At 38.6% G+C, this 57,671-nt stretch carries 41 protein-coding genes and 1 pseudogene (2 of these 42 only partly in view); 18 read left to right on the top strand and 24 right to left on the bottom strand.

All coding sequences use genetic code 11. From position 1 onward, the window contains the following. On the bottom strand, nucleotides 1-2,037 hold the 5' portion of the coding sequence (locus ACLLO5_RS00975; RefSeq protein ID WP_413173633.1) for a phycobilisome rod-core linker polypeptide. Its footprint begins 1,359 nt before the window's first position; 2,037 of the gene's 3,396 nt are visible here — the first part of the coding sequence; it begins with the start codon at nucleotides 2,035-2,037; the stop codon falls past the left edge of the window. A 629-nt stretch (nucleotides 2,038-2,666) separates the two neighbouring features. Between ACLLO5_RS00975 and ACLLO5_RS00970 the strand changes: the two genes are divergently transcribed. From ACLLO5_RS00970 to ACLLO5_RS00960, 3 genes and pseudogenes are all read left to right on the top strand, one after another. Continuing rightward, nucleotides 2,667-3,653, top strand: coding sequence for an ABC transporter ATP-binding protein (locus tag ACLLO5_RS00970; RefSeq protein ID WP_413173632.1), 987 nt, complete (start codon nucleotides 2,667-2,669; stop codon nucleotides 3,651-3,653). Continuing rightward, complete coding sequence (locus tag ACLLO5_RS00965) at nucleotides 3,654-4,466, top strand: ABC transporter permease (protein ID WP_413173631.1); 813 nt, start codon at nucleotides 3,654-3,656, stop codon at nucleotides 4,464-4,466. Between the two features lie 98 nt (nucleotides 4,467-4,564). Next, nucleotides 4,565-5,524 (top strand): annotated as a pseudogene (locus tag ACLLO5_RS00960) (GldG family protein); the annotation flags it as partial. 311 nt (nucleotides 5,525-5,835) lie between these two features. On the opposite strand, the gene ACLLO5_RS00955 reads toward ACLLO5_RS00960, so the two are convergent. Beyond that, a complete protein-coding gene (locus tag ACLLO5_RS00955) occupies nucleotides 5,836-5,985 on the bottom strand; it encodes a hypothetical protein (protein WP_413176208.1) in 150 nt (49 codons plus the stop codon). A 470-nt stretch (nucleotides 5,986-6,455) separates the two neighbouring features. Here ACLLO5_RS00955 and ACLLO5_RS00950 point away from each other — a divergent pair, with 470 nt between their 5' ends. The 4 genes from ACLLO5_RS00950 to ACLLO5_RS00935 all read left to right on the top strand — a co-directional run bounded on the left by ACLLO5_RS00950 (nucleotide 6,456) and on the right by ACLLO5_RS00935 (nucleotide 9,671). Beyond that, nucleotides 6,456-7,097: a DUF4340 domain-containing protein gene (locus ACLLO5_RS00950; protein WP_413173630.1), complete on the top strand. Its 642-nt coding sequence runs from the start codon at nucleotides 6,456-6,458 to the stop codon at nucleotides 7,095-7,097. A gap of 132 nt (nucleotides 7,098-7,229) precedes the next feature. Next, nucleotides 7,230-8,084, top strand: a complete 855-nt coding sequence (purU, locus tag ACLLO5_RS00945; RefSeq protein WP_413173629.1) for a formyltetrahydrofolate deformylase — start codon at nucleotides 7,230-7,232, stop codon at nucleotides 8,082-8,084. 104 nt (nucleotides 8,085-8,188) lie between these two features. Beyond that, entirely contained in the window at nucleotides 8,189-8,986 is a 798-nt protein-coding gene (locus tag ACLLO5_RS00940; protein WP_413173628.1) for a hypothetical protein, read from the top strand. 88 nt (nucleotides 8,987-9,074) lie between these two features. Further along, nucleotides 9,075-9,671, top strand: coding sequence for a hypothetical protein (locus ACLLO5_RS00935; RefSeq protein WP_413173627.1), 597 nt, complete (start codon nucleotides 9,075-9,077; stop codon nucleotides 9,669-9,671). 14 nt (nucleotides 9,672-9,685) lie between these two features. On the opposite strand, the gene ACLLO5_RS00930 is transcribed toward ACLLO5_RS00935, so the two are convergent. From ACLLO5_RS00930 to ACLLO5_RS00910, 5 genes are all read right to left on the bottom strand, one after another. Next, nucleotides 9,686-10,219 (bottom strand): late competence development ComFB family protein, encoded by a 534-nt coding sequence (locus ACLLO5_RS00930; RefSeq protein ID WP_413173626.1) that lies wholly within the window; start codon nucleotides 10,217-10,219, stop codon nucleotides 9,686-9,688. 765 nt (nucleotides 10,220-10,984) lie between these two features. After that, nucleotides 10,985-12,202, bottom strand: coding sequence for a hypothetical protein (locus tag ACLLO5_RS00925; protein ID WP_413173625.1), 1,218 nt, complete (start codon nucleotides 12,200-12,202; stop codon nucleotides 10,985-10,987). Between the two features lie 217 nt (nucleotides 12,203-12,419). Beyond that, on the bottom strand, nucleotides 12,420-14,357 hold the full coding sequence (gene mnmG / locus ACLLO5_RS00920) for a tRNA uridine-5-carboxymethylaminomethyl(34) synthesis enzyme MnmG (protein WP_413173624.1): 1,938 nt from the start codon (nucleotides 14,355-14,357) through the stop codon (nucleotides 12,420-12,422). A 47-nt stretch (nucleotides 14,358-14,404) separates the two neighbouring features. Continuing rightward, nucleotides 14,405-15,064, bottom strand: coding sequence for a restriction endonuclease (locus tag ACLLO5_RS00915; protein WP_413173623.1), 660 nt, complete (start codon nucleotides 15,062-15,064; stop codon nucleotides 14,405-14,407). 16 nt (nucleotides 15,065-15,080) lie between these two features. Continuing rightward, complete coding sequence (locus ACLLO5_RS00910; RefSeq protein ID WP_413173622.1) at nucleotides 15,081-16,253, bottom strand: DNA cytosine methyltransferase; 1,173 nt, start codon at nucleotides 16,251-16,253, stop codon at nucleotides 15,081-15,083. A 246-nt stretch (nucleotides 16,254-16,499) separates the two neighbouring features. On the opposite strand from ACLLO5_RS00910, the gene ACLLO5_RS00905 reads away from it, so the two are divergent. Further along, nucleotides 16,500-17,321, top strand: a complete 822-nt coding sequence (locus tag ACLLO5_RS00905) for a D-alanyl-D-alanine carboxypeptidase family protein (protein WP_413173621.1) — start codon at nucleotides 16,500-16,502, stop codon at nucleotides 17,319-17,321. A 32-nt stretch (nucleotides 17,322-17,353) separates the two neighbouring features. On the opposite strand, the gene ACLLO5_RS00900 is transcribed toward ACLLO5_RS00905, so the two are convergent. After that, nucleotides 17,354-17,548 (bottom strand): type II toxin-antitoxin system HicB family antitoxin, encoded by a 195-nt coding sequence (locus ACLLO5_RS00900; RefSeq protein WP_413173620.1) that lies wholly within the window; start codon nucleotides 17,546-17,548, stop codon nucleotides 17,354-17,356. A 473-nt stretch (nucleotides 17,549-18,021) separates the two neighbouring features. Here ACLLO5_RS00900 and ACLLO5_RS00895 point away from each other — a divergent pair, with 473 nt between their 5' ends. Then, nucleotides 18,022-18,597, top strand: coding sequence for a TIGR04376 family protein (locus ACLLO5_RS00895; protein WP_413173619.1), 576 nt, complete (start codon nucleotides 18,022-18,024; stop codon nucleotides 18,595-18,597). 331 nt (nucleotides 18,598-18,928) lie between these two features. Continuing rightward, the gene (locus tag ACLLO5_RS00890; RefSeq protein ID WP_413173618.1) at nucleotides 18,929-19,507 is read left to right on the top strand and encodes an ABC transporter permease; all 579 of its coding nucleotides are present in this window, start codon (nucleotides 18,929-18,931) and stop codon (nucleotides 19,505-19,507) included. Nucleotides 19,508-19,573: 66 nt separating this feature from the next. Here the strand turns inward: ACLLO5_RS00890 and ACLLO5_RS00885 are convergent, their stop codons facing one another. Further along, on the bottom strand, nucleotides 19,574-20,983 hold the full coding sequence (locus ACLLO5_RS00885; RefSeq protein WP_413173617.1) for a collagen-like protein: 1,410 nt from the start codon (nucleotides 20,981-20,983) through the stop codon (nucleotides 19,574-19,576). A gap of 328 nt (nucleotides 20,984-21,311) precedes the next feature. Further along, complete coding sequence (acsF, locus tag ACLLO5_RS00880; protein WP_413173616.1) at nucleotides 21,312-22,388, bottom strand: magnesium-protoporphyrin IX monomethyl ester (oxidative) cyclase; 1,077 nt, start codon at nucleotides 22,386-22,388, stop codon at nucleotides 21,312-21,314. Between the two features lie 310 nt (nucleotides 22,389-22,698). Here acsF and ACLLO5_RS00875 point away from each other — a divergent pair, with 310 nt between their 5' ends. Then, nucleotides 22,699-23,193, top strand: coding sequence for a TM2 domain-containing protein (locus ACLLO5_RS00875; RefSeq protein WP_413173615.1), 495 nt, complete (start codon nucleotides 22,699-22,701; stop codon nucleotides 23,191-23,193). A 44-nt stretch (nucleotides 23,194-23,237) separates the two neighbouring features. Here the strand turns inward: ACLLO5_RS00875 and ACLLO5_RS00870 are convergent, their stop codons facing one another. The 4 genes from ACLLO5_RS00870 to ACLLO5_RS00855 form a co-directional block, all read right to left on the bottom strand. Beyond that, a complete protein-coding gene (locus tag ACLLO5_RS00870) occupies nucleotides 23,238-23,804 on the bottom strand; it encodes a DUF2996 domain-containing protein (RefSeq protein ID WP_413173614.1) in 567 nt (188 codons plus the stop codon). A 222-nt stretch (nucleotides 23,805-24,026) separates the two neighbouring features. After that, the gene (locus ACLLO5_RS00865; protein ID WP_413173613.1) at nucleotides 24,027-24,302 is read right to left on the bottom strand and encodes a MoaD/ThiS family protein; all 276 of its coding nucleotides are present in this window, start codon (nucleotides 24,300-24,302) and stop codon (nucleotides 24,027-24,029) included. 78 nt (nucleotides 24,303-24,380) lie between these two features. Continuing rightward, entirely contained in the window at nucleotides 24,381-25,685 is a 1,305-nt protein-coding gene (thrC, locus tag ACLLO5_RS00860; protein WP_413173612.1) for a threonine synthase, read from the bottom strand. A 218-nt stretch (nucleotides 25,686-25,903) separates the two neighbouring features. Next, nucleotides 25,904-26,164, bottom strand: coding sequence for a MoaD/ThiS family protein (locus tag ACLLO5_RS00855; protein WP_413173611.1), 261 nt, complete (start codon nucleotides 26,162-26,164; stop codon nucleotides 25,904-25,906). Between the two features lie 48 nt (nucleotides 26,165-26,212). On the opposite strand from ACLLO5_RS00855, the gene ACLLO5_RS00850 reads away from it, so the two are divergent. Continuing rightward, nucleotides 26,213-27,541 (top strand): Rieske 2Fe-2S domain-containing protein, encoded by a 1,329-nt coding sequence (locus ACLLO5_RS00850; RefSeq protein WP_413173610.1) that lies wholly within the window; start codon nucleotides 26,213-26,215, stop codon nucleotides 27,539-27,541. Nucleotides 27,542-27,559: 18 nt separating this feature from the next. Here ACLLO5_RS00850 and ACLLO5_RS00845 read toward each other — a convergent pair whose 3' ends face one another. The 8 genes from ACLLO5_RS00845 to ACLLO5_RS00810 all read right to left on the bottom strand — a co-directional run bounded on the left by ACLLO5_RS00845 (nucleotide 27,560) and on the right by ACLLO5_RS00810 (nucleotide 37,038). Next, nucleotides 27,560-28,174 carry a DnaJ domain-containing protein gene (locus tag ACLLO5_RS00845; RefSeq protein WP_413173609.1) on the bottom strand — a complete coding sequence of 205 codons (615 nt, stop codon included), beginning with the start codon at nucleotides 28,172-28,174 and terminating at the stop codon, nucleotides 27,560-27,562. A 100-nt stretch (nucleotides 28,175-28,274) separates the two neighbouring features. Further along, nucleotides 28,275-28,868, bottom strand: a complete 594-nt coding sequence (locus ACLLO5_RS00840) for an ATP-dependent Clp protease proteolytic subunit (protein ID WP_413173608.1) — start codon at nucleotides 28,866-28,868, stop codon at nucleotides 28,275-28,277. 79 nt (nucleotides 28,869-28,947) lie between these two features. Then, nucleotides 28,948-29,610, bottom strand: a complete 663-nt coding sequence (locus tag ACLLO5_RS00835) for an ATP-dependent Clp protease proteolytic subunit (RefSeq protein WP_413173607.1) — start codon at nucleotides 29,608-29,610, stop codon at nucleotides 28,948-28,950. Nucleotides 29,611-29,649: 39 nt separating this feature from the next. Continuing rightward, complete coding sequence (locus ACLLO5_RS00830) at nucleotides 29,650-30,342, bottom strand: ATP-dependent Clp protease proteolytic subunit (protein WP_413173606.1); 693 nt, start codon at nucleotides 30,340-30,342, stop codon at nucleotides 29,650-29,652. A gap of 189 nt (nucleotides 30,343-30,531) precedes the next feature. Then, the gene (locus ACLLO5_RS00825) at nucleotides 30,532-32,817 is read right to left on the bottom strand and encodes a CHAT domain-containing protein (RefSeq protein WP_413173605.1); all 2,286 of its coding nucleotides are present in this window, start codon (nucleotides 32,815-32,817) and stop codon (nucleotides 30,532-30,534) included. Between the two features lie 26 nt (nucleotides 32,818-32,843). Further along, the gene (locus ACLLO5_RS00820) at nucleotides 32,844-33,542 is read right to left on the bottom strand and encodes a DUF928 domain-containing protein (protein WP_413173604.1); all 699 of its coding nucleotides are present in this window, start codon (nucleotides 33,540-33,542) and stop codon (nucleotides 32,844-32,846) included. Between the two features lie 2 nt (nucleotides 33,543-33,544). Further along, nucleotides 33,545-35,674: a CHASE2 domain-containing protein gene (locus ACLLO5_RS00815; protein ID WP_413173603.1), complete on the bottom strand. Its 2,130-nt coding sequence runs from the start codon at nucleotides 35,672-35,674 to the stop codon at nucleotides 33,545-33,547. Nucleotides 35,675-35,706: 32 nt separating this feature from the next. After that, entirely contained in the window at nucleotides 35,707-37,038 is a 1,332-nt protein-coding gene (locus tag ACLLO5_RS00810) for an NB-ARC domain-containing protein (protein ID WP_413173602.1), read from the bottom strand. A 144-nt stretch (nucleotides 37,039-37,182) separates the two neighbouring features. Here ACLLO5_RS00810 and ACLLO5_RS00805 point away from each other — a divergent pair, with 144 nt between their 5' ends. The 4 genes from ACLLO5_RS00805 to ACLLO5_RS00790 all read left to right on the top strand — a co-directional run bounded on the left by ACLLO5_RS00805 (nucleotide 37,183) and on the right by ACLLO5_RS00790 (nucleotide 44,460). Then, complete coding sequence (locus ACLLO5_RS00805) at nucleotides 37,183-40,821, top strand: S8 family serine peptidase (protein ID WP_413173601.1); 3,639 nt, start codon at nucleotides 37,183-37,185, stop codon at nucleotides 40,819-40,821. A gap of 310 nt (nucleotides 40,822-41,131) precedes the next feature. Continuing rightward, on the top strand, nucleotides 41,132-42,388 hold the full coding sequence (locus tag ACLLO5_RS00800) for a vWA domain-containing protein (RefSeq protein WP_413173600.1): 1,257 nt from the start codon (nucleotides 41,132-41,134) through the stop codon (nucleotides 42,386-42,388). Then, on the top strand, nucleotides 42,385-43,674 hold the full coding sequence (locus ACLLO5_RS00795) for a vWA domain-containing protein (RefSeq protein ID WP_413173599.1): 1,290 nt from the start codon (nucleotides 42,385-42,387) through the stop codon (nucleotides 43,672-43,674). Before ACLLO5_RS00800 ends, ACLLO5_RS00795 begins: the two co-directional genes overlap by 4 nt. A 393-nt stretch (nucleotides 43,675-44,067) precedes the next feature. Then, a complete protein-coding gene (locus ACLLO5_RS00790; protein ID WP_413173598.1) occupies nucleotides 44,068-44,460 on the top strand; it encodes a VOC family protein in 393 nt (130 codons plus the stop codon). Nucleotides 44,461-44,759: 299 nt separating this feature from the next. Here ACLLO5_RS00790 and ACLLO5_RS00785 read toward each other — a convergent pair whose 3' ends face one another. Both ACLLO5_RS00785 and ACLLO5_RS00780 read right to left on the bottom strand, forming a co-directional pair. Further along, nucleotides 44,760-52,127 (bottom strand): phytase, encoded by a 7,368-nt coding sequence (locus tag ACLLO5_RS00785; protein WP_413173597.1) that lies wholly within the window; start codon nucleotides 52,125-52,127, stop codon nucleotides 44,760-44,762. A 279-nt stretch (nucleotides 52,128-52,406) separates the two neighbouring features. Beyond that, nucleotides 52,407-55,157: an efflux RND transporter permease subunit gene (locus ACLLO5_RS00780; RefSeq protein WP_413173596.1), complete on the bottom strand. Its 2,751-nt coding sequence runs from the start codon at nucleotides 55,155-55,157 to the stop codon at nucleotides 52,407-52,409. A 513-nt stretch (nucleotides 55,158-55,670) separates the two neighbouring features. Here ACLLO5_RS00780 and ACLLO5_RS00775 point away from each other — a divergent pair. Both ACLLO5_RS00775 and ACLLO5_RS00770 read left to right on the top strand, forming a co-directional pair. Then, nucleotides 55,671-55,853 (top strand): CsbD family protein, encoded by a 183-nt coding sequence (locus ACLLO5_RS00775; RefSeq protein ID WP_413173595.1) that lies wholly within the window; start codon nucleotides 55,671-55,673, stop codon nucleotides 55,851-55,853. A gap of 248 nt (nucleotides 55,854-56,101) precedes the next feature. Further along, nucleotides 56,102-57,671, top strand: partial view of an alpha-amylase family glycosyl hydrolase gene (locus ACLLO5_RS00770; protein WP_413173594.1) — the 5' portion only. It continues 83 nt past the right edge of the window; the window shows 1,570 of its 1,653 coding nt (coding positions 1-1,570); its start codon is at nucleotides 56,102-56,104; its stop codon lies off the right edge, out of view.

The following is a 57,671-nucleotide window of genomic DNA, read 5'->3' as shown; positions in this document are numbered from 1 at the left end:
AGTACCAACACGCAATTGACGCAGAGATACACCCGCAGGAGTTAAATAGCGTTCGTAAGGAACAGTATCTTCATTGAAAGCTTCGCTGTATTCAACGCTGTCAATAATTGCATCAACAACTGCGTAGAAACCCTTTTTAGCAGCAATGTCAAAATACTTATTGTTTTCTTGGCGACCGTAAGTAGGACGACCTAGCAAGCGGCGGTGAATATACTCAATAGACTTACATACATACAGAGAAGTCCAGTACAGCTTACGGAATAAATCCGATTTCGCCAACATCCGTACAAACTCACGTACAGTAATATCGCCATTTTCTAGCTTAATTTCTGCAACTTTTAGTCTTTGTCCTTCGTAAACATCACGACCAAAAACTTGTAAGTACGCAGCTTTGATTACCGCTTGAGTAGAGCTTTCTGAGAATTTAACACTTGCACCCTTGGCAGCTTTTTTACCAATAGTTCCAGGTAATTGGTCTAACTTAAACACCTTAGCACCAAGAGTGCCAGGAGCAACGCTGCGTGCTTTGGGATTGCTAAGTTGGTTGTTAATACCAGGCCCTTGGTGAATCAAGATCCGGCGGGTATCTTTACCAAAAGGTGCTGGGCTGGCGCTGGGGTTGCGGGTTTCTTTGGGGAAAATCGCGCCAAATTGAATTTCTAAGGGGTCATTACCAGAACCGTAGGGATGTTGGTCAGGTAATGGTTGTTCGTAACCCGCAAAGGTAGTAATAAATTGAGGAACTTTACGGAAGGGCGCACTGTATTTAAACAGGTCTTGCTGTTGTCCCCAGTTACGACACTCTTGGGCTTCTTGTCCTAAACCCCGCAGATAAGGAACTGTTTCTTCGCCAAAGTAATCGCTATATTCATTAGAATCTACCAAAGCATCAACTAATGCTGGTAAACCACCCTTGGAAATTATTGAGAAGTATTTTTGTACTTCTTCACGGCTGCTGGGTCCCCGTCCTAAAATGTGACGGAAAGCCAACTCGATCACACGGCTGTTAATAAAGGGTTGGTAAAACTGTTTTTGGTAAAGAGGAGATTTAGCTAAACGGCGAATAAACTCCTTCATAGAGATGGAGCCGTTTTTCACCTTAGATTCTAAGTCAGAGATGGACAAACTGTAAGCACGGGTGATATCGCGCTCAAATACTTGACGATAAGCGGCTTTTACTACTTCTGTTTTTTCAGCAGCAGATAAACCGGGCTTCATTACGAACTTAGGACGACGTTCGGCGGCGTTGAAGTAAATTTGAGGAAGTTGTAATCCTTGTTGATCGCCAGAAGGACGTTGACGAACTTTTGTAGATGGTGTGGGTGCTTGGAATTCAGTCAGCAACACATCCATGTACTGACTCACTATGTCAGTAGCGACAGCATCTTTACGGAAGTAAGATAGGGATGCTGACTTAATTTCTTGTAAAGCTACTAAGGTAGCTTCACCAGAACAAGCATTCTCAATTATTTCCCGCAAACCGCGTGTGTTGACAGAAATGATGTTGGGGTCGCCTGCAACGATCGCATAGGTAGCGTAGCGTAAGAACCAGGACAAGTCCCGTAAGCTCTTAGCCATGTTGCCAGGGCCATAACGTGCTACGTTAATGGGTCTAAAACCAGCAGGTGTAGGACCACCAGCGGAGGTGTTGAAGATGGAACGGAGGTTTTCTAAGAAGCCACCACGGCTTTCAACGTAGGTGACAGTCCCTAGTTTCATTCCTTCTTGGACATCCATTCCACCAGCGCCAACCGTCGCTAGTTCACGTTCTCTAGGCTTTTCTAAAAAAGACATGGGAGAACCACCAACGAAAATCCGGTTAGCAGCGCGAGAGACGATGATTTCGGAGTTTTCTGTCAGAATTTGAGCGATTTCTAGACGTTTTGCACCAGATGCAAAATAAGTTGCTAGTTCACCTAGTTCACCAGTTCCCAGAAAACGGTCTTGTTGTTCTGCTTGGGAGATAGTGGCTACAGGTAGGGTTTGATATAGCTGCGGACGAGCAACTGAGCTTCCACCACTTGCTTTAACACTCATTGGATGTGTAAAACTCCTAATAATAAGCGTTTATTGTTTAAATCTGAATTGTTTTAGGCTTGACATATCTGTGTATTTATGCGTCAGCAATATTGCCTACAAAGTTGCCAGTAAACAAATCAGTCAATTTTTAGATTAGAACGTTTTGCGGTTACGCTGCTGAATTATTAAGAAGTATGTCAAATCTGAAATCTAAATCTGCCAATAGGAATAAGGATATACTTTGAAGAGATTGTAATTATTTATTCTTTGTATTAGCACGTCAATCTACGCTAAATGATCCCCGACTGCTTAGAAAAATGGGGTATATTGTTGTTCAAGCATTTATTTAATGTGAAACTACATATAATCCTGAAATTTATGAGTTAATCTATGTTTTTCTACATTTATCGGCTTTTATCTACATTTATCTACCTTGTTTGTCCCAATAATCCTATATGATCCAGTTTTATTTTAATTTAGTATTGCGGCACAAGATTTTGATAAAAGTGTCAATATTGTGAATATTCAATCAGTAAATAGTGAACAGCGATTTAAACATGATGGTGAGGATCTGAAAACCAGTTTTCAAAAGGATCTCCCTATTCCCCGCTTTAACTAGATAATTTATTTTTCACGACTACCAACAAATGATAGAAGTTGAACATCTGAGTAAAATTTACGGTTCGACCTCAGCCATTACCGATGTGAGCTTTAGCGTTGAACCAGGAGAAATTTTAGGATTATTGGGACCAAATGGTGCAGGTAAAACCACAACCATGCGGATTTTAGCCGGTTATTTACCAGCAACCGGAGGTACAGCCAAAATAGCAGGGTATGATGTCCATGAAAATTCCCTCGCAGTGCGGCAAAAAATTGGCTATTTACCGGAAACTCCGCCTTTATATTCTGAAATGACGATTGAGGGATTTCTGCACTTTGTAGCCCGAATTAAAGGGGTATCCGCAGGCGATCGCCCACAAAAAGTTCAAGCTGCCATGCAACGCTGCAACTTACAAGACAAACACAAAGTCATTATTCGCAAACTTTCCAAAGGCTATAAGCAAAGAGTCGGTATAGCCCAAGCCATTGTTCACGATCCCCCAGCCATTATCCTGGATGAACCCACCGTAGGACTAGATCCCCGACAAATTATTGATGTGCGAAACTTAATCAAAAGTTTAGCCGGAACCCATACAATCATCCTTTCTACCCACATTCTCCCAGAAGTGAGCATGACCTGTAACCGCGTCGCCATCATCAATCGCGGTAAAGTCGTAGCCACTAATACCCCAGAAAATTTAATGACACAGTTGACCGGAGGGGCTGGTTATGAATTAGAAATTACAGGAGAAGTAGCACTAGCCAAACAGGTATTGAAAAATGTAGCTGGAGTGATTTTGGTAGAATCAATGCCGACAAATGATCAAAACCGCGCTCATTTGCGGGTCATATCCCAACCAGAAACAGAACCAGGTCAAGATATTGCTGCGGCTTTGATTCGCAGAGGATTTGGATTATATGAAATGCGGCGAGTCAACGCTACCCTAGAAGATGTGTTTTTGCAACTAACCACCGAAGAAAAAAATTTACCACCAGAAACAGACACAGTAACCACAGCAGGAGAAGCCGCTTAAATGGGTATCGTACTGGCTAATATTATTGCTATTTATCGTCGAGAACTACAGAGTTATTTTGTCTCACCCTTGGCTTATGGTATAGCAGGCATATTTTGGTTGATTTCTGGATTATTCCTGGTGATGATTTTACTCGGACCAGGTGGAATTCTGCCCACAGTTGCAGCTTATGATGTGCAAGGGCAACAATTTGAAGTACCCGTACCACCAATAGATGTACCTTACGAATTTGTGCGAGCATTTTTAGATCGACTAAGTTGGCTGTTATTGTTTATACTGCCAATTCTTTCGATGGGACTTTATGCCGAAGAACGCAAACGAGGAACATTGGAACTATTAGCCACATCACCAGTTACAAACTGGGCTGTAGCAGTCGGTAAATTATTAGGCGTACTGACATTTTTTACAACATTAATTTTACCATTGCTGGGATTTGAAGCGATCGCCATCAGCGGCTCATATCCTCCCATGTCACCCATAATTCCCGTAGTCGGTCATTTAGGATTAATCTTATTCGCAGCCGCAATATTATCTCTAGGAATGTTCATCTCCTCATTAACAGACAGCACACTTTTATCAGCCGTCCTCACATTTGCCGTTATCATCTTACTCCTATTAATTGACTCCATCTCCAAAGCCATTCCTGGTCCCATAGGTGCAGCCATAGGACATTTATCCCTACTCAAACATTACAACACCCTCACCCAAGGCATCTTTGACACCAGCGCCTTAATTTTATTTGCCAGTTACATCATTTTAGGCATCTTTCTCACAGCCCAATCAATCGACGCACTACGTTTTCAACGTCAATAGCGCAAGCAGTCAACCAGCAGAAGTCAAGAGGTAAAACATTATTCTCTTCTTCCCCTATTCCCTGTTCCCTGTTCCCTGTTCCCTGTTCCCTGTTCCCTATGATTAAAAAACAACTTTGGAAACTTATATTTTTGCTAGGGCCTTTCCTCATTACTGCTGGTTTAACAGTTGGTTTAATATCAGCAGAATGGGGATTGATACCTTTAATATTTCTGATAACCGGGATTCTTATCAGTGGTTTTTGGATAGTATTACAAAGCCAGCGGAGTAAATGGTGGAAACAGCGTTCAACCCAAGCTGGTACAAATGCCATTATTGCCACCTTAGCTGTATTAATAATTTTAGGATTAATCAATTTTTTAGGAACTCGCTACCATCTCAGAACAGACTTAACAGAAACTCAATTATTTACTCTTGCACCCCAATCTAAAGAACTACTGCGTAACTTACCACAACCCATAAAAGTTTGGTTATTTACAAGAGATAATAATTATCAAGACCAAGAATTATTAGAAAATTATCGTCGTCAAAGTCCCAACTTTAAATTTGAATATGTTGATCCCCAAGCTAGACCAGGACTAGCAGAAAAATTTGGTGTTAAAGATTTTGGTGAAGTGTATCTAGAATTGGAAAATAAACGTCAATTAGTACAGACAGTCAGTGAAAACGAACGCCTATCAGAAATTAGATTAACCAATCGTCTCCAACAAATAATTAGTAACAACACTGCTAAAGTTTACTTTCTTCAAGGTCATGGAGAATTACAAATTACTAATAATCAAACAAATACACAAAATACTCAAAATTCCATTACACAAGCAGTTCAGGGATTAACCGATAAAAATTTTACCGCATTACCACTCAATTTAACAGAAAATTCTCAAGTTCCTGATGATGCAACTGTTGTCATCGTTGCAGGACCCAAACAAGAGTTATTTGCAGGTGAAGTTCGAGCCTTACAAGACTATCTTAATCGTGGCGGTAACTTACTGCTAATGATTGATCCCAACACCAACCCAAAAATTGACAACTTGTTAAAAGATTGGGGTGTAAAATTAGATAATCGTTTAGCTATTGATATTTCTGGTCAAAGTTTAGGACTAGGACCCGCTGCACCTTTGGTAACAGAATACGGTCAACATCCAATAACTAAAGAATTTGGTAATGGTATTTCTTTATATCCTTTAGCCAGACCTTTAGAAATTACTTCAGTTTCTGGTGTTGAGTCTACTCCTCTACTCAAAACAAAACCCTATCCCAGCAGTTGGGCTGAAAGTGATCAAAAAAGCGAAAAATTAGAGTTTAATGAAGGTAAAGATTTGAAGGGTCCATTAACGTTAGGTGTGGCTTTAACAAGAAAGTTATCAACTCAAGTTACACCAATTCCAACACCTTCACCAGTTTCAACATCTTCAACACCTTCACCAACTTCAACATCTTCACCAATTCCAACATCTTCACCAACTTCAACACCTTCACCAACTTCAACACCTTCACCAACTTCAACACCTTCACCAATTCCAACATCTTCACCAACTTCAACACCTTCACCAATTCCAACATCTTCACCAACTTCAACATCTTCACCAATTCCAACACCTTCACCAATTCCAACACCTTCACCAATTCCAACATCTTCAGCAGCTAATGATAATTCTCAAGCTACAGCCAAAGAATCACGATTAGTAGTATTAGGAAACTCAGACTTTGCCAAAAATGGACTATTTGAACAACAATTAAATGGAGATGTATTCCTTAACTCCGTGACTTGGCTGAGTCAACAGGATCAACAACCCCTTTCAATTCGCCCCAAAGAACCAACAAATCGCCGTATTGCAATGTCTACCGCCAAAGCAAATTTATTAAGTATCTCTTCCTTGTTGCTTTTACCTTTTCTTAGTTTTGGTGCAGGCGCTATTATTTGGTGGAGAAGAAGATAGGAATTGGGGACTGGATAATAAATAGTTTTTCCCAATTATCAATTACCAAATGAAAAGAACAACTTTAATTTTGATACTTTTATCCTTGGGTTTAGGTGCTTTTGTCTACTTTCATGAAATTAAAGGTTCTACTCAGCGAGAGGAGATTAAACAAAATCAACAGAAAATTTTCACTTTCACCGCTGATGATGTTCAATCTTTAACTATCCAAACTAAAGATATAACATTAAACCTAGAACGTAGTACGAAACCTGAACCACCAAAATGGGTAATTACATCGCCAATTTCTGAACCAGCGAAGGATGCTATCGTTTCCTATTTAATGGATTTATTAGTAAAGGGGAAGAGTGAGAAAAATTTAGCCATTCCAGACAATCAATTAAGTGAATTTGGTTTAGATCAACCGCAAGCGACTATTGAGATTAAACTCAAAAATCAGCAAATTCATAAATTGAATTTAGGTAAACCTAATTTTAATAATAGTTTTTTGTATGCTCAAGTTGAATCTGCGGAAAAGAAAAATGATAATATAAATATATTATTGTTAGTATCTAAAGATTTTGCTAATGCTGTAAATAGGGACTTATCGGAATGGAAAGAAGGGGATAAAAATAGTGAATCTCAGCCTTTACCAAATCTTCCTGAACCTACTCCAACTACAACTCCAACAAATAGTAAAAAAAATAATTAATACAGCAGCTATCAAAATTATGTCTCAAAAGTATGCGATTTATATCTTCTGAAATATGAAATATGCTGTAAATTAATATTATTAAAGACCTTAATAATATTTACAAATCCAACATCTAAAATCCCAAATTATATGACCAAGCCGACAGCAACTTTACTAATTTCTTGTCCAGACCAACGGGGATTAGTGGCAAAAATTGCCAATTTCATTTATTCTAATGGTGGGAATATTATTCATGCAGACCAACATACAGATTTTGAAGCCGGGTTATTTCTCACTCGCATAGAATGGCTGTTAGAGGGGTTTAATTTACCGAGAGATTTTATCGGTACGGCATTTAATGCGATCGCTCAACCTTTGGGTGCAAAATGGGAATTACATTTTTCTGATACTGTTCCTCGTTTAGCTATTTGGGTAAGTCATCAAGACCATTGTTTATTTGATTTGATTTGGCGACAAAGGGCTAAAGAATTTAATGCGGAAATTCCTTTAATTATTAGTAATCACCCTCATTTACAGGGAATAGCTGAACAATTTGGTATCGAATATCTTCACATTCCTATTACTAAAGATAATAAACTAGAGCAGGAAGTCAAGCAATTAGAAATACTACGCGACTACAAAATTGATTTGGTGGTACTAGCTAAATATATGCAAATTGTCAGCGCCGACTTTATTAATAAATTCCCGCAAATTATCAATATTCATCATTCATTTTTACCTGCTTTTATTGGTGCTAATCCCTATCATCGGGCTTTTGAAAGAGGTGTAAAAATTATTGGTGCAACGGCACATTATGCAACGGCTGATTTAGATGCAGGGCCAATTATTGAACAGGATGTGGTAAGAGTTAGTCACCGGGATGAGGTTGATGATTTGATTAGAAAAGGTAAAGATTTAGAGCGAGTTGTGTTAGCTAGGGCAGTAAGGTTACATTTACAAAATCGTGTGTTAGTTTACAAAAATAGGACAGTAGTATTTGAGTAAAACTATTAACACTGGTTTCAGCCGCTTGCTAAATGGTTAATCGAAGACAGTCAAAATGTTGACTTTCATGAAATACTAAGCTCAGGTCTTATTTTTAGCGACAGATGAAACAGCTAAAGTCCCGTTCTCAAGATTTACGGAGCTTGTTTGAGAATAGTATCACGATAGAATATGTGGCTGAACCTTTGAAGGCTGTCCAGGCTGATGCAGATATAACAGAAGTTATTCATTGGATGCGCTTAGAGGATTTTGATGTAGTGGGAGTGGAGACAGAAGGAAGTATCACTGGTTATGTAGAACGTTCTACTTTAATAGATAGTAAATCTGGAAAATGCAGCGACTATCAACGGATATTTCATCCTTCAGAACTCATTGCTATTTCTACACCTTTGATGAAGTTGTTACCTATTCTGGAACACAGGTCTAGATTGTTTGTCTTGGATTGTAATCAAGTCAGTGGGATTATTACTTGTGGTGATTTACAAAAAGCACCTGTGCGAATGCTGCTGTTTGGCCTGGTGACGTTGTTAGAAATGAATCTGTTACGACTGGTGCGGCTTTATTATCCTCAAGATTCATGGCAAAAAGTCCTGAAAGCTGACCGCTTGGAAGCTGCGAATAAGTTATGGCATGAAAGTCAACAAAGGAATGAAGCTACAGATTTACTAGACTATCTGCAATTTTGCGATAAGCGGGAATTGGTATTAAATCAACCTGAACTGTTTCAGCAATTAGGGTTAAAGTCAAAACGTTTTGGTGAACAATTCCTTAAATCGGCTGAACATTTGCGAAATCGTTTAGCACACGCTCAAAATTTGGTGAGTGGTTCTTCTTGGCAAGAGTTAATTTCCTTGGCTGAGGGTCTGGAACGGTTATTAATCCATTGCGAAGATATTGAATAATCATTATCTAGGCTGAGGCATTTATTTTGTGATGTCGGTATACTTAACGGTAAGTACATCATCAAAACTCAGAGTTTCTACATAATATATGTCTAAGCAATTAGAATCATCAAGTGACTTGACCAAATTGCTGAACGAAAAAGAAAGAGAAGAAAAACTTATGCAAGATGTTCTTCTCTTGTTGGTGAATTTGATTTATAGAGAGGAGACTACAGTTAAGTTGATTATAAATTGTCTTTATGATGCTGGTTCAACAAATTTGATTAATCAAAAGTTGCGTTTTGGAACTCTCAATACAACTCTGAAATTGATAACTAAAATGTCTAAACCTGCATTTAGAATGATTGCTTGGTACTGGTTTAAGAATAATTGCCCTAAATTAATTGCTGATTGGTTGAGAAGTAAAATTGAGTTTAAAAGATTAGAAAATTCCCAAGTTGAAATATTAGTAGAAAATCAAGATACTGAACTCAATTCTCTGTCTCCGGTGCAATATCAGATTTATGAAATCAAACAATTGCGTTCTCAGGTAAAATTGTTAACTGGTATTTTGGTGGGTGTGGTGACATTGTTAAGTGGTAGTTTTCTTTGGGCTGGTTTTTTGCTAGAGCGATCGCACTTACAAGTAGTGGAGGAGTTACAAATCCAGGTTAAGAGTCTGGAGGCTAGTGTTAATAAACGTTAGCTGGCTGCTGGAAGTTAAAGTTGATGTTTTTCCCAGTCAAATGAATCCTTGTCTGCACCACTAATTCTACGCCAGGTGATTCTGCCTTTTGATGTATTGATCAATGTTTGCTCAACTACATCAGTTACATTTTCCCATGAAAGGTCTTCACGTTGCAGGACAGATTTCAGTTTGTCCAAAGCCTCCATAGCTTTATTGTCTCCCTGGAAGCTAAGAGGATCATTAACGCGCAAAGGATCTCTTTGTACCGCGACTATTCCTTGACGCACAGCCATTGTAATTTTTTGACCCAATTCTGTTTTTCCATGATGCCATTGTTTTTGCCACCCTCTTTTACTGGTTGCATATAAACTTGGTAAGCGATTTAAAGCATAAGCGACTACTTCTGATGATTTAATAAAACTAGCTGTCTTTACGGGCAAGGATTGAATTTGTTTTTCTACTTCCTCTGCCACTAACATTTCCATCACATTGCGAGAATTTTGTGTAAAGTTAGTTTGTTTGGGAGGCTGATTGGCAGAATTAAAAGATGGTCGATAGCTTGACATAAGTGGAAAAATGAATTTTAATTTGAAATGAAGTTAAAGCCTTTATGAAGGTAGTGAAAAGCAAAAATCCGATAGTTGAATTTTTGTGTAAACCTTACTATAGTCATTCATTCAGTATATTGTGAATGTGGATTTTACTGTTTTTAAGTGTAATTAAAAATTAGGAATAATAGGAAAATTTCAGCAAGATCACATATTTAAATTTATATAAAATCAAACTAAATTACAGATATTTTCTACGTTAAGCAGCAGTCAGCTATCAGTTATTTCAGGCTAAAGCCAAAAATACCTGTTTGATAATTAACCAATTTCTCGAACATTCTGACTTCTGAATTCTTACCATTAAGCAGCGGTCAACAGTACAATCCTGTTGATAGATAAAAGCTGATAGATAAAAAAATTACTGCCTTGTTATAGCGGTATGCACTTGAATGAGATACACAATTAACGTCAAAAATCCATACACTAAAAAACTTTGAACTCTGTTCCCTGTTAAGAGTTCCCTGTTCTCTGCTATATAACGACAATTTTTAACGCCGATCTACTGTTTGAAGATGAGCGATCGCAATATGCAATATTTATAGCACTAGACAGGGTGATTAGGACATGAATTAATGGTGAAACTCAGACTACAAAATGGTTTTACCTCTGAATTCTGACTCCTAAGCTAAACAGACTCAACACTTGATTAGCGATCGCTATTAATATTAATCGGTAGAACAGCGATTTTCAGAAAGTACAGATCGCTTTAATTTAATTTCCAAATTACAGTTTTTGACCAGCATAAATTGAGCGTACCTCACCATTACGGCGGATAATTGCTTCACCATTGCTCACTTCTACCAATGTCCAACCACTAGCACCAATACCCTCTCCTAAATTAATACGACGAGTCACACCATCAACTTTAAATAAAGCCGCAGACTTATTACCTAACTCTAACAATCCCTCTAACTCTGCGGAATAGGTTGGTAAATAAACCTGCTGGACTGTAGTTGGTACTGCTTCTGGCTGGGCTGCTGGTACAGTTGTTGTCGCAGTAGGCAGTTTTGGTGGTGCTATGCGGGTTGGGAGGGGATTAACTGCTTGTCTTACCGTTGCTGGTAACATTTTTGCCGGTATGGGCTTTGCCACTGCTTGCACATTTTGGGGTGTATTTTGTACAGGCTGTGGTGGAGAAACCGTCCCTGGCAACGATGGTACTTGTGCTAATGGGTTTACTAGAGGAGGTGCTTGGTAAACAGGGACATATACTCGTTCGATCACATTTGTTACCCGACTGGGAACAGGTGAAATATTGTTGGCTGCAACTGGTGGGGGTAAAGTACCAACAGGTTGGGTATTTGGCAAAGCTAAAGAGTTTGCTTGGCTAAGATTGACATCAGGGAAACCAGATTTCACTTGTGTGGGAGTATTGCTTTGCTGGTCAATGACAGCCAAGGCTTCCAGCATATAATTCACCAATTCCCCTTGCGGATCTGGTGGTAGGACGACGGGTGATGTTACCTGGCTTTGTAGCGTCTGCGGAATTATTTTAGCGGTAATCTTGGTGAGTAATCCCGACTCTGTTAAATAGAGTGTACCCACCATTGCTGCACTTAAGGTTGCTCCCAGAATCAGCAGGTTAGTCAAACTACCACGGTGTTGTTCAGTCTTTTTAGTAATTGCAGTTACAGAAGCAGGGTTAAATACCAGTGTACTTCCTTGCTGGTTTTTGGTAGACGACATCGCTTGAACTGCACGATGTACTGTTTGTGGTAAAACCACGTCTGGCATTTTCATCGTCACTGTTTGTATGGGTATGTAATCTGCCCTCACAACTTTGTGAGGACGTTTTCTACGACCCTCTAGAATGTTGTCGATATCGGTGAAGAGATCATCCATTAAGCCTTCAGCGTAAGTCTCTATCGACAGGGTTTCGTTAGGGATTAAGTCTTCTACGGCTTCGGAAATAATTAGATGGGTGCTGGCTTCTTGTATCATAGACATCCTCTGAATCTAGCTGCTAGAAAAGGGCAAATAAACCCATAGTGACTGGGAAATCGAGTTTTGTAATCAAAAAGCTAATCACTCATCCCAGAGGAGATTGATTGAGCAATGGTATTAAATTCTACTGTGCTTTGGATAATGATTGATAATTTTACTTCAAAAATCTCTGTAATTGATCATTTTGATCCCCGAATTCCTAATATACTCACTTTTAAAGACTTTTTGTGTCAGCAAATACTGAAAACCCTTTTTGTTCCTTGGTTTTACGAATTTCTAAATAAATCAACAAGGCATTGATATCAGCGGGGTTAACCCCACCAATGCGAGCTGCTTGACCAATAGTTAAGGGTCTTACTTTCCCTAGTTTTTCTCTGGCTTCTTTGGAAAGGGTATCTATTGCTGCGTAGTCTAAATCAGCAGGTAAGGAGCGATTTGCTTGACGAGCAGTTTGTTCTATTTGGTTTTGCTGTCTTGCTAAATATCCAGAGTATTTAATATCTATTTCAGCCCCTTCTTTTTCTGCTTGGTTGAGGCTGGTGTTACCTAGTGCGTATCTTTCTAAGTCAATGTAGTGTATGCCTGGACGACGCAACAGTTCAGCGAGGGTGATTGAACCTTTGATTGTTTGTTGGGTATTTTGAGCGATCGCACGTCCCACTTCTTCATGTTCTTTTATTCTAGTGGAATGCAGACGTTCTTTTTCCGCCACAATTTGTTCTTGTTTGCTGGTAAATAAATCCCAACGGCGATCGTCTATTAACCCAATTTCCCGCCCTAACGGTGTCATCCGTTGATCAGCATTGTCAGAACGCAGTAATAAACGGTACTCTGATCTACTAGTGAGCATACGGTAAGGTTCACGTAAATCTTTTGTACACAGGTCATCTACCAAAGTTCCAATGTAACTTTGCTCACGGGGGAAAATAATCATTTCCTCACCCTGCACAAACCGCGCTGCATTAATTCCCGCTACTAAACCTTGTGCAGCGGCTTCTTCATAACCGGTTGTACCGTTAATTTGTCCCGCACAGAATAACCCTTCTACCTTCTTCGTCATCAATGTGGGATAACACTGGGTTGCAGGTAAATAATCATACTCTACAGCATAGGCGGGACGCAACATAAAGCAGTTTTCCAAACCCGGAAGACTCCGCAGCATCAGCAATTGCAGATTTTCTGGTAAACCAGTTGAAAAACCTTGAATGTATAATTCTGGTATATCCCGTCCTTCTGGTTCAATAAAGATTTGATGACTTTCTTTATCGGCAAAGCGGACAATTTTATCTTCAATACTCGGACAATAACGGGGTCCTTTGGCTTCTACCCAACCACCATACACAGGGGATAGGTGCAAGTTTTCTTGAATTAACCGATGGGTTTCTTTAGTTGTCCTGGTCATGTGACAGGGAATTTGTTCCCGTTCTACCCACGCTTGGGGGTCAAAACTAAACCAGCGGACTTCTTCATCTCCCGGCTGAATTTCCATTTTGCTGTAATCAACAGACCGCTTATCTACCCGTGCTGGGGTACCGGTTTTTAATCTTCCCGTTTCAAAACCCAAACGATTGAGAGTTTCTGTTAAACCAACTGCTGCAAATTCTCCTGCGCGGCCAGCGTCCATTGATTTGTTGCCGACCCAAATTTTACCACCTAAAAATGTGCCTGTGGTTAAAATTACGGCTTTGCATTCAAAAGCTACACCGAAATAAGTCTCAACGCCAATTATTTCATCATTAGCGCCTAAGACTAAATCTGTCACCATGCTTTCCCGAATTGTCAAATTTTCTTGATTTTCGACAATTCCTTTCATTATTGCTGCATATTCGCGCTTGTCGGTTTGCGCCCTTAACGCCCAAACTGCGGGTCCTCGTGAAGAGTTGAGGATACGTTTTTGTAAATAGGTGCGATCGGCCATTTTACCAATTTCCCCACCTAAAGCATCTACCTCATGGGTTAATTGAGACTTAGCCGGGCCACCGACTGCGGGATTACAAGGTTGCCAAGCAATTTTATCTAGAGTAAGGGTTAACAACAGAGTCCGACAACCGAGGCGGGCAGTAGCTAAAGCTGCTTCGCATCCGGCGTGACCTGCACCCACGACAACGACATCATAAGCGTCTTGGAATTCAACAGCATTGTGCATGGTCATAAGCAGTTAGGAATTAAAAATTAAATCTTTAAAAAGCTATTTACAGTCTATAGTAATAGATTTTCTATCCCCGTTGTTGTTCCTGCTATAGAAACCTGAATAACTCTGCTATATTGCAGTCGCCATTGTAAAGCATTGGAAATAGTTAGATAGCCAATTTCTGGAGGTTCATGCAAAATTCTTTCCGCAAGTGTTTCTTTTCCAATTTCATCTAACGGAAAATTTCGCTCCTCTAAAAAAGCTATCACATCATCTTTATTACCATTACGCCGTACAATTTCTTTTAAGCCGTAGCTTGTTTGATAATCACCAGTACGTTGTTTATCTATAAATACAACATTTTGGAAATTTAAATTAGCAGTACGAGAAGTATGATTATCAATTTTTTCATAGGCAAATATTAGTATATTATAACCTAAACCATAAACTTTTTGACTAGCATTTCTAAATGGACATGAAGACTGTGGCTGTCGGATTGATGTTACTTTTAAATCAACTTCTAACCCAGGAAAATCTATTCCTAATGCAGCACTACCAAGGGTATAATCATATCTTGTAGATAAATATTGGTTAAATGCAGATTCAACGTAAGTTCCTACAGCTTTACCATCTGTAACACCATACAGATTATTAATTGCTGTTGTACTCAGTTCTAAACAAAAACTCCGCGCTGCTGTTTTTAGAGATTCGAGTGTTAATAATTCCATATTTTTAAATAATCGATTAAATAGCTAAACTTAATTGCTGCCAGGTAGATTTAGTAAATTCAATATTTTTTCTACCAATTCTTTTACATACCCACTCTACACAAGCAGGAACGATCGCATTACCAAACAAAGCATATTGATCATAAATTCTTGCTTCTCTGCACCAATCATCAGGAAAACCCATTAATCGGGCATATTCAACATTAGTTAAACGTCGAAATTTATCACCTATTTTATAGCGTTCATAATGTCTTGAAGTGGAAGCTGTTAATGTTGATGCAATTCCATTAATTCCAAATATTGTATAACCCAATCTTGCTCCTCCATCCTGGTTATATAATATTTCTACACCCTGACAATAACGGTTCACTTGCTTACTGTGCTTAATCCGTTCTAAGGTATCATTTGTGAAATAAAATTGATTGTTTACTACTGCTTCATCTTGCAAAATATCTTTTAGCCGCTTTCTTTGTTGAATATCAGGTAAAGGAGACAAATTTAGATTTAACATCTTATTTTTGTACGCAATTCCCCAATTATAATTTTTTCCTTTATTGGTAGATATGGGCAACATATATTTTTCTATAAATATTTCTATATCCTCCAAATTAATTAGGTCTTCCTTCGTTAAAAAAACAGATGTATTTTCCAGTACATGAGAATTTATATCCGGGGATTTTAATTTAGTACCGAAAATAAAAATCCTATCTCTATTTTGAGGAATACCAAAGCTAATAGGACTAATAATTCTCCATTCGATCAAATAATCTAATTCAGATAGAGCATTCAAAATAACTCGAAAATGATAGCCATTTTCCATTGTCAAAAGTCGCTTTACATTTTCTAAAAAGAAATATTGGGGTTTTTTAGCATCTATTATTTCTACAATACGTTCAAATAATGAACCCCTAACTCTATCTCTCACACCAAGTTTTTTACCAGCAGGACTAAAAGGTTGACAAGGAAAACCCGCAGTTAAAAGATTATGATTAGGTATATCTGATATGGAAATATTGTTAATATCACCTAAAATGATGGATTCTTTACCAAAATTACTTTCATAGACTTTACAACTCAATTCGTTTATATCATTTGCCCATACAGTTTCAATATTGGCATTTTCTAAACCCAAACGAAAACCACCAATACCAGCAAATAACTCTATAGCTGTTAATTGTTCTGTTATCATTTATACACTAGCAAATGATAGATGTGTTAATTAATTTATTATATACTAATTTTGCATTGATTATAAGTATAATTCTGGTAATGCAGGAGCAAAATTTACCCTGATTAATCAAAATTAATATTGCTATTCTTTGTTTGCTATGCTAAAGAGCATAGAATACCAAAACACTCATTTACCAAACCCCAAACCTTTATATAATTCTGCTATATCACTAAACCCAAATTATCCAATTAGTTTGTTTTTTCAATGAAACGTCACTCAAAACTAAAACGCCGTTTAAGAAAACTAACTTTTATCGCCATCATCATCTTCCTATTTTTTACCATAGTAGCCAGTAGCGATATTAACTACTATCAACCATCACAAAATACGGCAATAATAAATAACATCAAACCAACACCATCTACACCCTTTATTCCTAATCAGCAATTAGATAATCAGCAACGTTTTTTAGCTACCATTACCCATCAAATTATAAATCCTCCCCGACCTAATACTTATGAATATACTTTACTACGTGCTTACGGTACAGTATTTATAAATCAGCAACCAGAAATTAAATTACCACCAAAAGTCATTTTAGAAAACGAACAAGAAACCCAGGAATTCCAGGGAAATATGCGAGTTACTTTAGTTGAAGGTACTAGCGAATGTTACCTGCAAAAAGTTGCCGCAGATGCGTTTAATAAAGCCAGAATTATCATAAATATTCCTCTCAAATCAGGATATTCTGGTGACTGTACTCGTAGTTTCAACACGAATTTAAGATTTTGGCAAAAATACTCTAATAATCGAACTTTAGAAGCAGTACAACAAGGAAAAGAAACTAAAATTCTCGGTACAGTTGCACCCCCAGGAACTTCACAACATCTTTGGGGATTAGCACTTGATTTAAGAGTATCTAACGCCGCACAAAGACAAGCTTTAAATCAAAATGGTTGGTTTCAGACTGTTGAAAATGATATCCCGCACTGGACTTATCTTGGTTGGGATGAAGAGAGTTTACCAAAGTTTGGTTTACAGAATAAAACTGTACGAGGTGTTACCTACTGGTTGACACCAATTTAAGGGATTTAACAGTGACCATACAACTAGCAGAATTATTTCACTTCTATATAGTAAAAATCCGCAGTTTTAGTAACTTCCTCAAGTCCTTCTAGGTAGTCCTTAATTACATATTTGATCTTATCTAATGCTTCTTGTTCAGAATCACCTACTGTCCAGCATCCAGGTAAAGCAGGACACCAAATAGCGTATACTTGATCTATTTTATTCAACTTAACTTGATATCGCATATCCCAATTATCGCTAATACGGCAGTCAGCAATCAACACTTAGCAGTCAGCCGACAGATTTTTAAACCAGTTGTATAATCAGGATTCAGAAATTTATACATACTCTGATTCCTGTAAAGATTTAGTATTGCTAAATCTCTACTGACTTCTGACTGCTTACATATTCTTTATAATTCTATATTATTAATTAAGATTAAAAGGAATTCTTTGATACTGTACTAGCTCACACTGTTCCTGAATCTGGGCAAAAGATGAAAAATTAATTTATTATGTATCCTGGGATGATACAGACTTGAAAATACAAAATTTAAGGTAATTATTTTCTAATTTGTAGTAATAAATTTAAAATTATGTTTGGTTCAAAATTAGTATGGTTTTCTTCAGGTATATGCTATCAGGATTTACAGAAGTGCCATAGTTGATAATAATTATTACAATGAAATAATCACACCCCGAAATTTGGAGTCCTGACAGTGGGTTTATTTGATGATTTAAGCCGGTTTTTAGAAGATCGTTTAGAAGAATTCTTGCGTAATAACCCTCATTTGGAGTTAGAAATGCTGTTAGAACAGCTGCGGGAGCAAGAAGAGGATACACTAAAGCTGATTGCAGATTTACAATTACAGGAAAAGCGATCGCAAGATGAAATTCTCTCTACCGCGCAAGAAATACAACGCTGGCACATCCGTATCCAAAAAGCCAAAGCCGCAGGTAGAGACGATTTAGCCGCACCAGCACAAGCCAGAGAAGACGCACTCCTGCGGGAAGGAAATCAACAATGGGGACAAATGCAAGGTTTAAAAGAACGCATTACCCAATCCCAAGAACTACTACGCAAAATTCAACAACGTCGTCAAGAAGTCCAAGCTAAAGCAGCCGAAGCGCAAACAGCACGGGCTAAAGCTCAAACCCAGCAGCGTTTAGAAACCAATGCCTGGCAAAATCCACCTAGTAGTTATTCTAGCAAATTGGATGACTTAGAAGAACAGTTTCGTCGTTGGGAAACTCAAGACGAGTTAGAACAAATGAAACGAAATCTGGGTAAATAATTTAGCTGATATAGCAATCCTATTTGATTTGTGAAAATTAAGGATATGGCTTATACCACGCTACGCTATTAGATCCCTTACTTCTGTAAGAAGTCGGGGATTTTGTTGTTGAAATTTATTTACTTTTTATTTACTTTGCGTATTTTCAGAATTTAGCTTTCAGATAAAATAACTCAATTATAAAAATAATATGTAATATATTCCTGAAATTTGTATTTACTGCTAAATTTGATTTAGTCAGATTTTTATATCTGTTTTAACTCTTCCCTTCCATATATATTGGGTATTATCACTTCAGGATTCCCCAGACGTTTAAAATCATAACTGAGGAATGGAAAATAGTATATTATTAGACATTGTTGCTACCCTACAACGCTTATTTGTAGGTTATATTCCTGCCGCTGTTTTGGGTATATTTATCGGCTTTATAATTGGTCTAAATGGTATAGTTTATCAGCTATTTAGCCGCTTGTTTCAAATACCAAATAGCATTCCTTCCATAGCATTTTTACCCGTTGCTTTAATTCTATTTAAAGAAAACGAAACCGCAGCTATTTTTGTCGTTTTTATTGGTGTCCTCTGGTCAATTATTGTGGAAACAGCCACAGGAATTCAACAATTTCGCAAACAAGATCATAACTTTCGCGTAGCTATCCATTATATATTTAAAGCCCTGAGAATTGGCCTGTGGATAGCCTGGTTTACAGTTATTACATCAGAAATGCTTGTAGGTTCAAAAGGACTGGGATTTTTGATTTGGAATGGGTATCAAGCTGGTAATTATAAATATATAATAGATGCTCTACTCTACATAGCTATTATCGGTGTTTTTCTAGATCAGATGCTAGATTTAACAGGACATCTTCTCTCCCAAATGGTTGAAGACAAAGGTAAATCTTCTAAAAATTAATTACTAATTAATTCCAGAAGAACTTGCTCAAGAAAAGGTTTTTACCTTCTGTCTACAGCTTTCTACTTATCTACTCCTGCGAATCGCACCTTGCCATCTGAGAGTTTGTTGTGCAGAACGTCCACCTAAAGACCGTATTGCTACTAATTCAATCTCAACATTTGTACCAGAACTAAGGGCATCACTAGGAATTTTTAGCTTACCTAAAGACAGAGTGAAACGATTATATTCACGATTCACCAATGTAGCAGGAATTTCTCCTTCATAAAAAGTCTGATAATCAAAAGCACCTGAAAAGTTATCCCTTGCCCGGTATTTTACTTTAAATTGAGTATTGATTAAATCAGATTTTGCTGCTAAATCAACTATTTTTAAATTTAATTCTTGTCCTGCACCAGAAAATTCTGAGACTGCTAACCGTGTTACCTCTTTTTGAGGAATTGCATAATTCACAGTAAACTCTGTCAATTTATCCTGAATCTTGGCATTACCATCAATCCACATATCTTCAGGAAAGGCAATTTCTACTTGTTGGTTATCATTTAAATTGAGTGTGACAGTTTGATTTGCAAAGTTAGCAATAGGCTGTTTTTCTTGCCAAATTAATTTAAATGTTCCTTCTAAACGCCGTTCAAATTCTCGATATTCATCTGCAATTACAGAACCAGCAGCTAATAAAGAAACTGCACCTTGACGTATTTGCCATTTATTTTTGGAAAGGTTGAACTGTTGATTTGCTAGTTCAGAAATGGCTACTGTCTGAGTTGGTTTATCATTTGCTAATGCTTCTTTACTATTAATGATACTTAAAGTTCCTAAGCTGCCACGCTTACCATCCCGTCCATCACTCCCATCACTTCCATTTCTACCGTCGTAACACCGATAAACTTTGTTAGTACATTTATAATCAGGAGTGCCAGGAGTCCCTTTACAGCTTTTTACTTCCCACTTTCTGCGGCGACAGTTACAGCCTGTTGTTCCTTGACCACCACGGCCACCCCGTCCACCTTCTCCCCCTGTCGCACGGACAAAAATGTTCCGCAGGTCTGTCAAATTGGTGTAATAAACCGTGAGAGAACCTCCGTTTCCCCCATCTCCTCCTTTACCACCGACACCACCATTACCACCATCAGGAGCATTAATATCTCTATTAACGTTTTCACTGTATTCTCTGCCACATCTGGGACTAGAAGCGTTGTCTCCATCTTCCCCATCTTCACCATTTGTACCTGATAGGTCAAGATTTACTGGTGAACCAGCAGAAATAGTTTGGTTCTGTCCACTGCGTCCATCTCTTCCAGCACGGCCATCACTTCCTCTCTCCCCATCTCGGTCGTAACGTTCAGCTATTTTCAAGCTTCCTTTACCAGTGCTTGTTTCACAAACATCAACAGCAGATGCAGGTAACAAGCTAAAACTATTTAATAAGCAAAAACTTACCAGGAGTGTTAGTTTACTCCTAAAACCTTTAAACATATAAATTCCACCTGTTAGATAAGTTCTACCAAAATCTAAAATGCTATGACTTTTTTTGAATTTTTAATTTCCCAAAAGGGTTGACGCTGTTTTGCTAGGATTTGATTCCTAAATCTGCTACAGGACTTACGTAACTGGCAGATTGGTAAGGTGCGTCAGATATCAAAAATTTGTTTATTCACCAGATTTATGCAGTCTGACGCACCCTACAATAGATTTTTGGCGTGACACACAGCTTTGATCCTATGCTAATAACAACAAAAAAGTGGCTCTGTTGTGTACAGAACCACTGATATTTTTACACAATTAAGTTGACGATCAAGTTAAATTACCGAGCTTGACCGTGAGCAGAAACCGCATCAATGGGTTTCATCAGGTATAGGTTTAATAATTGCCAACCATGAGAAACGTAAATTGGCAGTTTTTGGAAGAATTGCAGGAATTTGGGGGTATTAGAGTTGGAAATGGCTGTCAATTTTTCGTTATTTTTGACACAAACATCCAAACGCTGATAAAACTCTGGATTATCTACATCCAACATGAGTGGGAAGACTCGTCCAGCGGTTTCGTTGGTCTTCTTGATGACATGAATGTCGTATTCTCGCGCATCTAAACCCAAGGAAGCATAGAAATCTTTCCGTTGGATGTCATTTAGATACATTGTTGCAAATACTGACAACAGGAAGAAGCGACTCCATAGTTTAGCTTTCCAATCATTGAGCATTTGTGGCTGCGCTCTCATGACGGCATCAAAGAAGTCACCATGGCGGTTTTCATCCTGGCACCAATTTTCAAAGAAGCGGAAAATTGGATAAATCCGGTCTTCAGGATGGGATTCTAAATGGCGATAAATGGTGATATAGCGCCAATAACCAATTTTCTCAGAAAGATAAGTGGCGTAGAAGATGAATTTGGGCTTAAAGAAGGTATAACTGCGGCTCTTGGTCAAAAAACCTAAATCTAGGGACAGATTAAAGTCTGACATGGCTTTGTTCAAAAACCCAGCATGACGGGCTTCGTCCCGTGACATGAGGTTGAAGCATTCTGCTAATAAAGGGCTTTTATCTTTTAAACGGCGGCCAAGTTCTTTGTACAATAAAAAGCCGGAAAACTCCGCAGTACAGGAACGTTCCAGAAATTCAATGAATAACTGGCGAGTTTCCCCATCAATATGATCCCAGGATTGTTCAAATTCGGCATCCCGAACAAAGTGATGGCGGTTGTAGTCAACTCGAAATTCTTCGAGGATGGCTTGTAACTCGTCTTCGTTGACGGAGATATCCATCTGCGCCATTTCATCAAAGTCTGTTGTGTAAAACCGTGGTGTTAAAAGGGTTTCTCTGGAAGGGACTTTAACTCCAGGACGCATTTCTTCAAAGCCTGGTTTTTTTAGGGAATCTACCATGTCTTGATTGCTCTTTTGTTTTTCTTAATTTTGAGTACACCAAATAGTTAAAGCTTATGCTCTGGCAAGGTGCAACTAAGGACAATAATTACATTTGTATGAAATACAGTGTAGCAAGGTCTAGGGGCGAAAAAGGCAAATAAAAAGTTAAGAGTTGCAACAAATCTTTAGTTGTTACGGAATCCAGAGTTGAAAATTTGTAGTCTCCTAAGATCATTAATCTCAGGTTTGAGGTTGGATTTTGAATTATTATACGTATTAATAAGCTTAAGTAAAGAAATAATGATAATACAAAAGTTGACAAACAATTATGAATACACAAAACAATCCTAATAAAGATCGTCTAGTTGCCTCTTACATCTTGTGTGCTGCTGGTTTTCTGGGTATTGGCGGCTTACACCGCTTGTACAATGGCAAGATTGGAACAGGTTTGTTATGGTTTTGTACTTTCGGGTTATTTTACATAGGTCAGCTTGTAGATTTACTGCTAGTTCCTGGAATGGTGGATGAATATGAACAAAATTTGCGACTTAAAGCAGGTTTGTCACCTTTAGGTTTACCACTCAATCAACCAGTTGTAAATTCTCAAGTTTACCGCCCAACTGGCAACCAATTAATGGTTCAATTGCTAGAAGCGGCAGAAAGTAAAGGCGGTTATTTAACGGTTACTCAAGGTGTGAAGGCTACTGGTGCTGGTTTTGCAGAAGTGGAAAAAGTGCTAAAAGAAATGATGCAATCCGGTTATGTGAGAATAGATAACGACCCCATTACTGGAGTCGTTACTTATCATTTTCACGAATTGTAGCAACAAAAAGCACTTGTACAAAACCAATGACCAATGACCAATAATTAATTTCTACCTAGCCATTTTTGACCGTTTAAACGGTAAACTAGGCGAGATACCAATAAATCAAGGGTAATTTTACGTTCATCTATTAAGAAAGATTCCAGGGTGCTGGGTTTTTTGCCTTCGTTACAAGAAAATCCCTTTTTTCCTTGAATATCTGCTTCGGGGAAATAGACGTTAAATTGTCGTTGTCCATTTTGCCAAGAGCCGATTATTTGCCAGCATTCTTCGGCTGAGTTAAATCCAACAATGGGGTAGGTCTGCTTGGCAAATGTCAATTGTACGTCTGGTACTCCTTCCTGTGCGATCGCCTTTTGCAAAGCTGGTAAATATTCTTGCTGGATAAACTCTTCAAATGGTTTATCTTCCACCGCAGGAGGTTTTTCTTTTTTAGCCGCAGGTTTAGCAGCAGCAGCAGGTTTTTCTCCAGCAGGTACAGCAGCATTGGGGTTTGCTGGGTTTGCTGTTTGGGGATCTGGGGTGTTAGCTGTCGGAAGGTTTGATGCTACTGGTACATCACGACTGGGAGCCGCTTCTCCCGCTTGATTTTGATTGGTTTCTTCTGCCATTTCTCAGGTCAATCCTTTATCTAGCTTTTAGAGCGAGTTGCTCACCTTGCGATAGTCATTCACTCTCATTTTGACATAATGCTCATTTTATTCGGATCGCTGTTTGAGAATTTCCACTAATTTTGAACTAATAACGCCAAAAAATAATCTGGCATGGCAAGAAAAATCAACACCACCCAGACAATAAATATTTTGTTGCTGGCTAATATTTTCTAAAATATATCAACCACCCGCAACAGCAGGAACTATACTCACTTCATCTCCATCCTTGAGGGGAGTTTCTGTATGTTGTAGAAAGCGGATGTCTTCGCTGTTGACATACAAGTTCAAAAAGCGTCTTGGTTTTCCTGTTTCATCACACAAACGCGACTTGATACCAGGACAAGCTTCCTCTAAGGAGTCAAATAATTCGGAAATGTTGCTACCACTGCATTCTAGAGTAGCTTGGTTATTTGTAAATTTTTGCAGAGCAGTAGGAACTAAAACAGTTACAGCCATAGTTAATTATCAGTTATCAATTATCAGTTATCAATTATCAGTGGTCTTATTAATTTACTAATGACCACTGACTCAGGACTAAACAAGAACTTGTTGCCATTCTAGGCGATCAAGTGTGCGGGATCTTTCTAGCGCCCGTTCAAAACTATCAAGTTTGGCATCAATAGTCAAAGGTTCGCCAACGTAACCTTGAATTGCTTCTTGGGTTTTCAAACCGTTGCCTGTGATGTAAACCACTGTAGTTTCATCTGGATCAATTTTGCCAGCTTCTACTAATTTTTTCAGCACCGCAACGGTTGTACCACCTGCGGTTTCTGTGAAGATACCTTCAGTTTCTGCCAGTAGTTTGATGCCTTCGATAATTTCCGCATCGTTGACAGATTCAATGTTACCGCCTGTTTTTTGGGCGATTTCTACTGCATAAACCCCATCTGCTGGGTTGCCTATGGCGATAGATTTAGCGATGGTGTTGGGTTTTACTGGTTGAATGAAGTCTCTTCCTTCTTTAAATGCTGTGGCGATGGGGGAACATCCTTCTGCTTGTGCGCCGCTGAAACGAACATTCTTACCTTCTACCAAACCAACTTCTGTAAATTCTTTGAACCCTTTATAAATTTTGGTGAATAGAGAACCAGAAGCTAGAGGTGCAACTATATGATCTGGTAGTTCCCAGCCCAGTTGTTCTGCAACTTCAAAGCCTAGTGTTTTAGAACCTTCGGAGTAATAAGGACGTAAGTTAATGTTGACAAAACCCCAGCCGTGTGTATTTGCAACTTCTGAGCAGAGGCGGTTAACTTGATCGTAATTTCCTTTTACAGCCATGAGAGTAGGACTGTAGATTAAGCTGCCCAATACTTTACCAGCTTCTAAGTCGGCGGGTATGAATACACAACAATCTAAACCTGCATGGGCTGCGATCGCAGCGGTTGAATTTGCTAAGTTGCCGGTACTTGCACAAGAAACTGTGGTAAATCCTAATTCTCTAGCTCTGCTGAGTGCAACTGACACCACCCGATCTTTAAAGCTCAGGGTGGGCATATTGACGGCATCATTTTTAATATAAAGTTTATTTAAACCCAGGCGACGGGCAAGACGGTGGGAACGTACCAGGGGAGTCATACCTGTTCCCACATCTATATAGTTATCGGTAGCAACGGGTAAAAAGTGACGGTAACGCCAAATCGAGTTGGGACCAGCTTCAATAGTTTCTCGACTGACAGACTGACGCAAAACATCATAGTCATACTTAACTTCCAATGGACCAAAGCACAACTCACAAACATGACTGGCTTTTAGTTCGTATTCTGCGCCACATTCTTTACACTTCAGTGCTTTCAATATGGAAGTGTTGGCTTGGTTTAAGTTTACTGTCGCCTGAGTCATAAACTAGCTGTCCCCGTATTTCCGTCAACTTTGAAATGATAGTAACACGAGCAAAATTGCACGTCAAACATACCCGACTATTTTTGTCGGATATAGATTTGGGACTGGGGACTGGTAAAAATCTTTTCTTCCCCTGCCTCCTGCCTCCTGCCTCCTGCCCCCTGCCTCCTGCCTCCTGCCTCCTGCCCCCTGCCCCCTGCCTCCTGCCTCCTGCCTCCTCAACCACCGCTAACGGGTGGAATGAGTACGACTTCATCACCATCTTTGAGAGGAGTGTCTGATTCGACAAAGATGAGATTGATACCAAAACGGGTAACTTCACGCCATTTTGCGAGTTGTGGGTGTTCAGAGATGAAGCGATCGCATACCGCTTTTACTGGTGTACCATGAGGAAATTCCAGCACTAATTCGCTCAAACCATAAGCTTCTTGATAAGCAGCAAACAATTTAATGGTGACAGTGATTGCAGATTGAGACATAAAATTTTTATTACACCCTAGTTATCTAATCTTCTTAGAAAAAATCAAATGCAAGCTGAATTTAACTTTTTTCAGCACTGGTATCCTCTTTCACCAGTTATAGACCTGAATCCACAGCGTCCAGTTCCCGTTACTTTATTAGGAATCAGGTTAGTGATATGGAAACCGAAATCATCTGAGAATTACCGAGTATTTTTAGATCAGTGTCCTCACCGTCTAGCACCCTTAAGCGAGGGTCGTGTTGACGAGAAGACAGGGAATTTGATGTGCAGTTATCATGGTTGGCAATTTGATGAGCAAGGTATCTGTACTGTTATTCCCCAAGCTGAGAATCCTGAACTTGTTGCTAAAAATCAACAAAATTTTTGTGTAGTTTCCCTACCAGTGCGAGAGGAAAATGATTTACTTTGGGTCTGGCCTGATGCAAAAACAGCAGAACTAGCAGCAACTACAGCCTTACCTTTATCACCACAAATAGATGCTAACAAAGGTTTTGTGTGGTCTTCTTATGTTCGTGATTTAGAATACGATTGGCAAACTCTAGTTGAAAATGTAGCAGATCCGAGTCATGTTCCTTTTGCTCATCATGGAGTACAGGGTAAGCGAGAAAATGCACAACCCATAGATATTAAAATTAGCAAATCAACAGTAAATTTAATTGAAGTAAATACTTCTGGACGTTTTCAAACTTCAATTATTTTTGAACCACCCTGTCGCTTGGAATATGCAATCAGTATTCCTAATTCAGATCAGCAAATTGGACTAGTTACCTATTGTATTCCTGTGTTACCAGGTAAATGTAGAATTGTAGCTCAGTTTACCCGCAACTTTGCCAACACGCTGTATTATCTTACACCCCGTTGGTGGGAACACATCAAAATCCGGAATCTAGTTTTAGACGGAGATATGATGCTGCTAAATCAGCAAGAATATTTACTTCAACAAAAACAAGAAAATGAAAGTTGGAAAACTGCCTATAAGTTGCCTACAAGCGCAGATCGATTAGTGATTGAGTTTCGGACTTGGTTCGATAAATATTGTCATGGTCAACTACCTTGGAATCAGGTAGGAATTAGTGTTTCAGAGACCAAAATCAATGATAACCGTCTTGTGATGTTGGATCGTTACAAACAACATACCCAACATTGCAGTAGCTGTAGGAATGCTTTGAAAAATTTACAAAGATTGCAAATTGTGCTTTTGTCCTATTTTGTGATTACTCTGGCTGGAGTTGCTATCCTGCCTGATAATTTGCGTATTCAGGTAGGTTTACCAGTCGTCATTACAGCACTTTTAGGATTGGGAATTTATTCTTGGTTGCAATTGTGGCTGATTCCTAAATTTTACTTTGTGGATTATATTCATGCCCAGAAATGAGCTTAATATCAATAAATTTTAGAATTTAATCCCCAAATGTTCAAAATCTCGTTGGACTTCTATTAACAGAGCCTTATTGTGAGGATCTGTCTTGATAGCCTTTTTAAGATAGATTCTAGCTTTTGGGAGTTGTTTTGCAGCGATTAAAGCCCTTCCCCAGATTTGATAGGCGATCGCTTGCCATTGACGTACTTCTATATCTTCTGGCAATCTTGCTGCTAAAGCTTCCACCAGTGCGATCGCTTGAGGAAAACGTTTTTCTTGTAAAAACCGCTGCAACTGCTCATAAGTCTTCCACTTTAACCGTTGTTCTATATCCTCTACCGTCGGTGGATGTGGCATCACAGTGGTTGTTGATGCAGACTCCTGGGGTTCTGCCTCAGTGTAATTACTTACAAAAGCTGATGCAGCAGATGAATTAATTGATTTTGGGGCTATTTCCTCTTGTGGTACAACCGTTTGTAGGAATTTATAAGCCTCAGTCAAAGCGATAAATTTTTCTTTAGATTTTTCATCATCTGGGTTGATATCGGGATGATATTTCTGTACCAGTCGGCGGTAAGACGCTTTAATTTCAGCAAAAGAGGCCCCAGACCTTAACCCCAATAAACGGTAGCAATCTCCGATATCCATGTTGCTTTACTCCAATTCAAAATTCAAAATTAAAAATTCAAAATCAAGAATTTCAACTTTTAAATTTTCAACTTTGAATTTTGAATTTATTTTTCCCTTTCTACAAGCGTTCTTCAATCACACGGTCAATTAAACCATATTCTTTAGCTTCTTGAGCAGACATGAAGAAATCACGATCCATATCTTTTTCAATCTTGGACAACGCTTGACCCGTGTTATCAGCATAAATCTGATTTAGCTGACTACGAATTCGCAGAATCTCCTGAGCTTCTATTTGGATATCAGTTGCTTGTCCACGAGTTCCACCAGAGGGTTGGTGTATCATGATGCGGGAGTGAGGCAGAGCCAGACGTTTACCTTGAGTACCCGCAGCTAATAGAAAAGAACCCATTGAAGCTGCTAACCCAACACAGATTGTCACTACTTCAGATTTGATGTACTGCATGGTGTCATAAATAGCCATGCCTGCGGTGACAGATCCACCAGGAGAATTGATATACAGATAAATTGGCTTTGTCTGATCATCAGAATCTAAATAGAGCAAATAAGCGACAATTGCATTGGCAATACCGTCATCTACTTCCTCTGTCAAAAAAATAATGCGCTCCCGAAATAGACGATCTTCGAGATCGATCCATTGCTCATAGTTGCCACCAGGGAGACGATAGGGAACTTTGGGAATACCAATAGGCATAGGACAATTTGGGTAAAAACTAGAAGATAGAATTGTAGATTTTCGGTAAAATTTGAGAACCCAGAGTTGAGGATTTAGATCAAGCCACAATAGAGTTTTGCAACTGTTTGCTATTTTCCAAAACCCGATCAATCAGTCCGTATTCTTTGGCTTCCAGAGGGGTCATATAGAAAATACGTTCACTATCTTTCGCAATCTTTTCGGCTGGTTGCCCCGTGTTTTGGGAGAAAATATCCAGAATAATGGCTCTTTTCCGCAATACTTCTTCCGCGTTAACTTGAATATCTGTGGCTTGACCTTGCGCTGCAACCTGGAACTGAGTCAATGCGATACTGGCGTGAGGTAAACTTACCCGTTTTCCTTTTGTTCCAGATGATAGGATCAGGGCTGCCATACCGACAGCTTGGCCGAAACAGATGGTAACAATTTCTGACTTGATGTACTGCATGGTGTCATAAATTGCCAAACAAGATTTAATTGACATCATGCCAGCCGTTTCATATATCATACCAGCTAGGACAGGATCACCCAGCGAATTGATGTAAAGATAGATTGGTTTGCTTTGATCTTCGGAATCCAGATACAGGATTGCGGAAATGAGGGAATTTGCCAAACTGGTAGTGAGTGGCTGGTTCAAGAAAAGAATACGTTCCTGAGTCATGCGTTGACCAATACTGATCCACTGCCATTGGTTACTACCAGGAATGTTATAAGGAACCCGAAGTGCTGAATCAACAGGCATAGGAATAATTGGAAGAGACTAGGGATGATTGGAAGCGATTTAAGCAAGGATTGGTATAGGTTTGGGCAGATCCTTCATGCTTTCTAGGACGATATCAATTAGCCCATACTCTTTCGCTTCTTGGGGGGTCAAATAGAACATCCGCTCAGTGTCTTTAGCAATTTTTGCCGGAGTCTGTCCAGTGTTTTTGGAGAAAATCTCCAGGATAGCTGCCTTGTTTGCTAAGACTTCTTTGGCATAGATTTGAATATCTGTTGCTTGACCCCGTGTGCCGCTTCGAGGTTGGTTCAGTACAATGGTGGCATGAGGCAAACTAGCTCGATAACCTTTGGTTCCAGCTGATAAAATCAGTGCTGCTGTGCCAATTGCCTGACCAATGCAAATTGTATGTACGGGTGTCTTGATATAGTCGATGGTATCGCAGATGGCAAACGCTTCTGTTTCATAGCCGATGGAATCCCCTGTATACCAAGAAGTACCCGTCGAATTGATATAAAAGAAGATTGGCTTGTCTGGATTGTCAAATTTCAGATAGAGTAACTGAGCAATAATTAACTTTGTTACATCCACACCTGTTTGACGCTTGTATTCATCTGCTGAAACCAAAGGCATTCCCAGATAGACAATTCGTTCCTTCAGCAGCAGGGAGGGTAAATCTGGTGGTGGTGTCCGGTAGGAACTATCGTTGTTGTAGTAGGAGGCTTGAACTGCCTTGATGGGGGAATTTTCCATAGCAACTCGATGATCTGAAACTATGCCGTTAACTGTATTACATCCTAGCGCGATGTTTGGGAGATTTAGGGTGTGGATTTCTCGCTGACGATCAAGAAAGCTAGGTTGTTAGGATGGTTGTCTTGAATATTATGCTATTTTTCCAGAAATAGGACTGAGGAAATGGGGGTAGGGGCTGCCCCTATTCGTTTACTCTGACTCACCAATTAAGATAAAAGCAGCCCAGTTTTTTGGTTCGGGATACTGTTTTTTTGTGTTTAACATCGCTATTCTTAATGCTTTGGCTTTGTTAGAGTTGGCTTGTAAAAATTCCTGATAAAATTCTTTCATTAAGGGGGCTGTTGGTGCATCTGGGACTGACCAGAGGGAGACAATGACACTAGGAACACCTGTAGCGATGAGGGAGCGAGATAAACCTACTACTCCATCTACAGTGAGTCTACCTCGACCTGTATCACAAGCACTTAAAATAACTAATTCTGCATTTAAGCGCAGCCCAAGAATTTCTTCAGCAGTAAGAAAACCATTATCTCTGGGTGAGGGAGCCAGTGCGATCGCTCCTGGTATTTTTCCTCCTGTAATATCACTTAATAAACCGTGAGTAGCTAAATGAATAATTCTCGCTTTGGGCATTAATTCTACTACTCTTTGTTTGGTTGCTTCTTCGCCAATCAGCAGTTGAGTTTGATAGGGTAATAAGTTAGCGATCGCTTTTGCTTCTATCTTGGCATTCGGTAAACTCGGCAACTTTTCTATAGAATCCAAAAATGGCATAGTCGGATCACCTACTACTACCGCTTGTTTCAATCCAGATTTCTGCACTTTTTGTCGTTGTTGATTAGTAAAATTCAACACCTGTATAGAAGGAGCAGTTAAAATTGTATGTTTGTCAATTAAATAATTCCCTTGATTATCTTGCAATGCTGCAAAAGGAACCAGAAATAATACTCGCTCTGGAATAAATATTACTTTAGCATCAGGATTTGTTGGTAAAAATTCAGCAATTGGTTCAATCAGCAGTTCATGTAATTTTTTTAAACTTGGATATATTGATTTAGCTGGAATTACTTCTGTTAATAAGTATTCTTTTGCTGGTCTGTCATTATTTTCAGCATTAACTGGACGTAAAAATATAGTACCTTTTTGTTGATCAATTCTCTCTACTTTATATTTAAACTCAATAGGTCTACCTTCTAATCTTACTATTTCTCCTATTTGGGGAGTTGCTCGATTAGGAATACCGCGACCAGAATCTATTCTTAAAGATTGACGCATTTCTACAATCAATTCTTGTAAAGGAGCATTGGTGCGATTGTAATTGGCTAATCCTGCTTTAAAATCACTACGACGGAACTTAACTTGACCATTAGGTTGAATTACCCAAATAAATATTTCTCCTAGTTCCAGCTTCCCAATTCCTTTATCTATTTTTTGATATTCTATGATTGAATATTCTACTATGGTTGCTTGTTGCTCTTGGGCAATTTTCTTTAATAATTCAATATTAGGAAGAGATGGAATCTGGGCAGTAGAATATCCTGAAAAACGTTGATTTAACAATTCTAAAAAAGCTTTTGTTCTTACCCTTTCAGATATTTCCAATGCCTGTTCAGGTTTATTCTCAGCTACTAAAACTCTTTGAAGTGTGCGATAAATTAAACTTTGTTGTACTTCTCCAATCGTAATTTTTTCCGCATCTGTATTAGTAATTTGACTGATTAATAATTCCCAATTTTTAATTCCTTGATAAAGTGTGTCTTTGGCATCTTTGAGTCTATTAGCTCGAAAAAAAGCATATCCTAAATCATGCAAAAATGAAAAGTTTTGTTGAGGTGAATTCATCAGTTTAGCAACTTCCCAACCTTGTTGTAAATAATCTAGAGACTTGGGAAAATTATTTTGCTTGCTGTATACGAAACTTAAACCTCGCAGAGAACCAGACATTAACCAATAATCATTTACCTGTCTAGCTAACGCTAAACTTTTTTCATAAGCTGTTATTGCGAGTTCGTAATTACCTAATCGGTGATGAACGTTACCTAAATTCAACCAAGTTATTGCTTCTCCATCTTTTTCCTGCAATTGATGTCTAATTTTTAAACTCTGCTCAAAAAATTTAACTGCTTCTAAATAAGCTTGATAATTACCAAAATCACCTAACATAGTATAGACATTAGCTAAATTCATTAGAGCTAAACTTTCAGCGTGTGAATCTCTTTCTCTTCTAGCTACTGCTAAACTTTCCTCAAACATTTTTATGGCTTGTTGAGGAGTAAAATCATTAAAAGGATACATTTGTGATGGGTTGGGAATCTTGTCAGTTCTACCAAAAGGATCTGTAATTGTGGCATCTTCAGGTATAGGTATAAGAATTTGATCAGAATTTTGAGCTAAAACTTTTATTGGATAAAAAGCATTGCAAGTAACGACTAAAGTCAAGAGCGTAAAAAATCGTTTTAACATCAGCATATTCATAATTTTCTCAAAAAACTGAGTAATAGTTACTTAACAATTGGTTCAGAAATAAATTTATCTAAATTTACATCTTTATCCCGTAATAAAGTTTTCCAATCAGCTTGTACTTGAGGATTTTGGGGTTGGGTGCGGTATAGTTCTGCTAAATCAGTAAAAAGATCATGCCATATACCATATTCTGCATAAATTATCAAGCGATCGCGCACTGTCTTAGCTTGATTAATTTTCTTTTCTAAATCATCAGATACTTGTACACGCTTAATCCACCAGTTGACATAATATTTACAATTGTTTTCATCGGTGCTAAACCAAAAATCCCATCCATAGGTTTTTCCGCTTACTAAATTTGGTGCATTTTCAGGTAAACGAAACCCAATAATTCCTGGTGTATTTTTCAACTGAAAACTAGTTTCATAAACTTTATTTTGTTGTCCATCCCAAATAATTAAACTTGCCGAATGTGGTAACTTAGCAGAATAAGGAACATATACCCAAAAAGTCGGACGTTCATTAATAGTTAATCCCACATCATATTTAGGTTTTAAAGCCGTCATTTGCTCAGATTTACATCCCGGACGAGTTCCTCCTGGTTTTGTAGGTGGTGGTTCATCCTCACTTTTTGGTGGTTTATAATCTAATATAGTTTGTGCAGATGATGGGTAATTAAAGCCAAAAAATCCTAAAGCTAAGATCAACCAAAAGAAAGATATGAATTTATGTTTCATATTTATTTACCAATCACTAAACTAGAAAAATTTACTGCTTTATTTGTAGAATTCTTTAGTAATAAGCCAGCTAAACTTGTTAAAACTAAAACCAAAGCTGGTGGTAATAAAGGAATCAAAAATCCTTGTGAGAAAATAATATAACATAATACGTATAATATAGAAATCAAGCTACATATCCCTATACACAACTCTAACCAAGACCGGAAATGCCAAGCTAATAAACTACCTAAAATAGACCATCCATGTATCCATACAATCTCAGCCCATTGAGTCCAAACTAATAATAAAATCCGATGATCAATGACTGTACTCAGAATTTGACTAGTCAGATGTGCTTGCATCGTTAAAGCTGATATTTCACCGTTAGAAAATACATTATTAATATTAGGAACTTTATACCTATGTGCATTTTGGTCAGTCATACCGATTAAAACAATGCGACCTTTAACTAAATTTGATTTAACCTTACCTGCTAACAATTCAGTGATAGATACTGTGTCAGCAATATTCTTAGTTTGACGAAAATTTAATAGAATTTGCTCACCACCTAATGGAGATTTTAGATACATACCAGGAGTTAGCTTTAAGGGTTTAAAAATGACATTACCTAATTGTAAATAACCATCTGCTGTTGTTTGTGCGTAGATACCTTGTGCTTGTAAATAACGTTCTGCTAACACAAAACTAAAAGATTGTTGTGTCTGACATTGAGAACTAGGAACTGGAGGTAAAAATAATAAATGTCTGCGATAAATTCCATCAACATCTTCAATCCCATCATTAAAACTAATTCTTGCTTCTGGAACACCGAAAGGAGGAGAAATTCCTGGTGCTTCTGGAGAATTTTTACCACTCACAAAACAAGTGGTAATTAATTTCTGATTATTTTGCCATTGGGGTAATAATAATTTAGCATTATTTTTAATTGGGAAATCCCGATATATATTTAAACCAATCACTTCCGGTTGATAAGATTCTAATGTTTGCAAAACTTTCAATAAAACTTCATCTGGTAACGGATATTTGTATTTACTAATTTCTGATTCACCTGCTGTCACTAATAAAATTCGGTCATCTTTATTTTCCAGAGGACGTAATGATAACAATTGGTCAAAAGCTTTTAGTTCCAAAAATTGCAACCAACCCAATGTTCTAATTCCTATAACTATACTTGTTATTAATATTTGAGTCGCAATTATGTACAACAATCGAATATTATAAATCTTGTTTAATTTTGAATGCTTAATTTTATTCAAAAAATAATTTTCTTGATTTTTTTCTAAACCTATTAAATTTGATAATGTTTTCTTGATTTCTCCTATATTAGATTGTCTATCTTGTGGATATACAGCTATTAAATTATCAATTAAATCTGCAAATTGTGAAGATATTTGTGGTGCTTTGTTTCGCCAAATTAACTCATCATTAACCTCATCTTGAGGAAGTTGAGCAGGAATTAAACCAGTTAACAAAAACACCATAGTTCGTCCAAGAGCAAATAAATCTGATTGCGGTAAAGCTTTACCATTAATTTGTTCTTGAGGTGTGTAACCTTCAGGTGAAATTAAAATAGTAATGTCATGGCTAACCGCTAATTTGTGTAATAATGTATATGTAATTTCTCTGACTGCACCAAAATCAATTAAGACTAATTTACCATTTGGTTGAATTATAATATTGGCAGGTTTAATATCTCGATGAAAATATTGATTTTGATGCAGATAATTGAGAATAATTAATAATTGATTAAGCCAATCAACAGCTAATTCTTCATTAATTGGTTGCATATTTCTGTGGTGCATCCAATCTTTTAAATTCTCTCCAGGAATTTTTTCCATAACTAAGCAATAGTATTGCTCACCAGTTGAATTTGTCCAAATAAAATAGCCATCATTGTCTACTTTAGGAATTCCTGGATGATTTAACTGCATTAATACTGATGCTTCTCTCATAAAGAGTGATAAAGCGGTTTGTTTTTGATAGGAATTACTAAAATTTTTAAAATTTAAGACTTTTAAAACTTTAATTTTACCCCTATCATCAATTTCAAAAGTTTGTCCAAATCCACCTTGACCTATTTGTTTGATAACCCGATAGCGATTTTTGATGATTAACCCTGGATTAAACATAATCTTTGATAATTTAAAATATAGGAATAATATTAATTATTATGATAATTCTGAATATATTTTTGAATTACTGGTTGAAGATTAAAAAGAGATTCTCTATTTTCAATATTCTTTTCTATGAGCGATCGCATAAATAAAGACTCCAAAACTGTTAATAACTGCGACTTAGAGAGACTCTGATCAAAATCTGAATATAAGTGAGCAAAATTGATTGGCTTTCTTCTTTCAGCTAGATAGTAAAGCAATCGTTTTTCTAAATCAGATAATCGCATAAACTGTTTATCTAATAATTCCACAATCTGCCCAACAAAGGTAGTATTTTCATCCAAAAAATTACTTACTTTACCATTAAAAAAGTCTAAAATTATAGTTGATACTAATTTTAATGCTAAAGGATTACCACGATATAATTTAATTAATGTTTCCCAACCTTCTTCTTCAGTTAGTCCTCGTTTGCGGAGTATATCTTTCGCTGGTTGAATTTTTAAACCTTGAAGTTTTAATAGACGTACAGGACTATTAATTATTGGGAACAAAGTAAGTTCTCTAGGAATTTCAACAGTTGTTAATAATAAACAACTTTGATGTTGAGAGTTGCTAATTTGTTTGAATAGATTACCATACTGTTCATATCCTTGACGACATTTACCCGCTAAACTATCTTCAGCAAAGATATTTTCTACAGCATCAAGAATAATTAAACAACGATGCGATCGCAACTTATCTACCAGATTTGCAATAGATGGAGCTAAATACTGCTCAGGTGAAAGTAAATTGAGAATTTCTGTTAAAAGATTTTCTAAAGTTGGAGAATATACCAGAGAAAGCCAAATAATATTGGTAAATACATCCTTTTGATTTCTAACTAAATCTTGAATAAAATTTCCTACTAATGTAGTTTTTCCTATTCCCCCCATACCATAAATCGCTACTAATTGGCATTCATCTTTAACAATCCAATTTTTAAAAATTGCCAATTCTTCATCACGTCCAAACATATCCAAATTAACCATATTTCGCCAATCTTGCACAGCAGAAATATAATTAACTGATACACTTTGTGTAACAAATTCTTCCTGTGTTTCTAATTTAGATAATGATTTTTTCGGTGGTAAATTTTCTAACACTACTCGTAAATTATTTTTACTGACCTTCTCCCCTAAAACATCAGAAATTTTCTTCCATAACTTCGGCGCACTATCCTTGCTTATATAATTAGGGGAATAACCGATATCTGTCATCTCTTCATATTTTTTGTCTTCCCAACTTTGACAAATAATTGCTTTTTCAAGCGAAGTTAATGGCGCTTTACTCTGCTTATTAAATAAATCATTCAATAAACTTAATGCTTCTTCAATATTCATGGCTAAATTTGACATTAGTGTAAACAACAGTTCTTGGTATGAATTTTATATACATAACTGAATAAATTCCAGAATTTTAAGTATTTACTCTTGAATTTGTCTGTGATTATGATGAATTATCACAGTATATTTTGGTAAGTAGTTATGACAGACAACACATTAAGCACAGCCCGCAATTTAGGTATTCTTAATACCACTCAAACTTTTAATGATTTCGTTGGTACAACTGACCCCAATGATTATTATTTATTTTACCTTAATAGTACCCAAAATCTTTACCTCAATATTAGTGGTGGTTACTATGGTTTAGATCTTTATCAAGATACTAACAATAACGCTTCAATTGAATCTGGAGAAACGCCAATATCTGTTACTCCTAGTGGTTCTTACTCATCTTCAGGATTTAGTATTAGTCAAAAGATCCAAAGCATTAATAATAGTTATACAAAAACGATATCTATTAATGGATCTTTGACTTCAGGTACTTATTATGTGCGCGTCTATTCTTCAGGTTCTAATACCAACTATAACATCAGCTTTTCTACACAGAATATAGACTCAGGAATAGGTGGAGGAACTAGCGGAAATGACATATTAAATGGCACTTCTGGAATGGATAATCTCAATGGATATGAAGGTAATGACATTCTCAATGGTTATGGGGGAATGGATAACCTGAATGGAGGTTCAGGAGATGATATTTTAAATGGTGGAGATGGAATGGATAACCTGAATGGAGGTTCAGGAAACGATGTTTTAAATGGTGGAGATGGAATGGATAACCTGAGTGGAGATTCAGGAGACGATATTTTAAATGGTGGTGCTGGTAATGATTATATTAATGGTGGTTCTGGCAATGATACAGCAATTTTTAGTGGGAGTTATACTAGTTATAGTATTAATCTGACTAGTGGTGAAGTATCAGGACTTGATGGAGCAGATTTTTTAACTGGTATTGAATATTTACAATTTGATGATAAGGTAATCAGTCTTTTACCGTCAGGAGAAATTAGGGGAACTAAATGGCATGATTTAAATGCTAATGGCATTAAAGAAAGTGGTGAAACTGGTTTATCAGGTTGGGTGGTTTTCATAGATGGTAATAATAATAATCAACTAGATACAGGTGAAACTTCCACAACCACAGATATTAATGGTAATTATGCCTTTACTAATCTCAATGCAGGTACTTACATAATTCGGGAAGTATCCCAAGTGAATTGGCAAACTTCAACTCCTATTGGTAATGCTTACACGGTTGATTTAACTAATGGAAGTACGGTAAATAATCAAGATTTTGGTGGTTATCAATTTGGAAAAATTAGCGGTAATGTCTGGAATGATATCAATAGTGATACAATCCAAAACCCTGGTGAATTAGGTTTATCGGTTTGGACTGTTTACCTAGACCAAAACCAAAATCATCAATTAGATGTAAATGAATTATCGACGACCACAGATATTAATGGTAATTACACATTTAATAATCTGAAGCCAGGTAATTATTATGTTGCTCAAGTGCTAAAAAATAATTGGCAGCAAACTTATCCTAGTAGTAGTTTAAATCAAATTCAAATACAAAATTTACCTGTAGTTACTACTACTGGATCTAATGCACCTGTTTATTTGCCTAACAATGACTTTTTCACAGCCAATATTACTCCTAGCACAAATATTTCTAGTTCACTGATTAATATTGATGATTTTCGTGCAGATTCTCGGTTTGCTGGTATTAATGGTAGTGGCTGGACTACGGTTATTTTGGACACGGGGATTGATCTAGATGATGCCTTTTTTGGATCAGATAATAATGGTGATGGTATTGCTGATCGAATAGTCTATCAGTACGATTTTGCTGATGGAGATGCAGATGCAAGTGATGTCAATGGACATGGTTCTAATGTCTCTAGTATTGTGGCTTCATCTGACAGCATTTACACAGGAATGGCTCCAGGAGCTAATATTATTCACTTGAAGGTATTTAAAAATAATGGTAGCGGAAATTTTGGCTACATAGAACAAGCTTTGCAATGGGTAATTAACAATGCGGCTGCCTATAACATAGCTAGTGTAAATATGTCTTTAGGTGATGAGCAAAATTACAATACTCCTCAATATTTATATGGTATTGGGGATGAACTAGCTGCACTGGCTGCTATGAATGTGATTGCTGTTTCAGCATCTGGTAATGACTTTTATCGTTTTAATAGTGTGGCGGGAGTATCTTATCCAGCTGCTGATCCTAATTCTCTTTCTATTGGTGCTGTTTATGATGCCAATATTGGTAGTGTAGCTTATCAAAGTGGAGCAACTGCTGTTTCTACTGGCAGCGATCGCATTACTCCTTTTTCTCAGCGTCATCAAACTTTAACCACTGTTTTTGCTCCCGGCGCACCTATTACGGGGGCTGGACCTAACAGTGATTTAATCACTCAAAGTGGTACTAGTCAAGCGGCTCCTCACATAACAGGTATCGTGGTATTAGCACAGCAATTAGCTCAACAAACATTAGGACGAAAGTTAACCTTCACAGAGATTTCTAACTTATTAAAGTCTACTGGCACAACTATTAATGATGGCGATGATGAAGATGATAATGTCACGAATACAGGACTAAACTTTAAGCGTGTTGATGTTCTGGCTTTAGGAGAGGCAATTTTAAACTTAAGTTATGTTCAGAAAACTCACACAGTTAATTTGAGTTCTGGTCAACAAGTAGAAAATATTAATTTTGGCAATCGCTCTTTGGCAATTTTTGGTACTGCTGATAAAGATACAATCACAGGAACTATTAATGATGACATCATTGAAGGTTTGGGTGGTAATGATACTTTAAATGGTGGCAATGGTAATGATACCTTAAAAGGAGGAGATGGTAATGATATCCTCAATGGTGGTGCTGGTGTAGATTATCTAGAAGGTGGTTTGGGGAACGATACGTTTATTGTCGATAACATTGGTGATGTAATTTTTGAAAATGCCAATGCTGGAACTGATATTGTTCAATCTTCTGTTACTTACACTTTAGCTAATAATGTCGAAAATCTGACATTAACTGGTAATAGTGTAATTAATGGATTTGGTAATTCATTGCATAATAAACTGATAGGTAATACTGCATCTAATACCCTTACAGGTGGTGCAGGTAATGATAATCTCAATGGTGGTGCGGGTGCAGATTATCTAGAAGGTGGTTTGGGGAATGATACGTTTATTGTCGATAACATTGGTGATGTAATTTTTGAAAATGCCAATGCTGGAACTGAGATTGTTCAATCTTCTGTTACTTACACTTTAGCTAATAATGTCGAAAATCTGACGTTAACTGGTAATAGTGCCATTAATGGATTTGGTAATTCATTGAATAATAAACTCATAGGTAATACTTCATCTAATACCCTGACAGGTGGTGCAGGTAATGATAATCTTAATGGTGGTGTAGGTGCAGATACACTGATTGGTGGATTAGGGAATGATATTATTTACCTGGGAGTAGATAGTCACAGTGATAGTGTTTTGTATAATTTAGGTGATGGCGCTGATACTATCTATCAATTTAATCGCAGTAGTGGCGATCGCATTGGTTTTACTAATCTTGGTAGCATAGATATTCATACAAATGGCATTAACACTTATTTTCGCCTCAGTGATGGTATTACTGGCAATGCAGGTTTTGCTACAGGGACTTTGTTAATGACTTTAGTTAACTCTAGCGATTTTTCATCTGAGAATATTAGCTTAAACCTAACTAACAATAATACAGCTTCATTTTTCTTCGCTTAAGCTAAATTTAGGGTGTGGAGAAAGAAATTTTCACATCCTACGCCCTGTTTTTGCGGATAACCTTGATATACAGCAGTGGACATGATGGTTAGGACATAAATTAATAATGAAACTCTAACTACAACACACAGGGTTTTACTCCTGACTCCTGACTCCTGACTCCTGACTCCTGATAGCGAAGCGTGGCGTAAGCCATACTCCTGACTCCTGACTCCTGACTCCTGATGTACCTGTTTTCCGTAGCCATGAGGCTACCTTTTGGAGTTATCTATTAAATAGATATAGATGATCTCGATAGGAAAATTGGTTTATGAAGGTTAACTTGCAGCCTATTCTCAATGATGCTAATTTAGACGCGAATCAGCAAAGCAGTCAACGTCAGTTGGCGGTTTCTATTTCGGCGATAGGCGAAACTCTAGATCGCAGTGCGCCATTGAATTTATGCTTAATTTTAGATCATAGTGGTTCGATGAATGGCCGATCGCTCGAAACTGTGAAAAAAGCTGCTTCTCTGCTAGTTGATAAACTCAGTTCTGAAGATCGGCTGAGTATCGTTGTTTTTGACCACCGCGCCAAGGTTTTAGTCCCTAATCAGATAATTACCGATCGCAACCAAATCAAACAGCAAATAACTCGCCTCACAGCAGATGGAGGAACTGCTATTGATGAGGGTTTGCGGTTGGGAATTGAGGAATTAGCCAAGGGTAAAAAGGACACTATTTCCCAAGCATTTTTACTCACAGATGGGGAAAATGAACATGGTGATAATAATCGCTGCTTGAAATTCGCTCAATTAGCAGCTGGCTATAATTTAACCTTGAATACGTTGGGTTTTGGTGACAATTGGAATCAGGATATTCTGGAAAAAATAGCCGATGCGGGGCTAGGGAATCTGTCTCATATTGAACACCCTGATCAAGCAGTGGATAAGTTCAATCGCTTGTTTAGCAGAATGCAAACGGTGGGATTGACTAACGCTTATCTGTTATTTTCACTGTTACCCAATGTCCGTTTAGCTGAACTCAAACCCATTGCCCAAGTGGCACCAGATACCATTGAGTTACCAGTACAACCAGAAGCCGATGGTCGGTTTGCAGTCCGGTTGGGAGATTTAATGAAAGACGTAGAACGGGTAATTTTGGCTAATATTTATTTGGGACAGTTGCCAGAAGGTAAACAGGCGATCGCTAATGTACAAGTCCGCTACGATGACCCCGCCCTGAACCAAACCGGTTTATTTTCCCTAAATATGCCAGTTCATGCGAATGTAGAGCGCATTTACCAACCAAGTTCTAATCCCCACGTACAGCAGTCGATTTTGGCTTTAGCCAAATATCGCCAAACCCAGTTAGCCGAAGCGAAATTACAACAGGGTGATCGGTCTGGGGCGGCGACAATGCTACAAACGGCAGCTAAAACGGCTTTGCAAATGGGAGATGCCAGTGCAGCAACGGTGTTGCAAACTTCAGCTACTCGCTTACAGGCTGGGGAAGAGTTATCCGAAAGCGATCGCAAAAAAACCAGGATTGTCTCAAAAACTGTGTTGCAGGATGCTCCTCCTAAATGAAAGTTCAATTACTATCGGCACTAAACGATACTAATGTTGACGCGGCTCAATTGAGTAACCAACGTCAACTGGCAATTTCTATTTCGTCCATTGCTGATGAGCTTGACCCAAGTTTACCCTTGAATTTGTGCCTGATTCTCGATAAAAGCGGTTCCATGCACGGCGAACCCATGAACACCGTGATTCAGGCTGTAGAACAATTATTAGCTCAACTCAAGCCAGGCGATCGCATCTCAATAGTCGCTTTTGCGGGTACTACTGAGGTCATTATCCCCAACCAAATCATCCAAGACCCCGAAACCATCGAAAGCATCAAATCTCAGTTACACAAAAAGCTGAAAGCTGGCGGTGGCACAATCATTGCTGAAGGTTTATCTTTGGGAATTACAGAATTACTCAAAGGCACAAAAGGCGCTGTTTCCCAAGCATTTTTGTTGACAGATGGCCATGGTGACAGCGGGTTAAAAATTTGGAAGTGGCAAATTGGCCCCAATGACAACAAACGTTGTTTGGAACTAGCACAAAAAGCCACTAGAGTCAGTCTAACCCTCAACACCTTCGGTTTTGGCAATGACTGGAACCAGGATTTGCTGGAGAAAATTGCTGATGCTGGTGGTGGTACTCTGGCTTATATTGAGCATCCACAACAAGCTGTAGACCAATTTAGCCGCTTATTTAAACGGATTCAGTCTGTGGGCTTAACTAATGCCCACCTGTTGCTGTCTCTCGTCCCTGGTGTGCGGTTAGCAGAACTCAAACCCATTGCCCAAGTAGCCCCAGAAACCATTGAATTACCAGTGGAAACCGAAGCAAATGGTAGCTTTATTGTCCGCTTGGGAGATTTGATGAAAGATGTAGAAAGGGTAGTTTTGGCAAATATTTATTTGGGGGAATTACCAGCAGGAAAACAAGTGATTGGACACATCCAAATTCGCTATGATGATCCAGCTATTAACCAAGAAGGTTTATTTTCCACCCTCATACCAGTCTATGCCAATATTACTAAAACTTACGAACCAGCAATTGATCCACAAGTGATCAAGTCAATTTTGGTGTTGGCAAAGTATCGTCAAACCCAAGTAGCAGAAGCTAAATTAGAACAAGGCGATCGCACTGGTGCTATCACAATGCTACAAACAGCCGCTAAAACTGCTTTGCAAATCGGTGATATTGGTGCAGCAACAGTCCTGCAATCTTCCGCTACTCGTTTACAAGCCGGTGAAGAACTCTCTGAAGCAGACCGGAAAAAAACCAGGATTGTATCAAAAACTATTTTGAGGGAGTGATATTTGCAATAGCAAGTATACGCGGAAATTAGTAACTTTTTCGGCACTTGATATTTACTTTGGCAACCCAGTCAATAAATATCAGGTGCTTTTAATTTGGGTTTAGGGGGCAGGGGAGCAGGGGAGCAGGGGAGCAGGGGGCAGGGAGCAGGGAGCAGGGAGCAGGGGAGCAGGGGAGCAGGGGAGCAGGGGAGCAGCAATGAAACCTTGTACCTCATTAATTGATGCAGAATGTGTAAAAATAGGAATAATGGATAACAAATAAACCATAATTTTTAACATTCGGGAAAAATATTGTCTCTTCCCCCTGTTCCCTCTTACCCAATTGGGAATTTAGCATCACAAGTACCGAAGAGCCAAAATAAAACATTAAAAATAAAATCTCACAAAATCATGAAAATTTCCAGCATTCATCACGTAGCCATTATTTGTTCTGATTACCAAAAATCCAAACATTTTTATACTGACATATTAGGCTTTGAGATTATTCATGAGACATTTCGTACTGCAAGAGATTCTTATAAACTAGATTTAAAAGTAGGAAATACCCAAATCGAATTATTTTCTTTTCCTGATCCTCCCCAAAGATTTAGTAATCCTGAAGCCTGTGGATTAAGACACCTGGCTTTTGGAGTTGAAAATATTCAGGAATGCGTTAATTATTTAACATCTCACAATATCGAAGTTGAAAATATCAGAATTGATGAAATTACAGGCAAGAAATTTACCTTTTTTAAAGACCCTGATAATTTGCCATTGGAAATTTATGAACTTACACCAGTGTAAAACAAGAATGTGACAAAAAAGGGTGTAGGAAACAATAGTTTCTCCCACACCCTAAAAGGGCAAGGCAGGAGGCAGGAGGCAGGAGGCAGAAGGCAGAAGGCAGAAGGGATTAATTTGATATAAAAACAACAGCTTCTATGCTTTGCCTATTTGAGTTTAAGACCCCCAATGAATCAAAGATTTACTGGTTTTCTTTAAGGAGGGGTTTGAATCCCCTTTTTAACACCTTCTGCCTTCTTCAATCTAAAATTTTGGGGTAATTTATTTTTTGGTGTTCCCTGACTCAGAAATTCAGGAATTTAGGCAATAGCAAAATCGAATCTAATAATCACATCATTGTAATCCAAATCACCACCATTGGGTAAATCCTCAAATCCAAAGGTATTATCTCCCAACAAACGAATGTGGTCTACCTGATCAGAATTTACTCCCAAATACGGAAAATAAACTTGAGGATCATTAGCAGTGTTATTATCAGTTAACTGGGACAGAGTACCATTGATAATAATCATCGGAGCTAATATTGAACCACCAGCAATCACCGCATTATCTGTAAATAAACCTTGGTTAGCAACAGCAAATTTGATTCTTTCACCTGTGTCTGCATCTTTGATAATATTGTTGATTGCAGCTTGCAAGTAATTGACGCGATTAGTTGCGGTCGCTTCCACAGAACCAATTAATCCTTGAGCATTATCAACTTTGTAAAAGTAGACTTCATTATTGAATGCAGCTTCTCGATAAACAGAGAACTCAGCTTTTACCTTACCTGATATATCTCGAAAATCAACTACTTCTGATTGGTTTGATCCTTGTAATGCTGTACCTATGGTTGATGATTCATCAGTAGATTCAATCTTAACGACTAGAGAATTGAATTCTGTAGTAGTGCTACTTTCTTTCCAAGAAATAGTGAAACTATCATCATCCTTTGTAATTCTTTGAGTAGAAGTATCAGCAAAGATAATGTTTGTGCTTGCTATTTTTCCTGCTCGGAAAGAGTCAACTGTACCTTCTTTTACCAAAAAGAATTTCAAGTGACTGCCGGAATTAAATCCTAATAAGCGTGTCAGACTATCAGAATTAATTTCAGTCTCAAACCCATTAGGAAGATTAGCAATAGCAGAGAAAATTGTTTTACTCTGGCTTTTGGCTCGTTGTAAAGCGGCTTCGTTGTAACCCTGTTCCCCTGGTGCAATACCTTTAATTCTACCTTGGGCATCATCAACAGCAAATACACCTAGTTCATTGACAACGCTAGAATTACTGTCTATGAGAGTGGCTTTGAGTCTAACTGTGTCACCAATACCTTTGATAGTAAAGATGTTGTTGTTAGTAATTACGGCTAGTGCAATATCTTCGTCATTAATAGTTCCCTTGGCTGTTCCATTCGTAGAACTGATAGTTGCACCATTTTTGGCATTACTTAAGTTCACAGTGAAAGTCTCATTTGCTTCCACTCGGAAATCTTGTTTTGTTTGAACGGTAAAAGTTTTCTGAGTTTCACCAACCGCAAAAGTTAGATTTTCAGTTTTACGAGTAAAGTCATTATTACTAGCGGTATCATTGGCATTAATAGCTGTAGAAACAGTGACTTTTTGTTGTGTTTGACTATTCCCTGTCCGCGTGACAGTAAAGGTGAGAGCATTTCCTTCTGTAGCTGATGCTGCGCTAATGTTAAATACAGAAGCTATATCATCATCATTGATAGTTCCCTTGGCTGTACCATTGGTGGAACTAATCACTGCACCATTTGTGGCATTACTCAAGGTGACAGTGAAAGTTTCATTTGCTTCGACTACAGTATCTTCTTTTGTTTGGACGGTAAAAGTTTTCTGGGTTTCACCTGCTGCAAAAGTCAGAGTTTGGGTTTTTGCAGTAAAATCACTAACACTAGCTGTATCTCCTGTAGCAATAGATGTGGTGACAGTCACATTTTGAGGAGTCAGGTTATCTCTGGAACGAGTAACCGTAAAAGTGAGAGCATTTCCTTCCGTTGCTGATGCTGCGGCAATTGTGAATTCAGCCGGTGTATCATCATCAGTAATAGTACCCTTGGCTGTACCATTGGTAGAACTGATCACCGCACCATCTGTAGCATTACTCAAAGAGATAGTGAAGGTTTCATTTGCTTCTACTACAGTATCTTGAGTAGTATCTACTGTAAAGGTTTTCTGGGTTTCACCAGTTGCAAAAGTGAATGTTTGTGTTTTTGTCGTGAAATCAATTGCACTGGCTGTATCCCCTGTAGCAATGGAAGTGATGACAGTGACACTTTGGTTAGCTTGAGCATCTCCTGTACGAGTGATAGTGAAAGTAATTGTACTTCCTTCTAGTGCCTGAGCCGAAGCAATGGCAAATACAGGGACTGGATCATTATTGGTGATAGTTCCTTGGACTGTATCCTTGGTGTCATCAATAATTGCTCCGTTGGTGGGATTGCTTAAGGTAACGGTGAAAGTTTCATTACCTTCAAACAAAGCATCTTCAGTGGTTTGAACAGTAAAGGTTTTCTGGGTTTCTCCCTGAGCAAAAATTAGCTCCTGGGTTTTGGCAGTAAAATCACTTACACTAGCGGTATCACCTGTGGCTATAGATGTGGTGACAGTTATTGCTTGGTTAGCTTGGGCATCTCCTGTACGAGTAACTGTAAAAGTGACACCACTTCCTTCTGTGGCCTCAGCCGCAACAATGCTAAATACAGGGGCTAGATCATCATTGGTAATAGTTCCCTTGGCTGTAGTGTTGGTAGAACTAATAATTGAGCCGTTGGTGGGATTACTTAAGGTGACAGTAAAAGTTTCATCACCTTCAAATAAAGCATCTTCAGTGGTTTGAACAGTAAAGGTTTTCTGCGTTTCTCCTTGAGCAAAAATTAGCTCCTGGGTTTTGGCAGTAAAATCACTTACACTGGCTGTATTTCCTGTGGCAATAGATGTGGTGACAGTTATTGTTTGGTCAGCCAATATATCATCAGTGCGGGTAATGGTGAAGGTAATGGCATTTCCTTCTGCTGCGGAAGCGTCTGTGATGGAGAAAACGGGAATTATAAAGCCAAAGTCGTCTGCTGTGAGCGTATTTTTGTTGACATTTCTTAAAATGCCTAACTCTTTTTGAGATCCATCTATTAGAGCTTTGATAAATGTATCAGTCCCAACTTGCTCTAAAATCAGGTCATCAAAACTATTAACTGCTGGGATACCGGCAATGATGACTTTATCATCACCCTTGGTAAAATCTAAGACTTCACCTGGCACATTTGGGACTGAACCGTTGCCGAGATAAAAGCGGTCTGATCCAGCACCACCAGTCATTTGAGTTCCTTGTTGACCAGCGTAGAGGAAATCATTGCCATTTTCCCCAAATAAGCGATCGCTTGCTAAGATGCCAATCAGAATATCATCACCCTCTCCACCTTCTAGGGTGTTATTGCCTGTGACGCTGGATGTCTTCAGGTAATCATTACCAATGCCACCTTTGAGAGTATTAAAGCTGCCTTCGATGATATAAAGCTTATCGGCTCCATCATCTCCTTCTAGGGTGTTATTATTGCCTTCTACAACAGAAAGCAAATCGTCTCCTGCACCACCCTTAAGAGTGTTATTGTTACCTTCTACTACAAACAGGGAATCGTTGTCTTCTCCACCATCCAGATAGTTATTGCCCGCAATCCCTTCAGCATATAAACTATCTTCTCCCAGACCTCCTATTAAAGTATCGCCAAAATTGGCAAAAAGCTCGTCATTACCAGGAGTACCGTATATTGCTACCAGATTTTTGGGTAATTCTAAAATCCCCAATTTTTCAGGTGTGTTTGTGCCTGCCACATTGAAATCGTTATCATTAATTAACGCCAGAGTGTTGGGTGAAACTAATGCTAAACCTTCTAATTTTTCAACTCCCGTGTAACCTAATTGGGCAGCATTAGCAATTAAACTCTTACTCACAGAAGTAATGCCAGCGGCAGTTAATTCAGCAGGAGTTAATTGTTCAATAGTTTTATCCGCAGGTAGGTTAAAATTCCCAGAGTAGTGAATATTAGTTGCACCTGTTAAATCAATTTGATAGATGAGTTTATTGGCAGTGTTATCACTTCTATCATCTCGTTCAACTACTGCAAACTTTCCATTACCTAATGAAACAGCATCACCAATTTTATCGGTTTTGGCTGTACCACTGCCTGTAATATCATCAAGAAGATAGAGATATTCACCAGTTACCTGTTTAGAAACAATATCAAATTCCAGAATTCTTAAATTGCGGGAATTTCTAGAAGTTGTATCTCCAGAGTTGTCAGGATTATCAATTGCACTCTGAATAAAAGCATACAATTTATTACCTTCCAGTGCTACGGCTTCAAATCCTCTATTAGCACGTCTTTGGGCATAAACTGCTGGTAAAACTTCAGTACCAAAATTACCGGCTGGTTGGTCTGGGTCTGTTGCTGTTGCTGTTCCTTGGGGAATGAAACGGTCAAGTAACTTTCCATTCACATCAAAATGATAAATTGCAGGACGGTATTCATCCACCATCCAATAATGGCCATTTTCATCAACAACAATACCTTCAACATCAGCCCCAAAAGGATCGTTAGCTAAAACATTACCATTCAAATCAACACCAATTTCATCAGTGTAAGCTGTTCCCCCAGTTGCAGCTTGCACGTTAGGAAGTCCGGTTAATGGTGTTGTTCCATCTGCGCGGAATAATCCAGTTCTGTTGGTGATAGTGATTTCACCTGTTTGTTGATTGAGTTCAAAACTGACTATTTCTGGTTGAAAGTCGGGTAATAGAAATGGTCTGTTTTGACCTGTGGGTTCTCCATTGGGTCCTCTGTCTGTATGGGTGACAAATTTCAAATTTCCATTAAGTGCAGTTCCTTGGAAATACAAGCCAGAAAAACCACCCAAAAAGATATCTTGACCTGTGGAAGTTGTTCCTAATTTGGGTAAGTTGGTAAATTCGTAGTTAGTTAATCTAGGTTGCAGTACAGGGTTGCGGGGGTCGTAACTGGTGGTGTCAATTTTGAGGATATCGGGGAGGGTATCAACGATATTTTCCCAAGGTACAAATTTAAAGTTGCTGCTGATGTTTTCTATTTCACCATCATCTTCAACCAGTACAGCAGGATCATTATTACCATCTTGGGTAACAAATAGACCATTGGGGAAGTTAGCACCAAGGGGGACGTTAATTACATCTGCACCGTCTGATTCTTGTACGCTGTCGATATCTCCATTGCTACCAATAGCGAAACGTCCTAAAAATTCGTTGTTTCCTTCGCGGGTGTATGCAGCAAAGGTATTATCTCCTTGACTGGATACGAGTAGATAACCTGTTCCGTTTGCACCGTAGTAAATTGTTAGTCCTTCTACGTCATCTACAAGATTACTACCACCTAAATCTTTGACTTTATCAATCAGTTTACCTGTGTTGCTGCTGTTGGGTTCTGCATCAAATTTCCAGATACCAACATTTTCTTGACCAATGTAGAGGAAACCGGTTTCTTGGTCTACAACCATTCCCTCGGTTTGGGGGTCAATTCCGTCATCTGTGGGAATGGTGAATTCCCGGACTCTTTCTGCACCTATTTTACCGTTGCCCATGTCGATTAATTTAAATTGGGCAATATCGCCGGTTTGACGACGACTTGTGAAGACATAGTAATCGTTAGTGAAGGGGCTACGATAAAGAGCGAGTCCGTAGGCACTGCGGGAAGATGGTTCGTAGGGAGGGTCAAAGGGTAAGGCTTGGAAAAGAGTACCAATGCTGCTGTCGGTGATGTCTTCTAAGTAATTATCATCATTAGCATTGGGGTTAATTTTGAAGATGGCTAATTTATCATTATTGCGATCGCTCGCCACTGCAAAATCTATCTTTTGATCACCCAATTCAAAACCGTATTGCAAGTCTATGTTGTTGTAACGAATTCCACCTGGGTTTACTGTTTGCAATAATTCCCCAGATAAATCATAAACCCGCAATCCACCATTTTTAACCGAAGTTAATACTAAACTATTAGCCGAATTGGTCGCATTAACATAGATAGCTGGGTCGTCCGCATCAGCCTGTTGATCATCAGGTAAAGTATCATCATCCAATAGTACAGGAGTTGTTTCTACTGTAGATGCAGCACTGGGAATTATTTCATACAAGCTAACAGTGCTACTAACCTCATTAGAAACTGCCAGCATGGGTTTAGCATTAGGACTATCTTCAGCAGAGATGAATTTCAAACCTTCAGGACTGATATCACCTTCAGTTCTAATATATTGGACAAACGCTGGTGCAGTCGGGTCACTCAGGTTATAAACCATCACCCCACCACCAGCACGTTCTAAACCCACAAATGCAAAGGGTACATTATTAATAACACCCACTACCACACTTTCTGGTTCAGGTCCTTTGTTATCTGAACGAGTGTCAACATCGTCAGGAGAAGCATTATTAGCATTGAACAAATCAGGCGTTAATTGAGCTAAAATTTGTTCAATCTTGTCCCCACTATCATATACTAATTGACCTTGATCATTCCAAATTGAGAAAGAACGACCACCGTAAGCATACAGTTGATCAAAATCGCCGTCTCCGTCTGTATCTCCCATGGTATTGGTAATAATCAGACGACCTAAATTTTCATCCTTTTGTAATTCAGCAGCATCGGGGAAAGCTGTCGGATCAAGTATGACATCTTTAACCCTAGTTTCTTCATTAAAAATATCACCTTCTTCATCATTAGGAACAGGTAAGATATTATCATCGGTGGGACGGATGCGCGCATCTCCTTCATTAGCGGTGATGTAATAGGTGTTGTTACCAACTTTAAAAGAACTAATCCCATCTGGCAAGTACATACCAAGTACAGGCCAATTTCTAATATTTATACCATTGTCTCTATCACTGGCATCAATACCATTTCCCGATAAATTATGGTCTTTATAACCAAGAGGTAAAATGTCTGTAATAGTTCCACTCGCAATATTGAGAACGGCAATAGCATTATTTTCTTGGAGAGTGATAAAAGCAGTTTGATTATCAGCCGAAACTGCAATATATTCTGGTTCAAAATCTTGAGCTACTGAAGCGTTAAGCCCAAAAATCCTGACTCCCTCGGCTTTTAAAGCATCTATTTGACTGTTAAAAGCAGTGAAATCAGCCGTTATAACTTTACTATTATCTAAACTGGTAATATCTCCAGAAACATCAATAATACTAATTGAACCTTCTGGATCAATAGAATAGTCTTCACTCGGTTCTCCTTCATTGGCGACAAGTAATTTGCTACCATCGGGAGTGAAAGTGAGCATATCAGGTAAAGCACCTACTGTCACTTCGGCTATTTTAGTGAGTGTAACAGCGTCAAAGAAAACGACTTTGCCAGGATCAGTGAGTGTGTTAGCAGAAATAGCAACAGCAACAATACTGTTTGCATTGCCTATACCTTTTCTAACTGCTACACTTTGAATTCCTGCACCAAATTCAGAAAGGTCAATATCACTATTTTTATTAAGATTTTCTGGGTCTGAAGCATCAACTACTTGCAGCAGTGGCTTCCCATCTAATGCACCAGTTATAAATAGGCGTTTTGATTTGGGATCAAAATCAGAGATTTCCGCACCGTTTAAGCTAACAGTGTCGAGGTTGTTAAGTTGAATTAGATTTGTCATTTTTATATGTGCAGTTAGAGGATGAGCATTAATTAGTTTGTTGTGAGGAACTTAATCCTCTGGTTTATTAAAGGGCTAAAACCCATACTACAAACAGAAAGGCTATCCTCATAAAATTAAGAACTAAATAACACAAGGTTAAGAAATTAAACGTTATTAAAAAATATAATAGAGGAAATAGTCTTTCTTCTGTCTGTAAGCGATCGCTATCTTGCAACCAGTTTTTTTATCACCATATAATATCCCCGACTTCTGGAAGAAAATCGGGGATGTGAGTTGTTAGCTGTCAACCTTCACCTGATTCTTCCTGGGAAACCAATCATCTAAAATTGCATAGAGAACAGGTACAACAAACAAACTGAGAATAGTAGAACTGACCAAACCACCGGCAATAGCAACAGCCATAGGCGATCGCAACTCTGAACCAGCACCCAAACCCAAAGCAATGGGAACCATCCCCAAAATAGTTGAAGCCGTAGTCATCATAATCGGTCTAAATCTGACTGATCCAGTTTCCAGAATTGCCTGTTTACGTTCAACTCCCGTATCCCGTAACTGGTTGATATAATCCACAATCAAAATTGCATTCTTGTTAGCAATACCAATCAAAAACACAAAACCGATCAAAGAAATCATCCCAAAATCGCTTTTGGTAATTAGTAACGCCAACAACGCCCCCACCAAAGCCAAAGGTAAAGAAATACCAATAACTATCGGGTCTACCCAACTTTTAAACAGCCAAATTAACACACCGATAATACACAAAGCTGATAAAGCCAAAGTGCTGCCAAAACTACCAAATACCTCACTCTGACGAGCAGAATCACCACCCAAATTCAAAGAAACACCCGCAGGTATCACAGCTTTAGCTTCCGCTACCACCCGATCAGTTGCATCACCCAAAGTTAAATTTCCACCCAGATTTGCACTGATATAGGCAACCCTTTGATTATTCAATCTTTCAATTTGAAACACATTACCTTGTTGATTAGCCTCACCTGTCACAGTCACATCTGCAAATCCTGGCAATTTCTCAACTCGGACTTTAATTTCCTTCACGGTTTTATTTAAAGCTGCCAGATCATCACCTTGCAAAGCTAACTGTAAAGGCTTCTGGCCACCAGTATCCACAAATTGAATATCTTCTACACTTGTAGTTACACCCGGTAGATTAGGCAAATCAGAACGTAGTTGATCCTGCAAAGCAGAAGTAGAAATTTCACGTTCTTTTTTTAGCTTGATATACAACGTCCCTTTATTCGGCTCACCTTCACGAGAACCCACAGTAGTAAACACCGTTTCCACTGCGGGGGACTTTTTCACCACTGCTTCCAGTTTCTTAGCAACATCCAGAGAATCATTTAAAGGATTAGGAATAGGAATTGGAGATGATAAAGCAGCGAAAGCAGCAGAAGAAGAGGAATTTATTTGTCCTCTTATGTTCGTTTCTCCTTGTCCCGTTAGCTTTCCTGGTTCTGGTAGTTGTCCTTGTCCTGCTTGCGCCAATAGTCGGGGATCAGGAACACTAGGCAAGGGAGAGGTATAGACAATATTGAATTCGCCCCGGTCAAGTTTGGGAATAAAGCCTTTAGGAATTAGGGGGATCAGGGCTACACCACCAACTAAACTGAGAACGGCTAAACCGACAACTAGCCAACGGTGGTTTAATGACCAGGCGAGCAAGTTGCAGTAAATTTGGTCAAATCGCACTCCTATCTTACTTTCCCGTTGAGGAGATTTAGATTTTGATGGTTTGAGCCAATAAATTGCCAATACAGGGGATAATGTCCGCGCCACTAATAAAGATGTGAGCATGGCAGCTGAAACAGTGATGCCAAAGGGTTTGAAGAATTGGCCAACCACGCCACCCATCAAACCAATTGGCAGAAATACCGCAACTGCTGTAAAGGTGGCTGCGGTGACAGTTAAGCCAATTTCATTAGTAGCTATCAGGGCTGCTTGGCGCGGAGTTTCCCCATCATCAATGTGGCGCATGATGTTTTCGACATCGACGATCGCATCATCGACAATAGAACCAATCACCAAAGCTAACGCCAAAAGGGTAATCGTTTCTAAGTTAAAGCCATAAATCGCCATGACGATAAATGTCCCTAACAAAGAAATGGGAATTGCTAAGGCAGAAATTAGAGTGGCTTGCCAGTTCCACAAAAACGGAAATATCACCACCACTGATAAAATAATGGCTTCGATCAGTGCATCTATGGTGGACTTGGTGGCGTTACGGATATATTCGGCTTGGGTAGCAGCAAGAGTGAGGGTGATATCTTTGAGGTTAGTCCTCAGTTTCTGCACTTCTTTCTCTACCCGATTCACCACTTCTAAGGTGTTAGCATCACCTTTTTTAATGACTTGAAATGCTAAAGCATCTTTGCTGTTAAATCTGACTAATGTTCCTGCTGCTGGTAGTCCAGCGGTTGGTGTAGGTGGGGGAACGCTGTTCCCATCTCCTAGTAGGGATACTTTGAGAACACCTGGTATTTGTGCGATCGCTGGCACTATTTTATCTTTTGCCAGTTTCTGTAAGTCCCTTAAATTTCCTGATTTACTCTCAATCGCATAGCTAACAGCTGCTGACTCATTCAGGTTCAGAGGAATTATTTTATAATTCGCCCCTTTGGGCAATTTCAACTGCTTAACTATATTTTCTGTGTTGCTAGTCGATGTTTCTAAATTCGTCCCTACAGCAAATGACAAGCTAACCGCAGTTTGACCAGGATAAGTTGAAGAACGAATATCATCTAGTCCTGCCAATGATTTTAGGCTTTCTTCTATTGGTTTGGTGAGTTTAGCCTCTGTATCCAATGCTGATGTTAAAGGCGCTTGGGCGTTTACCACCACCACCGGAAAAGTAATATCTGGAAACAAAGCATACTTCAGAGAACTGAAAGCCAAAACTCCAGCTACCGTCACACCTATCCAAAAACATACCGTCAACCACGAAAAGTCAATCGCCAATTTGGAAATATTAAACCGTTCGCGTGCGGATTTTGAGTTATTAGTCTGTACCATCTTGGAAATTCAATTATCGTGCGGCTGACACAATCATTTAGTCATGCTACAGTAATGACCTACATTTTGGTCAGTTTTTCAAATAGCTAAGATGCGCGATGGAGGGAATCGGATACTGTTGGCGAAGCCTCCCTCAGTAATTTTATTTAGTCCCTGGAGGCGAGTGATATCAAGTTCAGTGAATAACGGTTAATCTAATCACTTATCCCTGCTTGATGGTTAAGCGATCGCATCAGGCATCTCCGGCTGGAATTCAACAGGCTAAACGCGCGTTTGCTCTGCCAGGGTGGACACAGGAAAATTTGGCAAAAGTAAAATATTATAACACATAATCAATTTTGCAAGAGAATTTTTCAACTAAAGTTTCATTTGCCAACAGTTTTTCCTACATTTTGTATCGTATTCAATCAATTCAATCAATAAATAAACCAACAGCCTGTAAAAGTGATTTTAGAAATAGAGTCTTTAATTTGACTCAAGTCAGCAGTTTTGACATTGAACTAGGAGTAGATTATGAGCTTAGAAAATAAAGTCAAGGCAACCGCCAAAAATATTGAAGGTAAAATTCAAGAAGCAGTGGGTGATCTGACTGGAGATCCCAAAAATCAAGCAGAAGGTAAGGCAAAACAGGTAGAAGCAGCAGTTCAGCACACTGTTGAAAATGTGAAAGATGCACTCAAAGATACAATCGACTAATACCATTTATTGCTGAAGCTGCGCTCAAGAAATTTGTTAAAAAAGTTCGACATAAACTCAACACAAATTATGCTTTTGGCGTAGTCATAGATGCGCCAATCTATCTATCACACAAAATTGGTATCAGGATGATTTTTCCAGGAAGTCTAGGTGGTGAACAGGCTATCTAGACTTTTTCGGTTGACCGGAAAATTGATAAATAAAACAACCATTAGCATTTTTAAGAATTTTCACTCCCAATAGGTTCTATGGCTAACTTAATTGAATTCAAGTTGTTTGCTCCTTACAATAAGGGAGCGGCATTAATCGGATCTTTTTCCAACTGGGAAGAAATTTCTATGGAAAAAAGTGAAGACGGTTATTTCCGTACCCATGTAGAATTGGAAGACGGCAATCATCAATATAAATTTCGTATTCAGTCTCGTAGCTGGTTTTTTGAACTAGACCAATGGGTAGAAGTAATAGACCCTTATGCAACAGATATTGATAACCCTAGTCAGAATGCGGTGGTGTGCATTAAAGACGGCGATCGCATTATTGATACCTACGTCTGGCAGCACGATGACAAGCCTCTGCCAGCAGATAGTGAGTTAGTCATATATGAACTTCACGTTGGCGATTTTTCCGGGGGTGAGGATGATGCTGACGCTCGCGGTAAGTATAAGCACGTTATTGAAAAATTAGATCACCTTTGTGAACTAGGCATTAACGCCATTGAATTGATGCCCGTCAAGGAATATCCAGGAGATCATAGCTGGGGCTACAACCCTCGCCACTTCTTCGCTACTGAATCTAGCTATGGTTCGACGATGGGGTTAAAGCAGCTAATTGACTCATGCCATGAGCGAAGTATCCGCGTCATCATGGACGGCATATATAACCACTCAGAATCAGAAGCCCCTCTCACGCAGATTGATCATGATTTCTGGTATCACCACTCTCCCCGTGATCCCGATAACAATTGGGGTCCAGAGTTTAACTACGAACTCTATGATGAAACTCTGGAAACATATCCAGCCCGGATGTTTGTCGGCGATAATGTGCGTTTTTGGATTGAGGAGTATCATACTGACGGTATTCGCTTCGATGCCGCCCGACAAATTGCTAACTATGATTTAATGCACTGGATTGTTAAGGAAGCTAAAAAAGCCGCTGGGATGAAGCCTTTTTACACCGTGGCCGAACACATTCCTGAAACAACTAGCATCACCAATGCTGATGGACCGATGGATGGCTGCTGGCACGACAGTTTCCGTCATGTTATTACAGTACATATTTGCGGCGATACTTTTGATTTAGACAGCCTCAAGGATGTGATTGATTGCAAACGAAAAGGCTTTATGGGTGCAACTAATGTTGTCAATTACCTCACTAACCACGACCACAATCACTTGATGGTAGAGTTAAGCGATCGCAACATCTTTAATGAAGAAGCATTTAAGCGAATTAAGTTAGGGGTAGCTCTCCTGATGACAGCAGTTGGTGTACCCTTGATTTGGATGGGTGAAGAGTTTGGTGAGTACAAGTACAAAACTCCGGAATCATCCAAAATAGATTGGAAACTGATGGGCAATGACCAGAATTGTAGTTTGTTTGAATATTACAAAGGCTTGATTGGGCTGCGGAAAAATAATCATGCACTTTACGCTGAAAATATTGATTTTTTCCACGAAAATATAGAAGCTAAAGTTTTAGCCTATACCCGCTGGAATGATGAAGGCTCTCGGATAGTTGTCGTGGCGAATTTTTCAGACAATTTTCTGGCAGGATATCACATTCCTAACTTCCCCGCCAATGGAAAATGGCACGAATGGACGG

It is taken from the genome of Anabaena azotica SJ-1, assembly GCF_047275885.1.
In the GTDB taxonomy this organism is placed as follows: domain Bacteria; phylum Cyanobacteriota; class Cyanobacteriia; order Cyanobacteriales; family Nostocaceae; genus Trichormus_B; species Trichormus_B azotica_A.
This window is presented reverse-complemented; position numbering and strand designations above follow the sequence as displayed.

Bases quoted from the DNA above. Each gene is read 5' to 3' on its own strand.
- ACLLO5_RS00790 (WP_413173598.1), top strand. From the start codon at position 44,068: ATGAAAATTTCCAGCATTCATCACGTAGCCATTATTTGTTCTGATTAC.
- ACLLO5_RS00915 (WP_413173623.1), bottom strand. From the start codon at position 15,064: ATGGAATTATTAACACTCGAATCTCTAAAAACAGCAGCGCGGAGTTTT.
- ACLLO5_RS00850 (WP_413173610.1), top strand. From the start codon at position 26,213: ATGCAAGCTGAATTTAACTTTTTTCAGCACTGGTATCCTCTTTCACCA.
- ACLLO5_RS00935 (WP_413173627.1), top strand. From the start codon at position 9,075: ATGTCTAAGCAATTAGAATCATCAAGTGACTTGACCAAATTGCTGAAC.
- acsF (WP_413173616.1), bottom strand. From the start codon at position 22,388: ATGGTAGATTCCCTAAAAAAACCAGGCTTTGAAGAAATGCGTCCTGGA.
- ACLLO5_RS00890 (WP_413173618.1), top strand. From the start codon at position 18,929: ATGGAAAATAGTATATTATTAGACATTGTTGCTACCCTACAACGCTTA.
- ACLLO5_RS00835 (WP_413173607.1), bottom strand. From the start codon at position 29,610: ATGCCTGTTGATTCAGCACTTCGGGTTCCTTATAACATTCCTGGTAGT.
- ACLLO5_RS00785 (WP_413173597.1), bottom strand. From the start codon at position 52,127: ATGACAAATCTAATTCAACTTAACAACCTCGACACTGTTAGCTTAAAC.
- ACLLO5_RS00815 (WP_413173603.1), bottom strand. From the start codon at position 35,674: ATGTTTAATCCAGGGTTAATCATCAAAAATCGCTATCGGGTTATCAAA.
- ACLLO5_RS00795 (WP_413173599.1), top strand. From the start codon at position 42,385: ATGAAAGTTCAATTACTATCGGCACTAAACGATACTAATGTTGACGCG.
- ACLLO5_RS00810 (WP_413173602.1), bottom strand. From the start codon at position 37,038: ATGAATATTGAAGAAGCATTAAGTTTATTGAATGATTTATTTAATAAG.
- ACLLO5_RS00805 (WP_413173601.1), top strand. From the start codon at position 37,183: ATGACAGACAACACATTAAGCACAGCCCGCAATTTAGGTATTCTTAAT.
- ACLLO5_RS00870 (WP_413173614.1), bottom strand. From the start codon at position 23,804: ATGGCAGAAGAAACCAATCAAAATCAAGCGGGAGAAGCGGCTCCCAGT.
- ACLLO5_RS00845 (WP_413173609.1), bottom strand. From the start codon at position 28,174: ATGGATATCGGAGATTGCTACCGTTTATTGGGGTTAAGGTCTGGGGCC.
- purU (WP_413173629.1), top strand. From the start codon at position 7,230: ATGACCAAGCCGACAGCAACTTTACTAATTTCTTGTCCAGACCAACGG.
- ACLLO5_RS00905 (WP_413173621.1), top strand. From the start codon at position 16,500: ATGAAACGTCACTCAAAACTAAAACGCCGTTTAAGAAAACTAACTTTT.
- ACLLO5_RS00925 (WP_413173625.1), bottom strand. From the start codon at position 12,202: ATGATACAAGAAGCCAGCACCCATCTAATTATTTCCGAAGCCGTAGAA.
- ACLLO5_RS00865 (WP_413173613.1), bottom strand. From the start codon at position 24,302: ATGGCTGTAACTGTTTTAGTTCCTACTGCTCTGCAAAAATTTACAAAT.
- ACLLO5_RS00780 (WP_413173596.1), bottom strand. From the start codon at position 55,157: ATGGTACAGACTAATAACTCAAAATCCGCACGCGAACGGTTTAATATT.
- ACLLO5_RS00775 (WP_413173595.1), top strand. From the start codon at position 55,671: ATGAGCTTAGAAAATAAAGTCAAGGCAACCGCCAAAAATATTGAAGGT.
- ACLLO5_RS00965 (WP_413173631.1), top strand. From the start codon at position 3,654: ATGGGTATCGTACTGGCTAATATTATTGCTATTTATCGTCGAGAACTA.
- ACLLO5_RS00900 (WP_413173620.1), bottom strand. From the start codon at position 17,548: ATGCGATATCAAGTTAAGTTGAATAAAATAGATCAAGTATACGCTATT.
- mnmG (WP_413173624.1), bottom strand. From the start codon at position 14,357: ATGACCATGCACAATGCTGTTGAATTCCAAGACGCTTATGATGTCGTT.
- ACLLO5_RS00970 (WP_413173632.1), top strand. From the start codon at position 2,667: ATGATAGAAGTTGAACATCTGAGTAAAATTTACGGTTCGACCTCAGCC.
- ACLLO5_RS00800 (WP_413173600.1), top strand. From the start codon at position 41,132: ATGAAGGTTAACTTGCAGCCTATTCTCAATGATGCTAATTTAGACGCG.
- ACLLO5_RS00940 (WP_413173628.1), top strand. From the start codon at position 8,189: ATGAAACAGCTAAAGTCCCGTTCTCAAGATTTACGGAGCTTGTTTGAG.
- ACLLO5_RS00910 (WP_413173622.1), bottom strand. From the start codon at position 16,253: ATGATAACAGAACAATTAACAGCTATAGAGTTATTTGCTGGTATTGGT.
- ACLLO5_RS00830 (WP_413173606.1), bottom strand. From the start codon at position 30,342: ATGGAAAATTCCCCCATCAAGGCAGTTCAAGCCTCCTACTACAACAAC.
- ACLLO5_RS00885 (WP_413173617.1), bottom strand. From the start codon at position 20,983: ATGTTTAAAGGTTTTAGGAGTAAACTAACACTCCTGGTAAGTTTTTGC.
- ACLLO5_RS00950 (WP_413173630.1), top strand. From the start codon at position 6,456: ATGAAAAGAACAACTTTAATTTTGATACTTTTATCCTTGGGTTTAGGT.
- ACLLO5_RS00875 (WP_413173615.1), top strand. From the start codon at position 22,699: ATGAATACACAAAACAATCCTAATAAAGATCGTCTAGTTGCCTCTTAC.
- ACLLO5_RS00825 (WP_413173605.1), bottom strand. From the start codon at position 32,817: ATGAATATGCTGATGTTAAAACGATTTTTTACGCTCTTGACTTTAGTC.
- ACLLO5_RS00820 (WP_413173604.1), bottom strand. From the start codon at position 33,542: ATGAAACATAAATTCATATCTTTCTTTTGGTTGATCTTAGCTTTAGGA.
- ACLLO5_RS00855 (WP_413173611.1), bottom strand. From the start codon at position 26,164: ATGTCTCAATCTGCAATCACTGTCACCATTAAATTGTTTGCTGCTTAT.
- ACLLO5_RS00840 (WP_413173608.1), bottom strand. From the start codon at position 28,868: ATGCCTATTGGTATTCCCAAAGTTCCCTATCGTCTCCCTGGTGGCAAC.
- ACLLO5_RS00930 (WP_413173626.1), bottom strand. From the start codon at position 10,219: ATGTCAAGCTATCGACCATCTTTTAATTCTGCCAATCAGCCTCCCAAA.
- thrC (WP_413173612.1), bottom strand. From the start codon at position 25,685: ATGACTCAGGCGACAGTAAACTTAAACCAAGCCAACACTTCCATATTG.